The organism is Pantoea sp. B65, from assembly GCF_047308185.1.
GTDB lineage: Bacteria > Pseudomonadota > Gammaproteobacteria > Enterobacterales > Enterobacteriaceae > Erwinia.
Genome location: NZ_JAHXPU010000015.1, coordinates 288357 through 346027, shown reverse-complemented (window position 1 = coordinate 346027; position 57671 = coordinate 288357). Strand labels below are relative to the sequence as shown.

The following is a 57671-nucleotide window of genomic DNA, read 5'->3' as shown; positions in this document are numbered from 1 at the left end:
AGCGGCGTGGATCGCATTTTTTCTGCAAGGGGCATTCACTCACCGCGAAGCAGGGGGACCATTCTGGCCAGCCCCCGTAATCACTGGTCTGCCTTGCCATCCCGCTGCGCTATTTTCCCGGCCTGATTAACCGTGAACTCTCTGCGGGAATCGGGCGTTACCGCGGCGTTTCGCTGTGTGGATCACCGCTGCCGACGAATTTTTTGCGAAGCCGATCTAAAAATTTAAATTTCATATTTAACTATTTATGAAATAAATGTTCTCTTATCAGGGTATCTGTAGTGGTGCGGCGTGCGGTATTGACTACCACCACTATCCAGCCCCCTATTTTGCAGGAGCAACAGCATGGCCATCGATCCGACCCGTTTCTGTATTAACCGTAAAATTGCCCCAAAACTGTCCATAGAGTCGTTTTTTAAGCTGGTGCACCGACTGGGTCTGAATAAAGTTGAACTGCGTAACGATATGCCGGGCGGCAAGGTAACCGATAATCTCAGCCATGCCGCAGTGAAAGCGCTGGCGGCTAAGTATGATCTGGAAATTGTCACCATTAATGCAGTCTATCCGTTTAATCAGATTAGCGATGCGCTGCTGGAAAAGGCGGAAGGTCTGCTGAAAGACGCACAGGGCGTCGGCGCCAAAGCGCTGGTACTCTGCCCGTTAAACGACGGCAGCGCGATTGCCGATCAGGAGACGATGGCAGCCATGAAGCAACTGGCGCCGCTGTTTGCGCAGTATGGTATTCAGGGGCTGGTGGAACCGCTGGGCTTCCCGGTCAGCTCATTACGCTCTGCGGTTCAGGCGCAGGCGCTGATCCGCGATAGCCAGCTACCGTTTAAGATCGTACTGGATACCTTCCATCACCATCTGTATGAACAAGCGGAGCAGGAGTTCGAAGCGGGTATCGATATCAATGCCATTGGGCTGGTGCACCTGTCCGGGGTAGAGGATAGCCGGCCGACCGCGCAACTGACCGATGAAGAACGGATTATGCTAAGTCACGGCGATCTGCTGAACAGCGTGGCCCAGGTACAGCGTCTGGAGCGTCTGGGCTATACCGGCATCTACGCTTTTGAGCCGTTCTCCTCGCTGCTGGATAGCTGGAGCGAAGCGGATATTGAGCGCGAAATCCGTCAGAGTATCGCGCTACTGCAGGAGTAAGATGCCATACGGGCGGTATAAACGCCGCCCGTGCCGGACGTTGCCGATACGTTATGCCGCCCGTAGCTGCATCCGTAAGGTCACCACCAGCGCCAGACACACCAGCAGGCCGGCTAACAGGTAAATACTCGGTACGCCGAGATAGCCCATAATGAAGCCGGCGACAGGCCCGGTGATGCCAAGAGATAAATCCATAAAAGTGGTGTAAGTCGCCAGCGCGCTGCCCTGATTTTGCGGTGGCACCACCTTCACCGCCACCACGCCAATCGCCGGAAACACCAGCGAGAAACCGGCGCCGGTAAGAAAGGCGCCAAGATGCGCCATCCACGGCAGCACCGACCCCCAGACCAGAAACAGCCCCATCGCTTCGACAGCGAAACAACAAGTGGCCACCTTTAACCCGCCATGGCGGCTGATACTGTTGGGGAACAGCAAGCGGGTACCAACAAAGGCGACGCTAAACATCGTCAGGGAAAAAGCGGCCCCCTGCCAGCCTTTATCCTGATAAAACAGGGTAATAAAAGTCGCGATCACGCCAAAACCGGCAGAGCCCATCGCCAGAATCAGGCCAAAGCCATAAATTTTTCCCAGTACCGCACGGAATGGCAGCGGCTTGCCTTTACTGCCCTTCACCGCCGGACGCCGCAAGGCAAAGCCGATGGCGATAACGATAATTGCCATAATGATCAGCGCCAGCAACAGCAAGCCGCCAAAGTGATAAACCAGTACCCCGAGCGGCGCACCAATCGCCATCGCGCCATAAGTGAAAATACCGTTCCACGAAATCACCCGGCCAATATGCAGCGATCCGACCATACCGACGCCCCACAGGGTTGAGCCGGTACCGGCAAAGCTTTGTCCAACCCCGAGAATTAACCGTCCGGCGCATAACAGCGCCAGGCTCAGCAACGGTAAGCCGGCGCTCAGGGCCGCCAGCAGATAGAAAACCCCACTGAGAAAACAGCCGCACAGACCGACAATCACCACTTTCTTCGGTCCCCAGAGATCGGCATAACGGCCGGCATGCGGACGACTTAACAGCGTGGAAAGATATTGCAGACTAATCACCAGTCCGGCCCAAAAAGCGCTGTAGCCCATAACGTCATGCACATAGCCGGGCAGAACCGCCAGCGGCAGACCAATGGTGAGATAGCTGGCGAAATTAAAAATAACCGTGGAGATAATGCGCAGATTTAAGCGAATTCCGCTTTGGGCAGCTTCCGTTGCAGGTTGCTCTGACATGAAATTTAAGGCTCGCGTTCTGATGATGGGTCGTGCTGAAAAATAACTATACGCGTTTTTAAACCGTTGTGGTCATACAAATGGGCAATGACCCGGCAGGCGAATTTCCATTACTCCTAAAATCAGGATGTTAAGCCCACAGCGGCTACACTTGTGGTGCAAACCATTTCAGGAGACTCCATGACCGCACCACAGCAGGAAAAAATTGGCCAGAATATGTTGCTAAAAATGGCCTTGCTGGTTGTCATCCTTGCCGGCATCCGCGCAGCGACAGAGATCATTGTACCCTTCCTGCTGGCCTGTTTTCTCGCCATCGTGCTTAATCCGCTGGTGACGTTACTGATGCGCCGTGGCCTGCGCCGCAGTCTGGCCATCACCCTGGTGATGGTGGTGATTTTAATTGTTATCACCCTGCTGGTGGCGATGCTCGCCAGTTCAGTGAATGAATTCAGCGATCTCTATCCGCAGATCCGCGCCACCCTCGAACAGAAGCTGGCGGTAGTGCAGCATCTGGCGGCCAGTATCCATATCAATATCTCCGCCTCCGCGCTGGCCGCCCGACTCGATCCCAACGCGCTGATGAATGTCGCCACGACCGTGCTGACGCAGTTTTCCGGCGCCATGACCAATTTTGTGCTGCTGATCCTGACGGTAATTTTTATGCTGTTTGAGGTGCGTCATCTGCCCTACAAACTGCGCAACGCGCTGGTAAACCCGCAAATTCGCATTGCCGGAATGCATAAGGCGCTAAAAGGCGTCACCCACTACCTGGCGCTAAAAACCCTGCTCAGTCTGGCGACCGGCGTCGCCGTCTGGCTCTGCTTATTACTGCTGGGGGTGAAGTTCGCCCTGTTATGGGGAGTGGTGGCCTTTGTGCTGAACTTTATTCCCAATATCGGGCCGATTATCGCCGGCATCCCGCCACTGATTCAGGCGCTGGTGCTAAACAGCGTTTACGATGCGGCGCTGGTGGCAGCCCTGTTTACCGCCATCCATATGGTGTTCGGCAATATCCTCGAACCCCGGGTCATGGGGCGTGGTCTCGGTATGTCGACCCTGGTGGTGTTTCTGTCGTTGATCTTCTGGGGCTGGCTGCTGGGACCGGTGGGAATGCTGCTGTCGGTGCCGCTGACCAGCGTCTGTAAGATCCTGATGGAGACCACCCCCGGCGGCAGTAAGCTGGCCATCCTGCTGAGCGATGGCCGGCCGGGTAAAAAAGCATGCTAGTCTGCGCGGTGGCGGTAAAAGTCCAGCAGTGTCTGCACTAGCAGAGCGGGCGCCTCTTCCGGGATATAATGGCCGGTAGCGGCAAATAGCTGGCCCTGAACCGCATCGGCCAGCGGGCGTAAGGTGTTAATCAGCGCTTCGCCAACCCCCTGTTCTGCGCCACATGCCAGCACCGGCTGCGACAGTTTTTGCATGGCCCGCTGCTGGCTGGCGGCTAAACCCTGCGGACTAAACGCGGTGCGGTAATAGCTTAGGGCAGCCCGCAATGCTCCCGGTAACTGATTTACCCGCACATACTCATCAAGATCCGCGCCGTCGATCGCCCAGTTGTTGCTGGCTTTCGCCGCGAACAGCCAGCCAAGAAACGCCCTTTCACGACCGCTGATCAATAGCTCGGGCAAATCATCAAGACGATTAAAAGCAAAATGCCAGGACTTCACATTCGCTTCTGCCGTCGGGATACCGGCTGGCGCTGGCGGCGTAATACCAGGCAAGGCGGCGTCAAACAGCGCCAGTCGTCTGACGTCCTGCGGCCAGTCACAGGCCAGCGCATAGCCGATCCAGCTGCCAATATCATGACCCACCACATCGACGCCGCCAGGAGCCACGAGGGTTATCAGTTGATGAATATCCTGCGCGACCGTCGTCATATCATATCCTCCCGACGGATGTGCGGAATCCCCCATGCCGCGCGGGTCAATGGCAATGACCCGGCGTCCGGCGGCCACCAGCAGCGGCATGACATAACGCCACGCATACCAGCTTTGTGGCCAGCCGGGGATCAGCAACACTGGCTCACCACTGCCGCCAGCAACATAATGGTAGCGCGTGCCGTTTACCGCAGCGGACGCGTGGTGGAACTGCTGCCAGAAAGTCGTCGGGTCAAACGGCTTGATCACGCTGTCCACAGCGTGTGAATTGGCGGTCATCAGCTTCTCCTCAAATTAATTAGGAAATGATCACTTCCTAATGTAGCAAAAAAACTCAGCTAACCAGCGTCATAGCGATATTCACCAGGCTGGTTATCTCACTCTCGCTGGCGCCGGTTTTACCCAACACCCGCATTCCCTGGGTAATACACAGCAGCATGCCCGCCACCGCCTGCGCATCAATACCTGCAGGGATCGCTCCCTCCCGCTGCCCCTGCTCAATACAGAGCTGAAACCGCTGACGGTAGCGGGCCATCAGCTGCGCGATACGCCGGGCGATATCTGCGTGGCTACTGGCAAGTTCGCTGGCGCTGGCGACCACCAGACAGCCACGCTCGCCACGCTCGCCAAAGCTGTACTCCGCATAATGGCGCAATATCCCTTCGATCTTTTCTCTGCCGCTGCTCAGCCCTGCCAGTCGGGCCGTCAGATGATCGCCGCGTACCTGTAAATAGCGATCCAGGGCCGCCAGAAACAGGGCATGCTTATCGGGGAAGGCTTTGTATAAACTGCCAGCGGTCACGGCCATTACCCTGCTGAGATCGCTAATCGAAGTACCATAATAGCCCTGCTCACTGAACAGATTAATTGCGCGATCGAGCGCCTCGTCGAGATTAAACTCGCGTGGTCGGCCAGGACTACGGCGGGGGGATAAAGCGGAGCCAGCATTTTTCATCAGATGAATATAGGAAACGATCGTTTCCTAATCAAGTTATTTTATTGGCATGCCAGCAACGGGAGCCGATATTAATCGACAATAAAAAGCCTGGCGCCCTCATCGGTCCAGGAACGGTGGGCTTCCGCCTGATCGGCGACCTGGTAACTCATGCCAGGCTGCAGAGTAAATACGCGCCCGTCTTCCAGTTCAGTATGCAATTCACCGGAGAGGCACAGCAGAATATGACCTTTTGAACACCAGTGGTCAGCAAAATAACCGGGGCTGTACTCAACCATTCTGACCCGCACCTCGTCAAATTGCTGCGTTCTCCAGAGGGCGACGCCTTTTTCACCTTTATGCTCCGTTGGCGCAATCGCCGACCATGCGGTGGTAGCAAACGGAATATTACTGAGTTTCATTTTGATTCTCCCGGGTTCGCGGCAAATCACCGGCGAAGCTATGTGCGTCAGAAAACAATATCGGTTTCTATTCCGCGGAGCAATACAATGGCCAGCCGGCGCTGGCGAATAAGCCCGGTTGTAGCCAGACAATTCTGCCGGGCAAAATCAATTTTTTACCATCTAATACCGATTTCACGGAAAATTGCCCGAACCCGACATTATCTGACGGTAAGATAGCGCGATGGCCTAAGATATAAATATAATCAGCAGATTAATGGCTCCTGATCTTCTTCAGCGGGCGCGAACGTGCAGCACAGATGCCGTCCCTGTGGCAGATACACCGCAGGGCAGCCACCAATTGCTCGCGTTAAACTCATCAAGGGGTACACAGTGGTGGCATCAATAAGAAAGACGCGCGATCGCGGCTGGCTTGTTTTGCTGGTGGCGGGTCTGTTGCCACTGCTGCTGGGTATCTTTTTTACCTTTGTCGAAGCACAGCAAACCTCCAGGCACCAGCAAATCAGTACCGCCATGATGGTGATAAAGCACGCGGAAAATATCAGCGATCAGGCATGGAATATGGTTAATCAGCTACAGCAATACGATCACCATGCCTGTAACTCAGTTGGCAAGGATATCCAGCGACTCGGCTCGATCGTCTCCTATTTTCGCTCAGTCGGCATCACCGAGGGAAACGTCGTACTCTGTTCCTCAGCCTTTGGTCTGGCTCCCGGCACCATCAACGAGATGATTCACTATCCCCTCGATTACCCTATTCCGCTGAAGATGCTGCGCTCGGTTCCCGGCACGGCTGGCGCACCCACGCGCCCGGCGGTGCTTTTTTACCGGCAAAAACCGGAGGGTGAAGGCGCTTACGCGCTGGTTGACGCGCAGTACCTGCTCGATTTTATGCGCGCCGTGGGCGATCCGCACGCTTACCAGGTATCGTTGCAGTTTAATGATGGCTTCCGCATTGACAGCGGGAATATTGAAACTGACGACAGCCCTCTGTTCAACAATGTTATCTACCGCGCCAGTTCGCAGCGCTACCCGATCAATGTCAGCGTTACCTCGCCGGTGTCAAAAGCCTTTAAGGCCTGGCGCCAGGTATTCCTGACTTTTCTGCCGATGGCGGCGATTCTTTCTTTATTATCCGTGGGGTTGGCCAGCAACTGGCTGAAACGCCGGATGTCCTACCAGGACGAGATACGCCGTGCCATCGCCAGTCGCCAGTTTTCGGTTAATTACCAACCGGTTTATGATGTTTCACTGGGCAGTTACGCTGGCGCCGAGGCGCTGCTGCGCTGGCAACGTCCGGATGGCGAATGGGTACGCCCCGACGTGTTTATCGCCGCCGCCGAAGCAGAAGGTATGATTATTCCGCTGACGCAGCACCTGCTGGAGCTGATTGCCCGCGATATCGCCAGCTGGCCAGTGGCGCCAAAATTTCATCTGGGCATTAACGTGGCAGCTGAGCATTTGCAGCACCCGTGCTTTGTTAACGATATCCGCCGCTTTGCCGCCCGCGTGGCGGATAAGTCACCGGTGATTGTGCTGGAACTGACCGAGCGCAGCCTGATCAGTGAAGGTGAACAAGTGGCGGGAAAGCTGGCGATGTTGCGGCGTGAAGGGATTGAAGTCGCCATTGATGATTTCGGCACCGGGAATTGCTCCCTCTCCTACCTGCAGACCTTTGAACTCGACTACCTGAAAATCGATCGCGGCTTTATCAATTCCATCGAATCGATTGCCGGAGAAACCCCGGTGCTGGATGCGATTATTAATCTCAGCCATAAGCTGGCGCTACGGATCCTCGGCGAGGGGGTAGAGACGCCATTGCAGTACAATTATCTGCGAAATCATGGCGTCGGCTATATTCAGGGTTATCTGTATGCCCGGCCGATGGACAACGATACCTTTATCCGCTGGATGCATGACGAGGGTCGCCAGCCGGCTGACTTTCTCTGGCGGACGGATATCTGCGCAAAAATACCGCAGCCGATAAATCCATAGTCAGGCTTTTTTCACCCTCAATCCTGCTGGCACAGCGTATTTTTACGCTGTTAAGCCGCCTCCACACGGTGCTTTTGTCCTGCATCCACCGAGATAAACTGACTGAAAATTACATATATAGCCATACAGGCGATATACTGTAATGTCACAACGTAGCGATTTCCGGGCGAAATTGTGTCTGTTGGTACTGATTTGTCATCGCTGGCAAATGTCATCAAAATTTTATCCTGGCCCAGGTCCGCCGGCTCACCCCAGGCGCCGGGTCAGTGAAAATTTTCACTTTTGGGTCACTACAGGGCGATTTATATGAAACTACGTAGGAAGCGTGTAAAACCAATAGAGTTAGATGATGTCACCATCATCGATGACGCAAGATTACGTAAAGCTATCACTGCGGCATCCCTTGGCAACGCCATGGAGTGGTTCGACTTTGGCGTTTACGGCTTTGTGGCCTATGCGCTCGGTAAAGTGTTCTTTCCCGGCGCCGATCCTGGCATCCAGATGATCGCCGCACTGGCGACCTTCTCCGTACCCTTTCTGATTCGTCCGCTCGGCGGCCTGTTTTTTGGCGCGTTGGGTGATAAATACGGTCGGCAGAAAATCCTGTCCATCACCATTGTCATTATGTCGGTCAGTACCTTTGCTATCGGCCTGATACCTTCCTATGCCAGTATTGGTATTTGGGCGCCGATCCTGCTGTTGCTGGCAAAAATGGCCCAGGGATTCTCGGTTGGCGGGGAATACACCGGCGCCTCGATCTTTGTGGCGGAATATTCGCCAGACCGCAAGCGTGGATTTATGGGCAGCTGGCTGGACTTCGGCTCGATTGCCGGTTTTGTCCTCGGTGCCGGAGTGGTGGTGCTGCTTTCCACGATGATTGGTGAAGAGCGGTTCCTCGACTGGGGCTGGCGTCTCCCGTTCTTCCTCGCGCTGCCGCTGGGTATTATCGGCCTCTATCTGCGCCATGCGCTGGAAGAGACGCCAGCCTTCCAGCAGCATGTCGATAAGCTGGAACAAGGCGACCGCGATGGTCTGCGTGAAGGCCCGAAGGTCTCGTTTAAAGAGATTGCCACTAAGCACTGGAGAGGTTTGCTGGCCTGTATCGGTCTGGTGATTGCCACCAACGTCACCTACTATATGCTGCTGACCTACATGCCGAGCTATCTGTCGCATAACCTGCACTACTCGGAAGATCACGGTGTCCTGATTATCATCGCGATTATGATTGGTATGCTGTTTGTGCAGCCGGTGATGGGCCTGCTGAGTGACCGTTTTGGCCGTCGTCCGTTTGTGATTATCGGCAGTATCGCGCTGATCATCTTCGCCATTCCGTGTTTTATGATGATCAACAGTAACGTTATCGGCCTGATTTTCGCCGGTTTGCTGATTCTGGCGGTGATCCTGAACGCCTTTACCGGGGTGATGGCCTCCAGCCTGCCGGCCATGTTCCCGACGCATATCCGCTACAGCGCACTGGCCAGCGCCTTTAATATCTCGGTACTGATTGCCGGTCTGACGCCAACGCTGACCGCCTGGTTAGTGGAAACTACCGGCAACCTCTATATGCCAGCTTACTATCTGATGGTGGTGGCGGTTATTGGCCTGATCACCGGTATCACGATGAAAGAGACCGCCAATAAACCTCTACGCGGCGCGACACCGGCAGCTTCCGATCTGGCGGAGGCGAAGGAAATTCTGCAGGAGCATCACGATAATATCGAACAAAAAATCGAAGATATCAGTGATGAAATTGCTGAGCTGGAAGCGAAACGAAAACATCTGATTAACCAGCACCCGAATATTAACGAGTAAGGCGGCGGCCCCCTCAGCCTGCTGAGGGGGCCACTTCTGCTGGCTGCCGCTTTATGGCCACAGACGCTCCTTTCGCCATTTATGATCTTCACGCACATAGCGTAAACGCGTGTGCCGCCGCTGTTCGTCCCCCTGCCAAAACTCAATACTGTGCGCTTTTACCGCATACACCGCCCATTGCGGCGCCACCAGGTCCGGATGGTCCACCAGCCGTTGCTGCTGTTGCGCCAGGCCGTCCGCCAGATCCTGCTCATTAGCCAGAATCTCACTTTGCCGCCCCAGTAAGGCGACGGCGCGTGACGCTGCCGGACGAGCGAGGAAATCGCTGATCTGGTATTCCACCCCGCGGTCCAGCGCCTCACCACGGATCCGCACCTGACGGCCGAGCAAAGGCCAGTAAAAAGTCAGCGCCACCTGCGGTGAATGGGCCAGCTGCTGGCCTTTCGGGCTATTGCGCGCGATGGCAAAATGCCAGCCATGCTCATCAACATCTTTCAGAATCAGTATCCGCGCATCGGGTCTGCCATCAGCGTCGACGGTGGATAAGGTCATCGCATGGGGTTCACGGATACCGGCATCAATCGCCATACGCAACCATTCAGCGAACAGCACTTCCGGCTGACGCGGAGCGACGGCAGTATCGAAGGGCAGATAGGGGCCTGCCAGCGCGTTCAACTGGCGTAATAGTTCACGCATATCAGAACTCATAATGACTTCCTCCGCACAAGTGAATGGCTGCCTGATGTCACAAATATAGCGCAGCTGGCACCGGCTGGTGGCGTAGTGCTTTAATCGATCCGCCGCACGTGATAATTTTCTATCAAATACAGCGCAGAGTTGACCACTGATGAAAAATAGCACTATCAGGGATATTGCCCGGGAAGCCGGGGTAGGCGTCGCCACTGTCGACAGAGTACTGAACCGCCGCGCGCCGGTACGTCAGGAGACCGCAGGCAAAGTGCTGGCCGCCGCACAGCGTCTTGGCTATCGCTTTGCGCCAGCTGATGCCGCCGTCGTCGCGCCAGCTGAATGCGCGGCGAAGATCAAAATGGGCTTTATCCTGCTGCCCGGGGATTACTCCTTTTATGGCAGTTTTTGCGACCAGCTGCGTCGGCAGGCCGCGCCATGGCATGATGATGATCACCCGCCCGAATTCTGCTTTCATGCGATTGATGCCATTGAAGAAACGGCAGCGAAAATCCGCGATCTGGCGACGCGCGTTGAGGTTATCGGTCTGGTGGCGCTGGATAATGCGTTAATCCGCCATGCGGTAGCGGAAGTGACGCGCAAAGGGGTGAAAGTGTTTGCATTACTCTCGGATCTGTCACCCTGCGGCCATAGCGGTTATATCGGTCTGGATAACCGTAAAGCCGGCAGAACCGCCGCCTGGGCGGTGGAGAAACTGGGGCATAATGTCGGCGAAATAGGGATTATTATCGGCGATAATCAGTTTTCCTGTCAGGAAACCTGCGAGATTAGCTTCCGCTCTTATCTGCGTGAACGCGCGCTGGACTACCAGGTACTGGAACCGATTCGCAGCCGGGAAAATATTGACTGCGGCTATCAGGCCACGCGGAAGTTACTGCTGGCGCACCCGGATCTAACCGTGATTTACGCCCCCTGCGGCGGTATTGAAGGCGTCGTTGCCGCACTGCAAGAGAGTGGCAGACAGCAGGCGATCACCATGGTTTGCCACGGCCCTTTTCACCAACACCCTCTGGCGCTGATTAACGGCGAGATTGATCTGATAATAAATCACCGGCTGGCCGAACTGTCTGCGCAGGTGATCGACGCTTTCCGGCAAAGCGTGCTGCAGCCCGCGCACGGATTTATCCATCTCAACAGTGCATTCGAACTGCTAACGCCGGAAAACTGCTAACCTCCTGATGCTGTAGGATTTACAGCATCTTCCCCACGCCGGTGGCTCTCCTCCGGCCCTTTTTTGTCATAAAATGATAGTTTTACATCATTAAAACTATCACAAATAATATGATCGCCATCAAAAAACAAAGATTCCATCATTGCTGCTTTTGGAATTTTTATTTAATACTGCGGCGAAATAACCCTAAACAGGAACTCCTCCCCCAGCATTTGGAGGCTGCCGCCAGCCGCAAGGCGCTCCTGGTTACTCGCCGATAATGGAGAAAATATTATGACGATACATATTGCTAACGCCCCCTGTAGCTGGGGGGTTGATGACCCGAAAAACCCATTTTTACCGCCATGGGAAAAGGTACTGAAAGAGGCGGCGCAGGCGGGTTACCGCAGTATTGAGTCCGGTCCGTGGAGCTATCTGCCGACCGACAGCAAACAACTTACGGCGGCCCTTAACCAGTATCAGTTATCACTGGTTGCCGGTACCATTTTTGACGATCTGGTCAGTGACGCAAATTTCGACAATATCGTGACACTGACCCATAACCTCTGCCGCACCCTGGCAGAAGTACCCACCGCCGACAAGACCTGTGGCGTAAACGCGCCGGCCCCTTACCTGGTGATTATTGATTTCGGCAATCCCGAACGCGCCAGGCTGGCCGGTCAGTACCATCAAGCGCCACGCCTGAGTAATGACGACTGGCAGCGCATGATGGAACACATTACGACCATCAGCACCATCGCGCAGCAGCAGTATGGCGTACGCCCGGTGATCCATCCGCACGCTGGCGGCTGCATTGAGTTCGCCGACGAACTGGAAAGACTGGTGACGGATATTCCCCATCAGCTGGCCGGACTGTGTCTCGATACCGGGCATTTGTACTATGCCGGGATGGATCCGCTGGCCTCCCTCGACAAATATTTTTCGCGCATTGATTACCTGCATTTTAAAGATGTGAATCAGCAAGTGTTTGAGCAGGCGTTGAAGCAGGAGCTGGACTTCTTCAGCGCCTGTGCCGCAGGGGTGATGTGCCCGCTGGGTACCGGGGCGATTGATTATCCGGCGGTGTATGACCTGCTGATCGCGCGCGCTTACCAGGGCTGGATCACCATCGAACAGGAGCGTGACCCACGCAACGTTGAAACCAGTCTGCGCGATGTCACTGCCAGCCTGAACTATCTGCATTCCGTCGGGTTTTAATGAGGAGAACATCATGATTAACGGTATTAAACCACTCGACAGATCGCTGCGCTGGGGTATGGTCGGCGGCGGCGGCACCAGCCAGATTGGCTATATTCATCGTTCAGCGGCATTGCGTGACGGCAGTTTTACCCTGCTCGCTGGCGCATTTGATATTGATGCAGAACGCGGTAAAACCTTTGGCCGTTCACTTGGCGTCGCCGAAGATCGCTGTTATCCGGACTATCAGACGTTTTTTGCCGAAGAGGCAAAACGCGCCGATGGCATCGAAGCGGTGTCGATTGCCACTCCGAACAACACCCATTTTGCCATCTGCCGCGCCGCGCTGGCGGCCGGGCTGCATGTGGTATGCGAAAAACCCCTCTGTTTCAATACTGAAGAAGCGCGGATCCTCGAAGATCTCTGCGCCCGTCAACGCAAGATCATCGGCGTTACCTATGGCTATGCCGGACATCAGTTGATCCATCAGGCACGGGAAATGATCGCCGCAGGATTACTCGGCGATATCCGTATTATCAATATGTCGTTCGCACACGGTTTCCATGCTGAAGCGGTGGAGCTGGATAATCCGAGTACCAAATGGCGTGTCGATCCGCGTTTTGTCGGGCCCAGCTACGTACTGGGCGATCTGGCGACCCATCCGCTGTTTATTGCCGAAACCATGGTGCCGGATTTAACCATTAAACGCCTGATGTGCTGCCGTCAGAGTTTTGTCAAAAGCCGTGCTCCGCTGGAAGATAACGCTTATGTGTTGATGGAGTATGATAATGGCGCGGTCGGCTCAATGTGGTGTTCGGCGGTGAACTGCGGTTCGATGCATGGACAGAAAGTGCGCGTGATTGGATCCAAAGCCAGTATCGAATGGTGGGATGAGCAGCCGAACCAGTTACGCTACGAAATTCAGGGCGAGCCGGTACGCATTCTGGAACGCGGCATGCCTTATCTCGAGCCGCGCGCGCTGGCAGAGGACCGTATTGGCGGCGGACACCCGGAAGGTTTATTTGAGGCCTGGTCGAATCTGTATCGTCGTTTCGCCATGGCGATGGATGCCAGCGATCGCGGCGACGCTAAGCTGCTGGAGAACTTCTGGTATCCCGACGTTCATGCGGGTCTGATGGGCGTTCGCTGGGTCGAAAACTGCGTGCGTTCTGCCGATAGCGGCGCCAGCTGGGTTGAGTTTAGCTAAACGGCTTTTAACCGGGGCGCAGTAAAACGCCCCGGTAATGGATGACTATTTCTGGTTACGATCAACAAACTGCTGATAATTCTGCTGGTTAATCAGTTGATACGGCACCCAGTTGTAGGTTTCGGTTTTTTGCTTATCAAGCATCGCTTTAGTCACCTGCACCGCACCTTTGGCCTGACCCGCAGCATCCTGAAAAATGGTTATCGCCATCTGTCCATTTTTGACAAACTGCAGGCCGTCGGGTGTGCCATCAATCCCCGCTACCAGCATATGACGGTTTTTTGCCTGCGACAGCGCCATAATGGCGCCAATCGCCATCTCATCATTATTCGCTGCAATGGCATCAATTGGCGCGCCATTCAGTATCCAGCCGGAGACAATATCCACGGCCTCATTACGCTGCCACTTTGCGGTCTGCTTCTCGACCACTTTCATCTCCTTGTATTTGGCGATCACTGCTTCGACGGCACGCGTACGCTCGCGCGCTTCCTCACTGGACAGTGCGCCAATCAGAATCGCCACATTGCCGCGATAGTTCATTCTCTTCGCCAGCGCTTCCATCTGCATTTTACCGCCCTCCGCCGAATCTGAACCCACATAGGACATATTGGCCGGCAGCTTCACCTCGGGTTTGCGATTAACAAAAATCAGCGGAATATGGGCCCGGGTAGCGGCATCAATCATCGGCCGCACCCCCTGAGTATCGACCGGGTTGAGGATAATGGCATCAACCCCCTGATTGATAAAATCATCAACTTGCTGTACCTGCAGAGCCACATCGCCTTTGGCATCAACAAACTGCCCGTCAATCTGCTGCCGCTTCATTTCCTCCACCATCTGCGTACGCAGAATAGAAACGAAGTTAAGATCGAAATTCGCCAGTGCTACACCGACACGCAGCTCTTTTGCCTGGCAGGAAAAGGCAATTACGGCACTCAGTGCGATAAACAGCACGCTTCTCATTTTCATGATGAATTCCTGTAGGTTGAGGTGATTATTGTTATATAGAAGGGCAAAACCAGATCATGCTATGGGCGGCATAGCTACCGCCCGGTGAAACATGTCGCTCCTGATCCGGGCACGATGAATGCTGCCGGTAAACCACCGCGACAATTTACGATTAAAGGGTAAAGTGATCGCGGAACTGCTCCAGGGCTGCCACGCTGTCGCCCTGCGCCCAGCCTTCCAATGCCACCACACCGCGATAGTCCATTGCGTTCAGCGCACGGGCAATGGCGCGGTAGTTGATTTCACCGGTTCCCGGCTGAAAGCGACCCGGCACATCCGCCACCTGAATTTCACCTATTGCCGCGCCGCTACGCTGCAGCAGTTCAATCAGATTGCCTTCGCCAATTTGCGCGTGGTAAAGATCGAGATTCATTTTTAATCCCGGACGGTTTACCGCTTCCACCAGCGCCAGGGTGTCACTGGCTTTGGCAAACGGGGTGCCCGAATGGTCAACGGCAGTATTCAGGTTTTCCAGGGTAAACACTTTGCCCGCCTTCTCGCCCATCGCCGCCAGCTGGCGCAGCGTCTCGCCAGCCTTTAACCACATCGCGCCGCTGACCACGGCGACGGGGGTTACCGGCAGCCCTTGATCGTCAAGACCGGTGCCATGCAGATTAAGTCCCGGACAATTCAGCTGCTGCGCCACCGCCAGCGACTCCTGCGCGCTGCTCAGTAACGCCTCAATCTGTGCATCATCGGTCAGATTGCCGGACAAATAGCCGGTCATTGAGGTGAAGCGCGCCCCGGTGGCCGCCAGGGCATCAATATCTTTATTAGCCCAGCTCCAGATCTCGACGCCGAATCCCATCTGATGGATACGCTGAACACGTTCCACCAACGTCAAATCGAGAAAAACCATTTCTGCACAGACAGATAACGAATAACTCGCCATAACTTATCCTCGTAAAGCGATCGGTTTACCCTGCTGCACCGAGGCAATACAGGCCAGGGCAATTTCCAGAGCGCAACGGGCATCTTCGCCACTGGCGCGTGGCTGAGCACCAGTGTGAATACAGTGAACAAACTCCGTCAGCTCGGCGATATAGGCATCGCGCAGCAAATCAGTATCCTGACGCGAAGTGTCAATAGAGATTCCCTGCGGGCTGTAACGTATACAGTTGTTCAGGTTAATATTTCCGGCCTGCATCATCCCGGCGCTGCCAAACACCTCACCGCGTACGTCATAGCCGTATACCGCCTGAAAGTTGGCTTCAGCGGTGGCAATTGCTCCGTTATCAAAGCGCATGGTAACCACCGCGGTGTCCAGCAATCCCTTCTCTTTGAAGTCAGGACGCACCAGCGCATCGGCGATGGCATACACTTCAACTGGTTTGGCACCGCGGTTAAAATGCAACAGCGTATCGAAGTCATGGATCAGGGTTTCGAGGAAAATGGTCCACTGCGGGATCGATGCCGGATCACGCAATTGCGGATCGCGCGTCACCGAACGTGACAGCTGGACGCTGCCGATATGACCCGCAGCGATCTCCTCCAGTGCAGCAGCAAAACCGGAAACAAAGCGGCGGTTGAACCCGACCTGCAACACCACCCCGGCCCGGCTGGCGGCAGCAATGGCGTGATCTGCTTCCTCCAGCGTTACCGCCATCGGTTTTTCACAAAATACATGCTTCCCGGCACGCGCCGCCGCAATCACCAGCTCCGCATGGGTTCGGGCAGGTGCGGCAATCACCACCGCATCGATACCAGCATCGTCCAGCATCGCCTGTGGATCGGTAAAATATTTAGCTACCCCCAGGGACGACGCCAGATGTTGTGCGGCTCCGGACACTGGATCGGCGACTGCCGCCAGTACCGCGCCGGGAATGCACTGCGCCAGCGAGGTGGCATGGAAGCTACCCATGCGCCCGGCACCAATCAGACCAACTCGCGTTTTCGTTATAGCGGACATGCAAACTCCTTCATTTTATTTTTCAGCTGTAGGGAACACCCAGGCATTAACGCAAAAGCTGTGCCAACCCCATTCAGCGAATATTTGTGAATTCCGCCACAGATAACGCGCAGGACATGCCAATAAAATTTACATGTCAACTTAACATGTCCATAAAATGAACATTCTCTGCGCTATACGGGAGTACGGATGAGCAACGTGTCGCCGGCCAGTGATACCACTGAGGGGATTTTCAGCCTGCCGGAAGGTCAGCAGGCCAGACGGGTGGACAAAGCGTTATGGCAGAACTGGTTGAAATTTATTGCCGGTGAGCCGGTCAGCGGAATGCGCGCTGCGATCTTTTCCTCATGGCAGCGCGCCAGAGAGGCGGCGATTAGCCCCGATGATTTTGACTATATTTCACCGGCACCGGCGGAGCTGGAGAGCATCCTGTTAAACAATGCCGAACTGATCGACGTGGCGCGCGAGGTGATGGAAAACCTGCTGGCTTACAACCCGGATGGACATATCAATCTGACTGACGCTAATGGTGTCACCCTGTCATTTTGCGGCCTTGATATGACGCCAGTGGGCAGCATTTTGCGTGAATCAGTGCTGGGTACCAACTGTACCGGGCGCTGCCTGCAGGAGAAAAAACTGGTGTATGTGCTAAGTAGCGAGAACTGGAAGATCCCTCTGCGCCAGCGCCAGCGCCAGTGTGCCGCAGCACCGGTGCGCAATAGCGAAGGTGAAATGATTGGCGTGTTAACCCTGACTGCCAGCCCGGATAACTTTAATACCCATACTCTGGGTACCGTGCAGGCAGCAGCGGAGGCGATTGGCCAACAACTGACTCTGCGGCGGCTACTGGCGGAACAAACCTCGATCCTGGAAACGCTGAATGAAGGGGTGATCGTCTTTGATCGCCACGGCAGGATCAAAACCGTCAACCGCTACGCCAGACAGATCTTCCACCATATTCAGCTGCATGACATTACTATCGATCAGGCGCTCAACCCGCAGTCAGGCAGTTTACTGACGATGGGATTCTGCAATGACCGTGAAATGACCTTTCATCCGACGGCGGAGCAACGGATCTCCTGTCTGGTATCACTCATGCCAGCGCCTGGCGACGGGCGCGTGTTGTCACTGCGGGAGAACCAGCGTATCCGGGCCATCACCCGACGGGTGATGGGCGTTAGCGCCAGCTATACCTTTGAAATGATTCGCGGCCACTCAACGGCCATTCAGGATGCGATAAATAAAGCGCGCACCAGCGCGCGCAGTGACAGCACGGTGCTGCTGAATGGGGAGAGCGGTACCGGAAAAGAACTGTTTGCCCAGGCGATACACAATGCCAGCCAGCGGGTAAATGAGCCGTTTGTGGCGGTCAACTGCGGCGCATTACCGCGCGACCTGGTACAAAGCGAACTGTTTGGCTATGCAGACGGCGCCTTTACCGGCTCACGTCGTGGCGGCTCTGCCGGTAAATTTGAACTGGCTGATGGCGGCACCCTGTTTCTGGATGAAATTGGAGAGATGCCACTGGAAGCACAGACCAGCTTGCTGCGCGTACTGCAGGAGAGTGAAGTGGTACGTATTGGTGCGGCGTACCCGACTAAAGTGGATGTCAGAATTATTGCGGCCACCAACTGTAATCTGATCACTGCGGTAGAAAATGGCTCATTCCGCCGCGACCTCTACTACCGGCTCAACGTGATTTCGATTGCCGTACCGGCGTTGCGTGAGCGACAGCAAGATATTCCTGAACTGGTGGCAAACTTTAGTGACAAACAGTGCGCCAGGCTGAAACGTCCGAATCCGCAACTGTCACCAGAAGCCAGTGTCTGCCTGATGGCCTGGCACTGGCCGGGCAATGTGCGCGAGCTGGAAAACCTGGTCGAACGAATGATTAACATGTGTGATGGCATGATGATTACGCTGGCAGATTTGCCCGAGGAGATGACGCGGCACATGACGCCCGCCCCCCCGGCCACCTCATCTGCCCGGCTGGCAGACAGTGAACGGCTGCATATTATCGCGGTGATCAGACAACAGGGTGGTAACCTGCGCCGGTCAGCCGCTATCCTCGGCATTTCCCGTACTGCGTTATATAACAAACTGAACCAGTGGCAAATTAATCTGGCAACGCTGCGTTAATCGGTAAAGTTAGCCGCTTATCGCTTCGAAGCGTACGCTTTACGCCGATAAAACTGTGATACTGACGTCAATCTGATGCCAGATGCTGCTGGTTTCTCTATTACCTTTGTGACCTCTCCCAGATTCCCGCATCTTTGTTTCTCGCCTGTTATTCAGCCTGATGAAGTATTAACCCCTGATGCCGATACCCAAGGACACATCTTCGCCTTCGGGGTACAAAATGAAAGTTTCTACTCGCCTTTACGGCTCGTTTTTTTTAATGATTATCCTGTTGGCAATCATTACCGGAGCGGCCCTGATTGGGCTGGGTCAGATTAAGTCAAATCTTGATGATATAACCCAGGTTAACCAGCCTGAAACCCAGTATGTCACCGCGATGGCCGCCAGCGTGCAGGATCGGGCGATTGCGATGCGTAACATTGTTCTGCTGCAGAATAAAGCAGAGCGCGATGTCGAATGGGACAGGTTCCAGAAGCAAACGGCGATCTACCAGCAAAATAAACAAAAACTTAAAGCGCTATTTGATGGCTCGCCAACCACCACTGATTTTGAAAATAACATGTTTGCCGTCATTGAAAAAAGTGAAGCTGAAGCGCTGCCAATGATGGCTAAAGCCGTCGAGTTGGCCGTGCAAGGCAAGCAGCAAGAGGCGACAGCCTTCTTACTTGATCACGCCCGCGCAGGACAACGTGAGTGGCTAAATAACCTTAATAAACTGGTGGCATTTGAAAACAGTATGAACGATGACACCGCCGCCACTTCCGACCGGGTCTACCAGAAAGTCTGGTTCATCGTCGCTATCCTGGCGGTAATTGCCGTAGTGGCGGCGCTGTTCTGCTCAACATTGATTACCCGCAGCGTGCTGAAGCAGCTCGGCGGGGAACCTGCGCTGGCACAGCAAGTTACCGCCACCATCGCCGCTGGCGATTTAACCCAGCCAATTCCTTTAGTGGCTGGCGATCGGTCAAGTCTGATGTACTCGCTGAGTAATATGCAGAGTCAACTGCGGGAAATTGTCGCCAATATTAAGCTCAGTGCAGAGTCGATCTCGCTGGCTTCCGATGAAATCGCCGGCGGCAACACTGAACTCTCTTCGCGCACCGAAGAGCAGGCCGCAGCGCTACAGCAAACCGCAGCCAGCATGGAGCAGCTGACGGCGACCGTCAAACTGAACACCGACAACGCCACTGCCGCTACCCGCGCCGCGCGTGGCACTTCCGAGCAGAGCCAGCATGGCGAAGAGGCGGTGAAACATATGATCGCCACCATGGGCAGTATCTCGACCAGCTCACGTAAAATTACCGACATTATTTCAGTGATTGAGGGGATTGCGTTTCAGACCAATATCCTGGCGCTGAATGCTGCGGTGGAAGCCGCTCGAGCCGGAGAACAGGGACGCGGTTTCGCCGTGGTAGCCGGTGAAGTGCGTACCCTTGCCCAACGCAGCTCTCTGGCCGCGAAAGAGATTAAGACTCTGATTGATGAATCCGTGCAGCTGGTTAACGAAGGGGCGGATGTGGCGGAAAGTACCGGCAAAATTATTGAAGGGATTATCAGCTCGATTAACGGCGTCGCCGATGTGATCGATGAGGTCTCCCTTGCCTCCAGCGAACAGAGCCTGGGGATTATGCAGGTCAATGTCGCCGTCAGCCAGATGGAAGGTGTCACCCAGCAAAACGCCACCCTGGTGGTGGAAGCCACTTCCGCCGCACAGTCGCTGGCGGAGCAGGCGCAGGCTCTGCGTGATATGGTGCGGGTTTTCGCCGTCTGACCCTGTGCGGAAATCAGTTAATAAGCCTGCCGGATGGCAGGCTTTTTTTTGTCCGTGGTTTGTCGTGCCGGTTGTGTCCGATGACTCCGGGCGGAATAAATTCCGCGCCTACGGATTTGGGGGACCTGATACCGGGGGATCTCAGGCTGGCATCAACCGGCCTGAGGTCTGAGATGGCCGCTCATATCGGGAAATTGCGTATAATTTTGAAACAGTTAATTCCTCCTCAGGGCAAAAACTTTCCTCCTGTAGCACTTATTCCCCGGCTTAAGCCGCTACACTCACCCGAGGATCTAAAACCGAATCTGAGGCCAGATATGAAAATTAAGAGTTATGCAGCAATGGCAGCCGGTCAGGCGCTGGAATTGTACGAGTATGATGCAGCCGCGCTGAGTGCCGAGGAAGTGGAAGTTGAGGTCGAATATTGCGGCGTTTGCCATTCCGACCTGTCGATGATCGACAACGAATGGGGGATTTCCAGCTACCCGACCATTGCCGGCCATGAAGTGATTGGCCGGGTGTGCGCGCTGGGCGCCGCCGCCGCCAACAAAGGGCTGTCAATCGGACAGCGCGTCGGTATCGGCTGGACGGCAAAAAGCTGCCAGCACTGTGATGCCTGTATTAACGGAGAACAGGTGAACTGCCAGCACGGCACCACCGCCACCATCCTGAACCACGGTGGTTTCGCTGAAAAACTGCGCGCCGACTGGCAATGGGTAATCCCGCTGCCGGAAAAACTGGATGCCGCCAGCGCCGGACCGCTACTCTGTGGCGGTATAACGGTGTTTAAACCCCTGCTGATGAGCAATATCACGGCAACCAGCCGGGTTGGCGTAATCGGGATTGGTGGTCTGGGGCATATCGCCATTAAGCTACTGCGCGCTCTGGGTGCGGAAGTGGTCGCCTTCAGCTCAACCCCGGCCAAGAAGCAGTCGATTCTTGATATGGGTGCCGATGAAGTGGTAAACAGCCGCGATGCGGAAGCGCTGAAAAAGCAGGCAGGTCGCTTTGATCTGATCCTCAGCACCGTTGCCGTCGATCTCGACTGGAAACCTTATTTCACTGCGCTGGCGCCTAAAGGCAAATTCCATACCGTTGGCGCGGTAATGAAGCCATTCCAGGTAAGCGCCTTTGAGTTAATTATGGGTGACAAAGCGATAACCGGTTCGTCAACCGGTTCACCAGGCCAGCTGCGTTCGCTGCTGAAACTGGCAGCGCGTGCCGATATCGCGCCACAAGTTGAGTTTTTCCCGATGTCGAAAATCAACGATGCTCTGGAACATGTTCGCGCCGGCAAAGCCAATTATCGCGTAGTGCTGAAAGCGGATTTCTGATTTAGCGCTAATATGCGGCCATTGGCAGCATATTAGTGGTTCAGCCATGGTGGCCAGTCATGGACAACTTTTTTAATCTACTGTACGGTAGCCATGACTCCGCAACCCAGCCTTTCACTATGACCAGCGAAAAATCAGCAACCTATCACCGCCTTATCACTGCTGCCGCAGCGTGTTTCTCTGAAAAGGGCTTTAATGCCACCAGCGTCAGTGATATTGCCCGCCGCGCCGCGGTGAGTCAGGGAGCAATGTATACCTATTTCAAAGGCAAGGGCGAGCTGATTACGGCCATAGTAATGGAAGAGCAACACACCGCATTACAAAATTATACCCTGTCTTATCAGTGCTCTCCGTTTGAGCGTATTTGTCAGTTGATGAAATCCTGCATAAACGAAGTCGGCTATCCGGCAGATCACCGATTATGGGTTGAGATCATTGCAGAATCTTCACGTAATCAAACCGTGCGGGAAACCTTTATTCTCACCGATAAGATCATGCGTGATGGGATCAAGAGTATTATCTCTGCAGGGATCGCACGTGGCGATTTTGCTGGCGATCTCGATCTGGAAGCCTCGACTATCGCCTTGTTTGCGCTAATTGATGGTTTGATTGCCAGAAAAGCCATCAACACTGATTTTAATCTGGAGCGTGATATGCCTGGGTTTAACCGTCTGGTAGAAAAAATTCTGGTCGTTTGATAGTTCGTCCCGCGACTGCATGACCGCCGCCTTTTCGCGCCTGACAGCCGGTGCGTAAGTCATAACTTCACACCCCGTCAGCATCTGTTAACCCCCTTTGGCTATAGACAACCGTAAAAAAAAGCGCTAGCTTAATGAATGAACGTTCATTCATTTTAAAAAACAACCCAAAATGGTGAGCGAAAGTGAGAGCCCCGTTACCTCCAGCTTCTAAGGAAAAGCGCCTGATGACGAATGCAAAAACCATCCGCCTGGTAATGCCGCAATGGCAGGGTGGCAACAATCCGGCCTATAAATTCGGAGCTGAGTTGCTGGCATGGCTGGCGCCAGAAACCAGCTCACCGGTAATCCATATTCCTGTGGCGGCAGCAGATCATTCCCTGATTAATGAAAATGGCATCATGGGGCGCCAACAGATTGTTAACCAACTGCACGGTGCTCAGGCCGCTATTAAGCAACATCTACCGGATAAAATCGTGGTTCTCGGCGGTGATTGTCTGGTCGACCTTGCACCCTTTGCCTGGCTTAGTGAGCGCTATAACGACAACTTTGGTATCCTGTGGCTTGATGCACATCCTGACGTTATGTCACCAGCACAATTCAGTCATTCTCATGCCCATGTGTTGGGCGCGCTGATGGGGCATGGTGATAGCGACCTGACGTCAGTGGTAAGCACCCCGGTTGCCGGAAACCGGGTGATGATTGCCGGGATTAATAATCCCAACCAGTATGAAAAGGAATTTATTGCCGCGCAAGGTATCAACACCTGTTCACCAGCAGACGTAAAAGCTGGCTTTAGCACAATTCGTGAATGGATTAACCGTGAAGGCATCACTTGCCTGGCGATCCATTTTGACCTTGATGTACTGAATTATAAAAACTTCCGTTCCGTGCTTTTTGCTAACCCGTCTGCAAATGAAAGTGACTATGATGGCATTGGTAAAGGACAGCTGGAAATCAGCGAGGTGGTAACGTTAATTAAACAGGTTAACGAGTTGACAACTATTGTTGGTATTGGCATCGCGGAGCATCTTCCATGGGATGCTATTAATCTTAAAACAATGTTGGAAAATTTACCGCTGCTCAATGGGAAATAACATCACGAAAAAATAGCAGCGTTATCTTACTCTGTATGATCGACATGTTTTTATGATAAATAATCGTATCATTATCGGTAAGTTAATATTCTGCTATCTGTAGCCAAAGTTTCATCTCATCTGGTATCGTGCAGACTTTCCCCCAGAATTGTCTGCCAGGACCGCAACTACAGCGCAAACCCGCGTTATTCAGACACTTCCAAAAGTTTGTAATGCTCCCCCACTTTCACCGAACGCCACCCGCCTTTTCTCCAGTGTTAAATAATTCAATGAAATAAATTAAACAGCTCTACTTATAATGGATAAATTATAGTAAATAATAATTTACCATCCAGTAAAAAGTCTATTATCACCAACCATCATAAATAGAAAAACATTTATTTCAATGCACCAAAAAGATCTATTAACGCACCATCATGGACATTTTAATCATTAAGACACCCGCTAACACCTGATTGCAGCGCAATAATAACATGGCATAAATATTGCTTTATATAATAAGCATCAAATTTTATTCACCAGAGATTCCGGAAATACAAAAATATAGATTAATAAATTATCTTTCACAATCCTGAAATACGGGAAAGCCATTAGCATGTAAAAAATTAACGTATTGACTTTTCATCATACAACTTAATTCCGGTATTTTTACAAATACTACCGGAGGGATACTCTCTATCTTTTTTAAGGCGAAAAAAATGCTGCATAAAATATCTGGACTACTCTCAGTAGCGATGTGCTTCATACTTGTCGGTTCAAGCTATCCCATTGCGAAAGAAGCGATGGAGTCCATCCCAACCTGGACCTTTACCTTTATTACCTTCATCATTGGCTTTCTGTTTCTGCTACCACTTACCTTGCGCAAGGAAAAAACCAACTGGTTCGCCATTAGTTTGAAAAACTGGATGATTGTCAGTCTGTTTTCACTGCTAGGCGCGGTACTGTATACCATCTTTCTTTTATATGGTCTGCCTTCAACCAGTGCCATATCAGCTTCCGTTATCACCAGTGCCGCACCCGCCGCTGTAATGTTAATTTCAGTTATTTTCTTCCGGGAAAAATTAAAAGCTAATAGTGCTCTCTCGGTTTTTCTGGCGGTAGTCAGCGTAATTGTGATGACTATTCCCGCCAGCCAGCAGGGGGGCAGCAACACGCTTACCGGACTGTTTTTCCTTTGTTTATCAACTCTTTCCAATGCGCTAAATATTGTTCTTGCCAATAAAGTTCATACTACCCTGAAACCGCTAACGATGGCGGCGGGAGTATGTCTGACAGGCGCAGTATTCAGCTCGCCGATGGCCATTTATGAATTACAATCGTATCAGTTATCCGGCATTACTCAGGGGCAGGCGATGGTGATGCTTTATTACGGCATCTTCGTTTGGGCATTAGCGTATATCTTTTTCTTCCGGGGAATAACGCGGATTTCAGCAGCTTCAGCGGGGATGTGTGTGGCGATTACCCCCATCGCCTCGATGGCCTGCGCGGTAATATTTTTTGGTGACAGTGTTAGAACCTCCGATCTTCTTGCCACCATTATCATCATCTTTTCCATTATTTTTTCGGAGATCGACCTTAAAAAAATATTCAAACGATCTAACAAAATCCAAATAAACTCCTGATACTAATAAGGTATAACAATGAAAACGATTCTGAAGAAAGCATTAATTGCTGTTTTGGTGCTCATTCAGCCAGCGATGGCCGTGACTTTGCCAGTAGTAAAACAATATGTTGATCTTAACCATCCACTTGAGTCTGGCATGCAAACTTATCCGGGATTAAGTGATGTCCATATTTACAAGACAGCACCACGTTATCCGAACGGTGCTTTGATTGATGGCATTAAATTTCTTGGCATATCTGCTACCTATATTGATGCCCCTTACCATGCTGACGAACATGGGATGAAAATTACTGATTATCCACTGGAAAAACTGGTCAATCTGCCAATCGTAGTGATCGAGAAACCGAAAGATCGCGTTACCTTCGAAGTTACCGACTTTAAAGGCGTGGATGTGAACGGCAAAGCGGTGCTACTACATAGCGGCAGAAGTCAATTCTTCGGCACGCCGGAGTACGCCAGTCATCCTCCTTACCTGTCGACCGCAGCAGCCGAATGGCTGGTGAAGAACCATGCTTCCCTGGTCGGTATCGATTCATTGTTAGTGGATAATTTTAATAAAAACGACACGATACCAGTCCATGATATCTTGTTGAAAAATGGCGTCGTTATCGCCGAAGATATGACCAATATCTCCGCCGTTATTGGCAAAGATGCTTTTCTTACCGCGGTCCCCCCACGTGCGCCGATGACCAGCTTCCCGACGCGTATTTTTGCTACTATTTTTTGATCTCACTGGCGGTATCAACGCCGTGACTATGCTGCTGTAGCTCCCGTCCCGATGGCGGCGGCAGTGCAAGCCATTGATACGGGCGGCATAAATGCCGCCCCTACAATGGGTTATCTGAAACACTGTAGGGGAGCCATTTATGGCTCCCGCCCCATTTATGCAATGCACTGGCCACCTGACAGCGCGCTGGCTGGGGGAAAATTGCCTGGTTCCTGCTTTCCATAATCCATCAGCACGATTATCTTATCCTTTTCTACCTCGTTGAACGGACAGCAAACTATGGCGAAATTGCATGTGGGGATCGTGTTTGGCGGCAAGTCTGCCGAGCATGAAGTGTCACTCCAGTCGGCTAAAAATATTCTTGAGGCCATAGATAAAACGCGCTTTGACGTATCGCTTATCGGCATCGACAAGCAGGGGCAATGGCATCTCAACGAAGCCTCGAACTTCTTACTGAATGCGGAAAATCCGGCGTTAATCGCCCTGAATCAGTCTGGCAGAAGTATCGCGCTGATCCCCGGCCAACCGCAGCACCAGCTGATTGAATCCGCCAGTGCGCAGCAACTGTCGCAGGTGGATGTTATCTTCCCGATCGTGCATGGCACTCTCGGTGAAGATGGCTCCCTGCAGGGCATGCTGCGTATGGCTAACCTGCCGTTTGTCGGTTCCGATGTGCTGGGCTCCGCCGTCAGTATGGATAAAGACGTCACCAAGCGCCTGTTGCGCGACGCAGGACTGCAAATTGCCCCGTTTATCAGCCTGAAAAAATCGCGACGCGCAGAGCTGAGCTTTGCCGCGGTGGTCGATCAGCTAGGTCTGCCGGTGTTTATCAAGCCAGCCAATCAGGGCTCGTCAGTGGGCGTCAGCAAGGTCAGCAGCGCAGAGGAGTTTGAACAGGCGCTTGCGCTGGCATTTGATTTCGATAATAAAGTGCTGATTGAGCAGGCGATTGTTGGCCGGGAAATTGAGTGCGCGGTGCTGGGCAATGAGCATCCGCAGGCCAGTAAGTGCGGCGAAGTGGTACTCAGCGACAATTTTTACTCATATCAGACCAAATATATCAATGCCGATGGCGCAACCATTATGGTACCGGCCGACATCTCCGCAGCGGCCAGCGAAGCCATTCGCCATGTGGCGTTACAGGCGTTCAGCGCGCTGGAATGCAGCGGTATGGCGCGGGTTGATGTGTTTCTGACCCCTGACCAGCAGGTTATCGTTAACGAAGTGAATACCCTGCCCGGCTTTACCAATATCAGCATGTATCCCAAACTCTGGCAGGCCAGCGGACTGGGTTATACCGACCTGATCAGTCGGCTGATTGAACTGGCGCTTGAGCGTCATCAGCAGAGCAGCGGTCTAAAGAGTTCGATTACCGGTTAACAGCTCAGCCGACAGTGCTGATTTTTACCGTCGCCTGTCGCAGGCGACGTTCCCGCAATACCGAGAAAATGCCGCCGAGCGCCACCAGACTGGCGCCGCAGATGGTCGCAGTTTCAGGCAGCGCGCCGGAGTACAGAAATCCGATAATCATCGCCCAAATCAGCGACGTATAATCGAATGGCGCCAGCAACGAAGCATCCGCATAGCGCAAACTCAGAGTCATCAGTATCTGCGTAACGCCGCCAAACAGACCACAGCCGGCCAGTAACAGCCACTGCATCCCATGGGGAATTTTCCAGCCCGCAATCAGCGTCACCAGCGCGGTTAATGCCGTCATAATGGCAAACCAGAAAGCAATTGCGCCGGGTTTTTCGCTGCCGTTAAGCAAGCGGATCTGTATCAGCGCGCTGGCGGTGCAGAGAGCGGCCATCAGCGCCAGCGCAACGCCAAATGAGGCGTTAAGATTGACCGTGGTCGGCGCCGTCAACGACAGATTACCGAACAGCATCACCAGAATGCCGCTGAAACCCGCAATGACCGCCAGCCAGCGATGATATCGGACTTTTTCTTTTAGCAGTAGCGCCGCCATGACCACCGTAAACAGCGGTGCGGCGTAGTTAATCGCCGTGGCGTCAGTGAGCGAGATATACAGCAGCGACAAATAACTAAAATACATGCCGCCGGTGCCGGCCAGGCCGCGTATAAAATGGCCTTTAATATTGCGGGTTCTGATGCCGTCAGCAATGCTCCCCTGAACCCTCAGCCAGATCAGCAGCGGTAGCAGCGCAAGCAGGGAACGAAAGAAAATCACTTCCCCCACCGGGATCGCCCCATCAAGTCCTTTTACGCAGGCCAGCATCAGCGTGGTACTGAGGGTAGCCATGATTTTCATGGTAATGCCAGCGGTGGTGCTCATCCGTTGTTAACTTATCCAGATCGGTTATCTGCCTGTCAGCATGAGCCGGTTAGCCGCCGTTTTACAGCAGATCATCGCGCCAACCCATACGGCTTTTTTATGGTAACCGGCGCCGGGCAGCGGATCATAAACAGGTGATTTTCCTGATATCCAGATGATGAATCATCTCGCGGATAATCACAAAACAGCTCAGCAGCGGGATTTTTTCCGCAGTAATCATCAGCGCAGAGTAAGAGAGGCTGTCCGCCAGCTGATTAAACGCCGCTTCAAGCGCCACCGGCTCAATAACCGTAGCGCCAGCCAGATAACTGTCACACACCTGTTTCAGTAATTGATCGCGGCATACTGCGTCCCCTTTTACCCGCTTCACGGCAGCATCGGATTCAATGATCTCCTCAATACGGTAAATCATCATTTCGACGTCATAAGCTGTCGCCTTGCCCGCCTTAAGCAACCCCGCAGTAACGGCAGCATAACCGGCGGGAAGTTTGACGCTGAGGGCATCCGCTTGCCACTGCAGGGTTATCGCATCGGACTGAATCGAAAATTCAAAATCATTCATTGCTGAAGCCTCTTTCCGCAAGCTTATTGATCTTCCTGTGAATATACGCCAACCGCAGTAAAACAGTAGTTTAATCAGTCAGCTGCTGCGGTCACCTGCAGATTGCGAAACCATGCCACGGTACCGGACTCAAGCCAGACGCCGACGCCGCCACGCTGATTTGCCCCCAGTTTCATATCGTTTACCAGCAGTGCGGGCTGAAGTGTGTTATCAAGATAAAGTCGCGCTTTCTGGCCTGAAACCACAATTTTCATATGTATCCAGCGTCCCATGTCCAGTTGCGCATAACTTTCATATTTCTCCGGCGATTCCTGTCTGAGCCGGTCAAAGGTATAGTCAGGGTAAGACACATACTGGACGCTGTGATTACGCCGCAGCTGGTCTTCCGCAATGCTGTTGGCTGGCCGTAAATAGATACTTTCAAAGCGTCCAATATGATCGATACGAAATGTCAGACCAATAAAGCCCCTGGCATAGTCAGGCGCATCCGCCGCCAGCTCACTGGCAACGTCGACTTCCACCGTCCCGTCACCGAAATCAACGGGCAGCCATGCCATAAAGTTACGGTCAGAAAGCGTTTCTTTACGTGGATCCTGCATCGCCGCTGCCGGCATCGTCATTTTAAACGCCGGTTCGCCGTTGAATATGCCGTGCTCAACGGCAACACCAGATAAAAGAAAATCACTAATTTCTCTGTCTGATGATACCGCTGCCGAACAAAACATGCCGACTGCCAGAGGAAGGCTGCGGGTTAATCCCATGATAACGCTCCTGCTAAGTCAGCGGCGCCAGAGCCAGCGCAAGGTATCCGGGAAAAGGGCACCGCCATGCAGCAGGTTATGACCCCCTTCGCCGAATTCGAAGCGAAAATCGTAATCGCGGTAGTCAAGTGCGGCGGCCATTGCCTGATTCGCCAGCCGGATATCGCCAAATACGCCGTTAATATCTTTCTGACCGGTTTGCAGGAATACCCGAATACTCTTTTTTTCCGCCTTACGAATGATAAAAGGAAAGTTATGCCCGCCGCGAATATCCATAAAGCTGCCGCAGTGGCTGATCACGCCGCCAAACAGATCCGGACGCATCCATGCCAGCGTAAAAGCGCAGATCCCGCCAGAACTGATACCGGCAGCTGCGCGTCGTGACGGATCGTTGGTTAATGTGTATTGCCCTTCGATTTCGGGCAGTAACTCTTCATCAAGGTAACGCGCGTAAGCATCGCTTATGACATCATATTCCATGCTGCGGTTGTCATTACCCCCAAGGATTGGGATCCCCGGGCCTGTCTCACCGGGCTGAATAAACAGTGCGATGGTTGGCGGAATATCGCCCTGACTGATAAGGTTATCCAGGACGATATGAGCCTGCATCTCTGGCCCCAGATAAAACCCGCCATCCTGGAAGATAATAAAATTAGCGGGCTTATCTGCTGAATACTGTGCCGGAACATACAGCCAGTAATCGCGGCCAACCCCCGGATAAACATGCTGGCTGATATGATGGCGGTGGATTAACTCTCCTGCCGCAACCCCTTGCTGTTTTAACGACATCGCACCCAGCCGGTAGGGTTCATCACCTCTTAACGCCACCCGATACGCCTCATGATCTTTTTCCGGCAGGGTCGGCGGGCAGACAAAATCGGCGATTACCGTGCTGGTAATGCCACTGGGAACATAAAAAGCATCTGACGTGCTCGCGCTGTGTTGCTGACTCATAAATATTCTCCCGCATACTGCTTCCGGCGCGGGGTAACCACGCCGGGGGTTCAACCTATTCAGGCCTTAATCCAGGCAGGGGCCACTACCGGGCCCTGCCCGAGGAAATAACCCAACTGAATATTCATCTCACCGACCGGTTCGAGATAGCGGCTGTTCTTCAGCGGGCCTGCATCCAGGACGTCGAAGTTAACCGCCCGGGCCAGCGCGGATACTTGCTGTTTTGCCGCATTATCATCAGCAGCAATCAGCACCTGCAGTTGGCCGTTATGACGCGCTTCTTCAGGTAGCAACTGAGCAAAAATAGTATTAAAGGCTTTCACCACTCTAGCCTGGGGCACCAGCGCCTGAATTTCCTCGGCTGCAGAGGTGGTGTGGCCAATAACCAGCTCGCTGAAATCGGCGCTTATCGGGTTAGAGATATCCACCACCACTTTGCTGCTGATGTCGCCAGCCAGCGCAAAAACTTCAGCCGCAGCGGTATAAGGTAGTGCGAGAAAAACCACATCCGCCAGGCCAAATGCGGCGGCGATGCCTCCGCCCTGAATACCAGCACCTAATTTCTCCGCCAGCGCTGCGGCTTTAGCCGGTTCACGATGACCAATCACCACAGGATAACCTTTGGCGGCAAACAGCGCGGCCAGGCCCGCCCCCATATTCCCGGTACCAATAACAGCAATTTTCATCTCTTTATCCTCAGGTTCCACAGATTAACTGGCACTCTATTACCTGCGCCGGATATGATAAATCAACCTTTCGTTTCATCATTAAAAACAGGTTGTTTCTAATGGATCGACTTACCAGCATGGCGGTGTTCGTCAGGGCAGTGGAACTGGGCTCTTTTACCGCAGCGGCGGATGCGCTGACCATGTCACCGCAACTGGTGGGGAAAAACGTTTCTATCCTGGAGCAGCATTTGGGGGTGCGGCTTCTCAATCGCACCACCCGGCAACATAGCCTGACTGAAGCAGGCAGGCACTTCTATGAGCGGGCAAAAATTATTCTGGCCGAAGTTGAAGCCGCTGAGTCTTTTGCCGCAGAAGCCCGGGTGGTTCCACGTGGCCGGTTGAAAATCAACGCGCCGGTTACCTTCGGCATTAATGCCCTGGCACCGAAATTACCGCTGTTTCTCCGACAATATCCGGAAGTCACGGTTGAACTTACCCTGGCTAACCGCATGGTGGATCTGATTGATGAAGGATATGACGCGGTATTTCGCGTTGGCGCGCTGGCCGACAGCGGTCTGATGGCGAAAACGCTGGCGCCCTATCGGCTGATAACCTGTGCCGCTCCCTCCTATCTGCTGACTGCCCCGCCACTCGATACCCCGGAAGATTTGCGCCGGCATGAATGCCTGATCTTCACTCACACCTCATTGCGCACAGAGTGGGTATTTGACGGTCCAACAGGACGCGTCACTCTGCCGGTATCAGGCCGTCTGTTGCTGGATAACGGTGAAGCATTGATCAGCTCGGCACTGGCTGGCTTTGGTATTGCCATGCAGCCAGCTGAGCTGGTAACGCCGCATATCGCGTCAGGCAGGCTGGAAAGGGTGCTGAACGAATACCAGGTCCCCACCCGACCGCTGCATCTGGTCTACGCGCCGGACCGAAGAATTACGCCAAAACTGCGCAGCTTTATCGATTTTGCCGCCGCGCATTTTGGCGAGGAGAGTGCATCAGGCAATAAGGAAGCGTGATCTCAACGGGTAAATCCATCAAACGGTTGCATATAGACCGCGCCAAATGGATCCAGCCTTTGTTTAATTGCTGCGTCAGGTTCGCCATAGACCGTCAGGCTACTGATAGTGGCCAGCGAGAGGAATGTTTCGGCAAACGGAGCGAAGGTGTTATCAACATGGCTCACCAACGCATCAGTCCGATAGCGCTCAACGATATGTGCTGATTTTTCATCGGCGCTAACGCTATAGACGTAGGACAGTGTATCTGGCTCCAGATGTGTTGCGCGGACAATTCGGGCGACCAGATCGCGAAAGGCCGGAAACTTACCCTCGCCTAAAGCCAGGGTAAAAACGCAGGTAATTTCATTTTTCATGGTTTGCTCTAAAAGACAGGCCGCCGGTAAACGCCAGCGCCAGGTGTCAGTATGCTGATGGTTCGGAAAGTGTCATCCCTGCAACGCCAGCGTAGGTAATCACCACTTCCGCTGGCTGCTCGGTGGTATAACCGCGGTGGATCTCGCCAGTTGATTCATTGAAAGCCATGCCCGCTTTAACCACCCGCGTATTACCCGTCTGTTTATCTTCGAGGATCAGCTGACCGGAAATGATATATGCAGCATTTGGCATCGGATGTGAGTGCCATGGCAGCAAAGTATGGGCAGGAATAGTCATTTTCATTACCGTCAGTTGAGGCCGCCCCTGTGGATAGCTCTCATACGGGGAACCATTCCAGGCACAGTCACTTTGAACCAGTTTTTCTGTCGTGACGTCGCCCTGCCTGCCTGTCTGCTTTGCCATTATCGTCTCCGGTCAGGAAATAAACTTAAAAACAAGTATTACACTGCAAATCTGTTGCCAGTACATCACAACAGAAAGGAAACAGAGATAAAGCCAGTAACATCAGACCGATTTTTTCAGAGTTTCAGCAAATATCTCGCCGGAAATCGCCCAGTTGGCGGTGGTTACGTCGTTGAAAATGACGTAGACATACTGTGGATCGACTTTCGCATGGGTTGCGATCGCTTCAGTCACCGCTTTAGCGATAGCGGGTTTAGCGTCATCACGACCGTCAAACATCTGAATATTGACTACTGGCATGGTATGACCTCTTTAAGATAAGAACACTACGGTTTTGTCAGTACATCTGACAGTGAGGAAAGAGTAGCGCCGCCTTAGAAGTTGATAAACACACGAAAAGAGGACATAGAGTAGAGAAAAAATCGACAATCAAGCAAAGGCGTTTTCTTCGGACAATTTCATCAGCTCATCAATAATAAATCGAACCCCCGGCAAAAGATGGCGCGCCCGCGGCCAGATAACGTTCAGTTCAGTCGCTGCCGGCGTCAGCTCTGGCAACAGGGTCACCAGCTTGCCTTCAGCAATAAAACCGCGCAGTAGCGACAGCGGGAACTGGATTATCCCGGCACCCGCCACGCAGGCATCAATCATCGCATCGCCGTCACTGATTTGATGAAACGGCGAAGGATTAAAACGGATATCCTGCCCTTCCGCCCCCTTAATCAGCCAGCTTAGCGGCGCGCCACCGCGCCATGCCATTACGCAACGGTGCTCCCGAAGATCGTCCTGTCTACGTGGCGTACCGTGACGCATCAGATAGGCCGGGGAAGCGCATAGCACCAGTTGTTGCTGATTCAGTCTCCTGGCGATCAGATCGCTACTGTCTTTCAGCGGACCGAAGCGGATCGCCAGATCAAAGCCGAGATCCAGCGGATCAATAATCCGATCGTTAAAGGTGATAGTGAGCTTCAGATGGGGGTAGCGCTCGGTCATATCCAGCAGAATCGGCATCATTACCGAACGGCCAAAAGCGGCAGGCATATCAATGCGCACCATGCCGGAAGGTTCGCTGAGCTTTGAACGTAATGCCGTCCCCGCCGCCTGTAACGTATCAAGCGCACTCAGACAACTCACCAGGTAGGCTTCGCCCTCCGTCGTCAGGCTAATTTTGCGGGTGGTGCGGTGAAACAGTGGCGTACCGAGACTCTGCTCAAGACGGCTGATACTTTTACCAATGGCGGATTTGGTGATTCCCAGTTGTTCTGCGGCTTCGGTAAAGCTCAGTGCATGTGCTGCAGTAACAAAATGCACAATGCCACGGAAAGATTCAGTTGAAACAGGAACAGACATTTTCCCGGCGCCACCTTTCTGGTTCAGCAAGCCGCTACTGTAGCGAAAATAGCGGCATATCACCAGGCGAACTACCCTCAGAAGCGCTCAAAGCGATACGGTGTCGGATCAATAATCGGTGGCTGACCAGAGACAATATCCGCCGCCAGCTGTCCGGCGGCCGGTGAAGTACCAAACCCATGGCCGGAAAAGCCGGAGGCAACGGTCAGCCCGGGGAAGCGGGCAACTGGCCCAATCACCGGATTGGAATCCGGCGTCACATCAATGGTTCCCGCCCAGGCTTCGGCAATTTCCGCCTTTGCGAACGCCGGCCATGCTGCCATCAGATTGTTCATTGCTTCCGTGTTAAGAGCGGGGTTCGCCGGGGGGTCCATAGTGCGAATACGTTCAAACGGGGAGACGCTCTGCTCCCCCCAGCGGCGCGCCAGCGCCAGATCGTGCAGAAAATTTTTACCCAGCGAAATGCGCAAATTGTTGCGCTGCGCACGTAGCTGCGGCAGATAGCGTAAACCAAGCAACAAGTGATCGGGGATCAGCGAAGCATCCAGCGCCCCGCGCTGAGTAATAATAAACCCGCCATCGCGGTGTTTACGGAATGAGAAATCCGGTGCGCCAACGGCAATCTCTGTCGGGCCATCCATTGGCCGGGTACGCAGTACCGAACAGATTAATGGCAAGGTGGGCAGTGAAACGCCAAGGTTACCGAGAAAACGTCGGGACCATAAGCCACCCGCAAGCAGTACCCGATCGCAACGAATCTCGCCGCGCTCGGTCACCACCCCACTGACTCTGCCTGCGGCAGTGGCCAGGGTACGTACCGCACAGTTCTCAACAATAACCGCACCTTTGGCGATCGCGGCTTTGGCGATCGCACTGGCAGCCAGCGTTGGCTCAGCGCGCCCGTCGGAAGGCGTACAGATACCGCCAGCCCACTGGCCCCTGCCGCCCGGCACCATCGCGGCAATCGCCTGCGCACTGAGCAGATGCGAATCGAGCGCCAGATGATTAACCGACTTCAGCCAGCCTTCATACAGCGCCATCTGCGCTTCGCTGCGGGCAACAAACATAATCCCCGCCTGGCGGTAACCGACATCGCACCCCACGCGTTCCGCCATCGCCGCCCAGAGTCGATCTGACGCCTGGGCTAACGGAATATCTTCGGCAAGACGGCTGGTTTTGCGTACCCAGCCGAGGTTACGTGATGATTGTTCCCCGGCGATACGCCCTTTTTCCAGTAAAACCACCGGAATATGACGTTCCGCCAGCGTCAGTGCGGCGGTTAAACCAACGATGCCGCCACCAATCACCACCACGCCGGTGGCGGCGGGAAAATCGGTGGAGGTCTGAATAGGCGTTATTACCGGAGCCATAGCATGCCTTCTTAGCAGATGTTTTATTGGCGAGTGAAAATTCAGTACGGAAAAAATTCAGCCCTAAAGCGCCACGGTTATTTCTTCCACTTCGGCTTTGGCTGCTCCGCGCCAGGCGGTCACCTCTAACTCCACTTTATATACGGTTGACCCCAGCGGAGGACAGGTAACGGTCGTCGCCGGATTAATACCGCGAAACTTCTCGCCAATAATCTCCATCACGCTGGCGACATCTTTCGGTTGCTGAATAAATACCCGGGAAAACACCACATCGGCGAGGGTGGCATCCACCGCAGCCAGTGCCAGCTCGATATTGGCAAACACCTGCAGCGTCTGTTCAGTAATGTCTGCGGGTATTTCTTTGCTCTGTGGATTGCGCCCGGCGGTATTAGAAACGTAAATCCAGTTATCAACGGCGACAATCCGTGAATAACTCCCCTGTTCTTCAAATTTAGAGCCGGTTTTCACTTTAATAATTTTGGTCATTTTTCTCTGCCAGTCAGATGAATTTGTTCGGGTGAATCAGGTAACGGTCCGGCAATCAGCACAGCGCCGGGGTATCCCACAGATTAAGTTTGACGCCGATACCTTTTTCAACGGCATTGCGATAGACCACGGTGCCCCAGGCCACATCCTCAACCGGCATACCACCAACTGACATAATGATAATCTCCTCATCGTTTTGACGGCCTGGCGCATCACCGGCAACGATCTTGCCGATATCTTCTAACTGGTCGGCCGATAATTTGCCTGCCGCCAGCATGTCCATAAAACGCACGCCAATCACCGGGATGGTGTGATGCGCCGGTTTCGGCACCTCTTCATACCAGGCGTGATACAGCCCGGTATTGTCGAGCACTTTGCGCACATCGGGCTGTTCCATACCTTCATCGAGGTTGCACAACGCCGGCATGGCGAGGAAGGCGCCGGGTTTCACCCATTCACGTTTTACCAGCGGATAAGTCGCCGGATCGCCGACTTCCCCTGAGCTGCAATAGGTGACGATATCCGCATCGCGCACCACCTGTTCAAGGCTGTCGACCACCTGGATGGTAGTGATTTGTGGATAAGTGTTTTTCACCCAGCCAATAAAGCTGTCGAGGTTTTTCTGACCACGGCCTTTAACCTTAATGGTGTTGAGTTGCGGGCAGACGGCGATAAAAGCCGCGACGGCGGTTTTACCCATCACGCCAGGACCCAGCAGACCAATCACCCTGGCATCACGACGCGCCAGGTGGCGAGCACCGACCCCCGGGACCGCGCCGGTACGGTAGGCTGATAACAGGTTCGCCGACATATGCGCCAGTGGCGCCCCGGTATCCGCATCGTTCAGCGTGAACATCAGGATAGAGCGGGGCAGTCCCTTCTGTCGGTTGGCGATATTGGAGCCATACCACTTCATACCGGCGGTGCAGAAACTGCCGCCGAGATAAGCGGGCATCGCCATTAAACGGCGATCGGCGGTAGGTTTGGGCATATTGGGAAACGGCGAATTTTCCGGGAAAGTCACCATCGCCCCATGGGAATCGTTGTTCGCTCCGGCCATGCGATAGTCGCCGTGGTACAGCAGAGCAAACATCTCTTCCATGGTGTCAACGCAGGCAGGCATATCCGTCACACCAGCGCGAATCATGTCCTGCTCAGAAAGATAGATAAAATCAATTTTAGTGCTGTCAGACATGCCAGTTACCCCGTCAAATGAGTGAGTTAGGTTGTATTAAACCTTGCGCTACCCGATGAAAGTAACGGGGCGGGCAACCGGCTGTATTGAATATTTGCGACATAGTGAAAAAGCGGGCACGGGATATGGCATCCGAATTGCAGTGATGGAGGGTCATCCTGGTTATTACGGGGTTTTCTTATGTCATATACGATCGCTATCCATCCGGAACAGCCGTGGTTTGTGCTCAGTGCCGCGCAGCATTACTCGCTGATGAATTCTGACCACCCGGCGATTTCCCATTTCTACAGTTTCGACGTTTCACAGTCGGCCAGCCTGACGCTGGCGGTGCCGGATGGCTGCGTGGATATCGTCTTTGATTGCGATGCGGCTCAGCCAAGGGCGCGGGTATGCGGCACCACGCTGGAGGCGCGCAGCGCGCAGTTGATCCGCAACCACCGCTATTTCGGCGTGCGCTTTGCCCCCGGCGTCATCCCGGATTTTCTTGATGTGATGGCGGAAGAACTCACCGACCGCGAGTTTAATTTCTTTGATGTGGTTCCGGATGCGCGCCATGCCTGCGAGCAAATCCTGCGCACCCCGCTGTTTTCACAGCAGATCGCCCTGTTTAATACCCATTTCACCCCGCGCCTGGTGCGCAAAACCTCGACGGTGACCAGTTCGATTATTCGTACCATCCTGCAACAAAGAGGCAATATCCGGGTCGGGCAACTGGAGGCATTAACCGGCTATACCTGTCGCACCATCCAGCGCCAGTTCCGCCAGGATACCGGCATGTCGCCCAAGGCATTTGGCCGCATTATGCGCTGCCAGGCAGCCCTGAATACCCTGCATCAGCGCGGCAATATTTCGTTTTCCAATCTGGCGCTGGACCTTGGTTTTAGCGACCAGTCACACTTCCTGCGCGAGTTCAAAAAACTGGTCAGTACCACCCCGCTCGACTACCAGCGCCGCACGCTGTTTGCCGCCTATGACGAGCGCATTCGTTATCACTAAGTTAGTATCAGGTTAACACCAGGTAGCACTAAAATAGTGCATCTGTTGCACCGCGCTACTGTCCGATTTTTTCTATCCGGCGCTGTTGTTGCTGAGAAATGATGCTTACCTATATTCACTTGCAAATAGGGCGCTGGCGATGAGCAACACTAACGGTTTAAGAAAAAATACCCTGGGCTTATTTTCTCTGGTCTTCTTTGTCGTTGCAGCCGCCTCCCCCCTGACGGGGGTGGTCGGTGGGTTGCCGGTGGCTATTTTTACCGGCAACGGCGGCGGCATTCCTGCCATCTATATTATGGCCTGCATTATTCTGATGATCTTCTCAGTCGGCTACATTGCGATGAGCCGCTATGTAAACGACGCCGGTGCTTTCTACACCTATATTTCGCAAGGTCTGGGAGAGAACTGGGGCGCATCCGCTTCGGTACTGGCGCTGATCGCCTACATCTCGATCCAGACGGCGATTATCGCCATGCTGGGTTTCTTCAGCCAGCTGTTCCTTGAGCAACATCTTGCGCTGCATATTCCCTGGTGGGCGCTCAGCATGCTGTTTACCGTGATTGCCTGGGTTTTCGGTATTAAACGGGTAGAAGTGGGCGGCAAACTGCTGGGAGTGCTGATGCTGGCCGAGGTGGCGATTGTACTGCTGACCGATGTCAGTCTGCTGATGAAAAAGCCGGGGCCGCTGAACTTCAGTTCATTTGATCCGGCGGTATTTATGCAGGGCAATCTCGGTATCGCCTTTATTTTTGCCATCGCCTCTTTTGTCGGTTTTGAGTCAACGGCGATCTATGCCGAAGAGTGCCGCGACCCGCATAAAACCGTGCCGCGCGCCACCATCTGCGCACTGCTGATTATCACCGCCTTTTTCTGCTTTACCAGCTGGTCGCTGGTGCAGGCCTATGGCTTTGACCAGATTGTGGAAATTGCCCGTAAAGATCCCGGTAACTTTATTTTTGATATTACCCGCCAGTATGTCGGCCAGTGGGCGGTTGAAACCATGTCGGTGCTGCTGATTACCAGCCTGTTTGCTGCCGCGCTGGCCTTTCACAACAATATTTCGCGCTATATCTTCAGCATCAGCCGTGATGGACTGATCTGGAAAGAGCTGTGTAAGACACATCCAACCAACGGTACGCCTCACCATGCCAGCCATGCCCATAGTGTGATTTTATTACTGTTGCTGGTGGGCATGGGCAGTACCAATATGGATCCGATGGTGCATATTTTCGCCTTCGGCTCGGCCATCGCCACCCTGTCGATCCTGGTACTTCAGGTAGGAGTCTCTGCTGCGGTTATTATGTATTTCCGGCGCATCGGCCAGCACAACCACAGCGCCTGGCAGGTATTCTGGGCGCCGCTGGCGGCACTGCTCGCCATGTCGTTCACCATTATTCTGGCGATCGGCAATCTGCAATTGCTGAGTGGAAGCGATTCAACACTGGTGCAGTATATTCCCTGGTTTATTGCCATCGGTGCCTGCAGCGGTTATTTGATGTCGGTTAAGCGCAAGGCGCGGGCGGTGAGATCCCTCAGCAACAGCTAATCCATCCGGACGCCGGAACTGAAGATTTATACACTCATTAATCTTCAGTCCCGGTCTGGTTCTTGACATTACCCTCAGCTAATGGTTGTATCATGCAACCATAATCACCATATTGTGCGAGGCGATAATGTCCGATCTGAAAATCATTGCAGAAATTCGCGCAGCGTCACGTCTGATGGTGCGTGAACTCGGTTTTATGAACAGCACGCTCGCCGCGACCCATTACTCGCCTTCGGCAGTCCATGCATTGCTGGAGATGGCTAACGCCGGCGCGATGACCGGCGTTCAGTTGGCGCAACTACTGGGACTGGAGAAGTCCAGCGTCAGCCGGATGCTTGGCAAGCTGCTAAAAGAAGGTCAGGTAGAGGAAATAACGGGCGGCGAAGATGCCCGGCTTAAGCAACTTCAGCTGACTGAGCAGGGAAGAGCAACCGTAGCCAGAATTAATGATTACGCTACCCTGCAGGTAGTTAACGCGATGGCGCATTTGACCCCGGCTCAGCAGCAGGCGGTGGCCGATGGTCTGTCGGCCTATGCGCTTGCGCTACAAACCTGTCGGGCAGATGGCCATCCGTCAGAGAAGCAACATGGCGAAATCCACTCAGGCTATCAACCAGGAATGATCGGCCGCATCGCTGAAATGCATGGAAATTACTACGCTCAGCACTATGGCTTTGGCCATTTTTTTGAAGGCAAGGTTGCCGCGGGAGTGGCAGAGTTCGCTGGCCGTCTTAATCAGCCATGCAACCGCATCTGGCTGGCGACGCAGCATGGTCGCATTGTCGGGTCGGTGGCGATTGATGGCGAGGATCTGGGCAATAATGAGGCGCATCTGCGCTGGTTTATTCTGGATGATGGCTGTCGTGGCAGCGGTCTTGGACGCAAACTGCTGGCTGAGGCGATAAATTTCTGCGACCAGGCTGGTTTTTCCGCCATCCAGTTATGGACCTTTAGCGGTCTTGATGCGGCCCGCCGCCTCTATGAATCATTTGGCTTCAAGCTCACCAAACAGTGGCAGGGAAATCAATGGGGACGTTCAATGCCGGAGCAGCAGTTTACTCGCGTCAACGACACCAGCGGACGCTGAGTCAGATACCAATCAGGCTTGCCAGTGGCATAGCAAATTGCTGATCTCCGTTGCGGATCAGCGCCAGTGACAATCAACGTTTACCGTTCAGCACCTCATACACAGGGTTGCGGCGGCCAACAGCCGGTTCGGGATGTTTTGCGCGAAGCCCCCTGCGGTTCCATGCGGAGCCTGATTGTCGCAATCGCAGACAAAGCGTTCCATATTCAGTTAATCAGCGTATGAATCAGCGTACGCAGGGCAATACCCACCAGAGCCCCTGGCAGCGCGTAACGGAACAGCCGGACAAAACGTGGTGAAAGCCCAAGGAATATTCCCAGCCCCGGCAGATCCAGCGTCTGAATCATAAAACCTGCGGAGGCATTAATTTGCTGCACGCTGATCACCCCTTTCTGCATCAGTTCGGAGACCACGCCGAAATAGGCGGTTCCGCCCGCCAGTGTTTTGGTCAGCGCCGGCAAGATATAAGCGGTGGAAAGGCCGACGCCAGCCAGCAGAGGAGCCAGCCAGCGCGTTAATGCCTCAATAGCGCCCGCTTCTCTGAGCAAACCGACCACCGCCAGCGACAGTATCAGCATCGGTAACGATCCCAGTGACAGGCGTATCGCATCCGATCCGGCGCCGTTGATAATCGCAATCAGGCCCGGGCGGGATTTGTTATCCTGCACAGTCTCATCGTCGTGGTTAAGATTACTTACTGACAGTTTCCGCCCGGATACGTGCCAGGTTACGGCTGCCGCGGCCAGCCCGCCGATAACGGATATCAGCAGCGCTTGTCCCCAGTGCAGGCCAAAAGGCGTTAGCGGATAAAACACGTTGCCCTGCCCCATCGCAAACACCATTGCCAGCGTAGCGGCCAGATGGCGGTCTGATACGCCGCGTTTTTCCATAATCGCCAGCGAAGCCAGTGGCGCGGCAAAACTGACGAAATTGAGCTGGATAAGGGCAAAAATTGACATACCGGTCATGCCGAAAGGCTTCAATAGCGGCGACGTAATACGCACAATAACGTCAAGCACTCCGCGTACTTCCAGGTACTTCATCATGACCAGCATAACCACCATGATAGGTATCAGCGTGTACAGCACGACATCTACCGAGGTTTTTCCTGCCGCCATAATTACCGCGATAATATCCATTCTGATTTCCCGCTATTTCTCCGCTGTCCTGTGCAAAGAACAGAAATTTGCTTCCAGTTATTCATTAAGATCAATGGAGAGGAATTTCAGAACAGGGTAACCCTTATCGCTGGCAACTCAAATTGTTATAGCACTCACGTACACCAACGGTTACAGATATCAAATCGCCTGCCCACAGGCCCATGCCGAACTCCACGCCCACTGGAAGTTATAGCCCCCCAGCCAGCCGGTAACGTCGGTCACTTCGCCAATAAAGTACAGGCCGGGCACGTCGCGCGCTTCCATGGTTTTTGACGACAGCTGGCGGGTATCAACGCCGCCCAGCGTGACTTCGGCGGTACGATAGCCTTCGGTGCCGTTAGGCTGAATACGCCACTGATGCAGTGTGCTGACCAGCTCGCTCTGCTGGCGGCTGTTGAGTTGTTTCAGCGTCACATCCGGCACCGTCTGTAGGGTTTGCAGCACCTCTATCAGGCGCTTCGGCAGCACTTTCGCCAGGCTATTTTTCAGGCTCTGATTCGGATGCGTGCTGCGCTCATCATTAATAAACCGATCCAGATCCTGCCCCGGCGCCAGGTTAATCGCAATAAACTCTCCCGGCTGCCAGTAGCTGGAAAGCTGCAGCACCGCCGGACCGGACAGGCCGCGATGAGTAAACAGCATCGCCTCTTTAAATACCGTGCCGTCTTCCGCGCTGATCACCGTTGGTAGCGATACGCCGGAGAGCGCCTGCAAATGGTCGAGTAATGGCTTATGCAGCGTAAAAGGCACCAGCGCGGCGCGCGTCGGGAATACCCGCAGACCAAACTGTTCTGCCAGCTGGTAACCGAACGGTGTGGCGCCGAGCCCGGGCATCGACAGACCACCACTGGCGACCACCAGCTGCTCCGCCTGCACCGTGGCGCCATTCAGTTGCAGGGTATAGCCGCTGTCGTCGCGCTCAACGCTGACCACCTCACTGCGCAGGCGCAGCGTGACATTGCCCTGCTGGCACTCTTTCAACAGTAATTCGACAATCTGCTGCGCCGAATCATCGCAAAACAGCTGACCGAGGGTTTTTTCATGCCAGGCAATACCATGACGGTTAACCAGATCGATAAAATCCCACTGGGTATAACGCGCCAGCGCTGATTTACAAAAGTGCGGATTGTGCGACAAATACGCCGCCGGTTCGGTATACAGATTGGTGAAATTGCAGCGCCCGCCGCCAGACATCAGGATCTTGCGGCCAGCCTTTTTGCCGTTATCCAGCAGCAGCACACGGCGGCCACGCTGGCCTGCCTGTGCGGCGCAGAACATGCCTGCAGCCCCCGCGCCAATAATGATAACGTCAAACTTTTCCACAACTCACTCCCGCTGGCTGGCAAAAAACGCTGATTGTAGAGAGTTGCTGTCAGTGATGCCAGCGTAACAAAAGTGTAGTCAAAGTAACACAATGTAACTATTTAATTTATAGGTCTTTTTCAACGCATAATCCGCATTTATTGCCGCCGGATTTCAAAAAAAGTCTATATTTCACTTTCCCCCGGTACGGTTTGTCGCTGATAATGCGCCGCGTTCATGTCCTCCAAAATGGCGTAACGCTTATGCTGCATCTGTTTGCTGGTCTGGATTTCCATACCGGCCTGTTATTAGTACTCGCACTGATGTTTGTGCTGTTCTATGAAGCCATTAATGGTTTTCATGATACTGCCAACGCCGTGGCGACTGTCATCTATACCCGTGCCATGCGATCGCAGTTAGCGGTGGTTATGGCTGGGATATTTAACTTTTTTGGTGTATTACTGGGCGGATTAAGCGTTGCCTACGCAATTGTCCATTTACTCCCCACCGATCTGCTGCTCAATGTCGGATCGGCTCACGGGCTGGCGATGGTCTTTTCCATGCTGCTCGCTGCAATTATCTGGAACTTAGGCACCTGGTATTTCGGTCTGCCTGCGTCCAGTTCCCATACGCTGATTGGCGCCATTATCGGTATCGGCCTGACCAACGCGTTACTGACCGGATCTTCGGTAGTTGATGCGCTGAATATTCCGAAGATGATCGGCATTTTTCTGTCATTAATTATCTCTCCGATTCTCGGTCTGGTGATAGCCGGCGGCCTGATTTTCCTGTTGCGTCGTTACTGGAGCGGCACCAAAAAGCGTAGCCGTATCCATATGACGCCCGCCGATCGTGAAAAGATCGACGGTAAGAAAAAGCCGCCATTCTGGACGCGTATCGCCCTGATCGTTTCCGCTATCGGCGTCAGCTACTCGCACGGCGCCAATGATGGTCAGAAAGGCATTGGTCTGATTATGCTGGTGCTGATTGGCGTAGCGCCTGCCGGCTTCGTCGTGAATATGAACGCTTCCGGCTATGACATCACGCGTACCCGCGATGCGGTCAATCACCTCGAGCAGTATTACCAGCAGCATAGCGCCTCGCTGACCCATATCATTCAGATGACGCCGACCGCACTGCCGACGCCGGAACAGATACCAAGCGGTCCGCAATCGTTCCACTGCGACAGTGCGCGCGCGCTGATTGCACTGCAACGTGCCCAGGGCCTGCTGAATAATCTGCAGAGCTACGACGCGCTGAATGTGGATCAACGTGCGCAAATGCGCCGACTGCTGATGTGTATTGCCGATACCGCAGAGAAAGCAACTAAACTGCCGGAAACCAGCACAGACGATAAACGCTTCCTCACGAAGCTGAAAGGCGATCTGCTGAATACCGTCGAGTACGCGCCGATATGGATTATTGTTGCGGTCGCACTGGCGCTGTCACTGGGTACGATGATTGGCTGGCGTCGTGTGGCGACGACTATCGGTGAAAAGATCGGTAAGAAAGGGATGACCTATGCCCAGGGCATGTCAGCTCAGCTGACGTCAGCGGTATCGATTGGTGTGGCCAGCTATACCGGGATGCCGGTATCTACTACCCATATCCTCTCTTCTTCCGTGGCGGGTACCATGCTGGTTGATGGCGGTGGCGTACAGAGTCGCACCATTAAGAATATCGCGCTGGCGTGGGTATTTACTCTGCCGATTTCGATTCTGTTGTCCGGTAGCTTGTACTGGATTGCCCTGCGGTTTGTCTGACGGGTTGCGAGCCTTTATCTAACAGAGGGAGGTATTAATGCCTCCCCTGTTACTTATCAGAGTCCTTTTCATTCCATCCTCATTTCACTGCCAGATCGCCAGTCCGATCAGGCTAACGACGACTAACCCACATAACGCACTGGTCAAAATAAACTGCCCACGCACACGTTCACAGCGACGAATAAACTCATCGTCATGATGATCGCGATAGCGCTGCGCCCAGATATAGCGCACCAGACGTACCTGTTTGCTCGGCTGACCATGAGAAGTGAAAAAACCTGCGCCATCAACATATTGATAAAGCAATGGATCGCACCCGCGAAGCACCACCAGTAATGCGCGCAGAGAAGAGAAATAACGCGCCATATTCACTACACAAACCACACAGAGTGCCCAAAACAGTGCGATGGTGCTGATCATGATCCCCTCCCGGCAATATCACAGGAAAGTTTTCAGCGGCTACGCTGAATGCCTCCCACAATAAATTGCCCAACCACTATTATTGAATCGGACCGAAATGTTTTTAAAAGAAAATGGCGACCGCAAAAGGATTTTGAGACCGTCATAACCCAGTGTAGGAGATCTGATCAAATTTTTTCCAGCGATGTTTCAGCAGTTCCGCTTAAGGAGAAAAAAATTCATTTTGATCGGGCTCGCAAAGGGTGCGCAGTGATACAACATCCGGTAACCATTGACGCTATACTGAAGTCATAACAAAGTGTCGCGTGCAGTATAACGCGCCACGTCAGTAACAATGATGAAATCTGCGGCGACCATCGCGCGCATTCCTCGCAATAGATTTCAGCAAATTGTGATATGGCAGAAGAGACCCGGATTGCAGCAAGCGAATCCCGGTAAACGGGAGCCTTTAATGGTTCCCCTACGGTGCCCTGGGGCAGCGTCAATTTCCGCCCGCCTGAAGGGTTTACTGCCAGCCAGATCGTACATCTAATGGAAGGAGTTCAATTATGGCTTATAAACACATCCTGATTGCAGTAGATCTTTCTCCGGAAAGTAAACTGCTGGTAGAAAAAGCAGTTTCACTGGCGCGTCCTTATGATGCGAAAGTGTCGCTGATTCATGTTGATGTGAATTATTCAGATCTCTATACCGGCCTGATTGACGTCAATCTCGGCGATATGCAGAAACGTATCTCCGAAGAGACACACAATGCGCTGACCGAACTGTCGCAGAATGCCGGATACACAATAAGTGAAACGCTAAGTGGTAGCGGTGACCTGGGCCAGGTGTTGATTGATGCGATTAAACGATATGACGTAGACCTGGTGGTCTGCGGGCATCATCAGGACTTCTGGAGCAAACTGATGTCATCGGCACGCCAGTTAATCAATACCGTACACATTGATATGCTGATCGTGCCATTGCGCGATGAGGAAGACGACGACTAATCAGGGCGTCGCGACTAGCCGATCCCCACCTTCCCTCTGCGGGGGGAAGGTATTTATGGATTGAGGGGTGGGTAAATATCAAAGCGGTGACTTTTAGTGGTCACCGCTGACTGCGTTGACACATTCGCCAGCGGTGGCGCATAGTCCGGCCGCTTAACTACCACGCGTTTCTTCGCCAGCTGCCGCGCCGGCGCCAGCAGACCATCCGCATCCGTATCCGCCCCGACCAGTGTCTGAAACACCCGCATCTCTTTCTTGACCAGCGCGCTTTTCTGCTTATGTGGGTACATCGGGTCAAGATAGACCACATCCGGTTTTGGCGTAATCTCGCTCAGTGCCGTCAGGCTGGAAACATGGAGCAGCGTCAGTCGCTGGCGCAACCAGCCGCCAATCTCAGCATCCTGGTAACCACGTTGCAGGCCATCATCCAGTAACGCCGCCACCACCGGATTACGCTCCAGCATGCGCACCTGACAGCCCACTGACGCCAGCACAAAAGCATCACGCCCCAGCCCGGCGGTGGCATCCACCACATCCGGCAGGTAACCACTCTTAATCCCCACCGCTTTCGCCACTGCTTCACCGCGCCCGCCGCCAAATTTGCGCCGGTGCGCCATCGCACCGGCAACGAAATCGACAAAAATGCCGCCCAGCTTCGGTTCATCGCGTTTGCGCAACTCCAGATGTTCTGGCGTCATCACCAGCGCCATCAGCGCATCCTGGTCATGCTCCAGCTGCCAGCGCTGCGCTAAAACAGATAAGGCGCCGTTATCGGCGCCTGATTCATTGATTAAACAGATCTTCACGCGAAGCGTTATCCTTTGATGCCGTAGTGATCCAACATCGCATCCAGCTGCGGCTCGCGGCCACGGAAGCGACGGAACAGCTCCATCGGCTCTTCAGAACCACCGCGGGTCAGGATATTATCAAGGAAAGACTGGCCGGTTTCACGGTTGAAAATACCCTCTTCTTCGAAACGTGAATAGGCATCCGCCGCCAGTACATCAGCCCACAGATAGCTGTAGTAACCGGCCGCATAACCACCGGCGAAGATATGGCTGAAGGCATGCGGGAAACGCCCCCATGACGGGCCTGGCACCACGGCCACCCGTTGCTTAATCTCCGCCAGCATCTCAAGAATTTGCGCGCCTTTCGCCGGGTCGAACTCCGCATGCAGCCGGAAATCAAACAGGCCAAACTCCAGCTGACGCAGGATAAACAGCGCCGCCTGATAGTTTTTCGCCGCCAGCATTTTATCCAGCAGTTGCCGGGGCAGAGGCTCGCCGGTTTCGTAATGACCCGAGATAAACGCCAGCGCTTCCGGTTCCCAGCACCAGTTTTCCATAAACTGACTCGGCAGCTCGACCGCATCCCATGGCACACCGCTAATCCCGGAAACGCCAGGGGTTTCCACCCGCGTCAGCATATGGTGCAGGCCATGGCCAAACTCATGGAACAGGGTGGTCACTTCATCATGGGTAAACAGCGCCGGTTTGCCATTCACCGGACGGTTAAAGTTACAGGTCAGATAAGCCACCGGTTTCTGCAGTGTGCCATCCGCTTTACGCATCATGCCCACGCAGTCATCCATCCATGCGCCGCCACGTTTATTTTCACGGGCATAGAGATCAAGATAGAAGCTGCCGCGCAGTTCACCGCTCTCATCGAACAGGTCAAAGAAACGCACATCGTCATGCCAGACATCGACATCTTTACGCTCTTTGGCGCTAATGCCATAGATACGTTTGACCACTTCAAACAGACCGTTAACCGCGCGTTCTTCCGGGAAGTAGGGGCGCAGTTGCTCATCGCTGATGGCATACAGATGCTGTTTCTGCTTCTCACCGTAGTAGGTCAGATCCCACGGCTGCAGTTCGCTGATGCCATGCTCTTGTTGCGCAAACGCGCGTAGCTGCGCCAGTTCCTGCTCAGCCTGCGGACGGGCGCGGTGAGCCAGGTCGGTCAGAAAGTCGGTTACCTGCGCCGGGTTTTCCGCCATTTTGGTCGCCAGCGATTTATCGGCATAAGAGTCAAAACCCAGCAGCTGCGCCAGTTCATGGCGCAACGCCAGCAGTTCCGCCATGATTTCACTGTTATCCCACTTACCGGCATTCGGCCCCTGATCGGAGGCGCGGGTGGCGTAAGCACGATACATCTCTTCACGCAGCGCCTGATTATCGCAGTAGGTCATTACCGGCAGATAACTCGGGATATCCAGCGTCAGCAGCCAGCCTGACTGTTCTTTCGCTTCAGCCTGCGCCTGAGCGGCGGCCAGCGCGCTTTCCGGCATCCCGGAGAGTTCAGCTTCGTCGCTGATTAATTTGCTCCAGCCCATGGTGGCGTCCAGCACATTATTGCTGTAAGTCGATCCCAGCTCAGAGAGACGTGCGGCGATTTCGCCATAACGTTTCTGCTTCTCTTTCGACAGGCCGATACCCGACAATTCAAAGTCACGCAGCGCATTATCCACCGCTTTTTTCTGCGGCAGGCTGAGCGCGGCATAACTGTCACCCTCTTTCAGATTACGATAGGCCTGATACAGACCTTCATGCTGACCTACCCATGTGCTGTATTCTGACAGCAGCGGCAGCGTCTGCTCATAGGCCTGACGCAGTTCCGGGCTATTTTTTACCGCATTCAGATGGCTGACCGGCGAGAACAGGCGCCCCAGACGATCGTCTACTTCGGCCAGCGGCTGACACAGGTTCTCCCAGCTGTAAGGCGCGCCCTGAGCGACGGTTTTCTCTACCGTGGCACGGCAATCATCAAGCGCCGCCTGTACGGCTGGCACAACATGTTCTGGTTTGATGGCGGAAAACGGCGGAAGCGTAAAAGCAGAGAGTAACGGATTGGTCATAGCGCAGTCCTTGTGGTTGTGAGTGGCAGCCATTAAGGCTGCCCTGAGGTGTGCAGGGGCGGTATGTTGCCGCTCGCGTCGCCACACCTGCAGCCTGAAACAGGGCGAATAAAGTTAACATGAGGCTAAGTGTAGCGAAAATCAATGGCCCCCGGGCCAGTTGTCGACAACTTAACCCGGCGGCAGAAAAAACCCGCTGCGACTGTTCGGCAATTTATTTTTCTTCCCGGTATACTGTCGCGATACATGCGCCCGAATCATCTGCGCCGCGACCGCACCTCCTCCTGCTTCGTCAGGAACGCACCGGATATCATCAAAGTTATGCTTAGTTATCGCCACAGTTTTCATGCCGGCAATCACGCCGACGTACTCAAGCACACCGTGCAAAGCCTGATCATTGAAGCGCTGAAAGAGAAAGAGAAACCTTTCCTTTATCTCGATACCCATGCGGGCGCCGGACGCTATCAGCTGAGCGGTGAGCACGCAGAGCGCACTGGCGAATATCTGGAAGGCATCGCGCGCCTCTGGCAACAGGATGATCTGCCGGCCACGCTGCAACCTTATATCAACGCGGTGAAAGCGCTGAACCCGGGCGGCAGGCTGCGTTACTATCCTGGCTCGCCGTTGATTGCCCGCCATATGCTGCGTGAAGATGACAAACTGCAGCTGACTGAATTGCACTCCAGCGATTACCCGCTGCTGCGTAATGAGTTTCTGAAAGATGGCCGCGCACGCACCGAAAAAGCGGACGGTTATCAGCAGTTAAAATCAAAACTGCCGCCGCACTCGCGCCGTGGTCTGATTCTGATCGATCCGCCTTACGAACTGAAAACCGACTATCAGGCGGTAGTGAAGGGGATTCATGAAGGCCATAAACGGTTTGGCACCGGCGTATTCGCCCTGTGGTATCCGGTGGTATTACGCCAGCAAATCAAGCGTATGTGTAAGGAGCTGGAAGCTACCGGCATCCGTAATATTCTGCAAATCGAACTGGCGGTGCGTCCGGATAGCGATCAGCGCGGCATGACAGCCTCCGGGATGATCGTGGTGAATCCGCCGTGGAAGCTGGAACAACAGATGCGTGAGCTGCTGCCGTGGCTGCACAAAGTGCTGGTGCCTGCGGGAACCGGCCATACCAGCGTTAGCTGGATTGTGCCGGAATAACTACCCGCTGCCGCCCTGAGCGGCTGCATACTGGCAATCCGCAACCCGCTGGTTTGCGGATTTTTTTGCTCTCTATCCTCTCCGCTCAGTCATTATGCTGCTGACCCGCCGTTACACCTCAAATAGCGAAAAATCTCGTGCCAGCTCCGTGGCAGGAAAAATCTCCCGACACTCCGCCAGCAGTTTTTCACAGTCAGCAAAGGTGTAACGCGCGCTAAAATGGGTGGCGATCAGCCGCTTTGCCCCCGCCAGCCTGGCGGCAGTCGCTGCCTGCACGGTGGTGGAGTGTCCGCGCCCATTGGCTTTTTCCGCCATTGCCGCTTCCAGCGTGGTTTCATGCACCATCACATCCACATTGGCCGCCAGCTCACCGGCGAAAGGCGTTGGCGCGGTATCGCCAAAGATCGCCAGCGATTTACCTTTGGTTGACGGCCCGAGATAATCCCAGCCACAGACTTCACGCCCATCTGCCAGCACCACGGTTTCACCGCGTTTTAACTGCTGGAACCAGCTCCCGGCCGGGATACCATCAGCCTTCAGGCGCGCAGCATCCAGCACGCCGGGCTTATCATGCTGCTCAATACGATAGCCATAGCACTCAATCACATGGGACATTGGCCAGGCGCTAACCCGCACCTGACCGTCATCGCACACCTCACCGGCGGCAATCTCAATAATTTCCAGCGGGAAAGTGACATACGAAGCACTCAGGCTCAGGGTGGTCTCGACAAAAGCCTTAATCCCCACCGGGCCGTAAATGGTAAGCGGATCGCTGACGCCGCCCATCGACCGGCTGGTCAGCAGCCCCGGCAGGCCAAAGATATGGTCGCCATGCAGGTGAGTAATAAAGATTTTTTCCAGTTTCCCCGGCTTTAACGGGCTGCGCATCATCTGGTGCTGCGTACCTTCGCCACAGTCAAATAACCAGTAACCGCCGCTGCGGCTGTTACGCTGCGTCAGCGCGATAGCCGTTACATTACGTTCGCGGCTGGGGCTTCCGGCACAGGTGCCAAGGAAAAGAAGTTCCATGATGTGTCATTCCAGGTTTTACTTATTAACAAACTAATCCTTACCCTATCACAACCATAGACGCAAACTTTGCGGCAATCCGCCAAGTGGCGTTACACTCTATGCCAATTTCCTACACAACTTATGGAACAGGTTTGATGACCAGACATTATGACTATCTTGCAATCGGTGGCGGCAGCGGCGGCATCGCATCCATTAACCGCGCAGCCATGTATGGCCAGAAATGTGCGCTGATCGAAGCAAAAGATCTTGGCGGCACCTGTGTCAACGTGGGTTGCGTACCGAAGAAAGTGATGTGGCATGCCGCGCAGATCGCTGAAGCCATCCATCAGTATGGTCCGGATTACGGCTTCGATACCACGGTAAACCACTTTAACTGGGATGTGCTGGTAAAAAACCGCAGCGCCTATATCGATCGTATTCATACCTCTTACGACAACGTATTGGGTAAAAATAAGGTGGAGGTGATTAAAGGCTATGCGCGTTTTGTTGATGCCCATACCGTGGAAGTCAACGGCGAAAAAATTACCGCCGACCATATTCTGATCGCCACCGGCGGACGACCAGGCCAGCCTACCATCCCGGGTGCCGAATATGGCATCAACTCCGATGGCTTCTTTGCGCTGGACGCATTGCCGAAACGCAGCGCCGTAGTAGGCGCCGGTTATATCGCCGTGGAAATTGCCGGCGTGCTGAACGCGCTGGGCTCTGAAACGCATCTGTTTGTGCGTAAGCATGCGCCACTGCGTACCTTTGATCCGCTGATCGTCGAGACGCTGGTTGAAGTCATGAATAGCGAAGGCCCGACGTTGCATACGGAATCCATCCCGCAGGAAATTGTGAAAAATGCCGACGGCAGCCTGACGCTAAAACTGGAAAATGGCAAACAGCAGACCGTTGACTGCCTGGTGTGGGCGATTGGCCGTGAACCTGCGACCGACAACCTGAATCTTGAGGTCACCGGTGTGGCGCTGGATGAAAAAGGTTATATCAGCGTTGATAAATATCAGAATACCAACGTGAAAGGCATCTATGCGGTGGGCGACAATACCGGTGCGGTAGAGTTGACGCCGGTAGCGGTTGCCGCCGGCCGTCGCCTCTCCGAACGTCTGTTTAATAATAAGCCGGACGAGCATCTGGATTACAGCAATGTCCCCACCGTGGTATTCAGCCATCCACCGATTGGTACTGTCGGCCTGACCGAACCCCAGGCGCGCGAGCAGTATGGCGATGACGAGGTAAAAGTGTATAAATCGGCGTTTACCGCCATGTATACCGCGGTGACTCAGCACCGTCAGCCGTGCCGTATGAAGCTGGTTTGCGTGGGTAAAGATGAGAAGATCGTCGGCATCCACGGTATCGGCTACGGTATGGATGAGATGCTGCAGGGCTTCGCCGTGGCGCTGAAAATGGGCGCCACCAAGAAAGACTTTGATAATACTGTCGCCATCCATCCAACCGGCGCAGAAGAATTTGTGACTATGCGTTAACACTTCCGGGGGCGCAGATAACCCGGCGTTATCCAGGGGCGGCATTAATGCCGCCCGCTCAGTTCTTAGCTACCGCCAATATAGTGTTTGCAGCGTTCATGCACATTCCGGAACCGCACTTTACTACCATCGTACTGCTGAAAAAGCTGTGCCGCATCGGTGGCGGGCGTGATTTTCACATCGCGAGGAATCTCTCTGACCCCACGACCGCTGGCGGGAAAGTAATGCTTTCCTGCTTCGGGAATAAATGAGACCCGGTAGATGGTGACGGTGGTTGTCCCGCTACTTAATATCTGCTGAAGCGCCAGCAAAACATCGCGTAAATAAGGTACATAACGCCTGGTTATCGGCAAAATTTGTCAGATGTTTATCTGTTCTTTTCTGCCTGCCGTTGTCCGCACCACTGAACATTCACCGCGCACTGAATGAGACCCATGTCACATATTTATCTATCTGAAAAACCGCTAAAAACCACTTACCGCTTCAGGTTACCGCTTATCCTACTGATACAACCGCTTAGTCATTTATTCCCCCGTTAACCGACGAAATTAGCCAACATATTGTCAGTCTGGACGTGGCACCCACGTCGTTAAAAATCTGTTCTCGCACACTACCCAAAACAGCCATAACTGTTTTGCTTGTTAATCTTACAATCAGGCCTTTTATGAATAATAAAAAAATATTCAGGCACCTACCCTGGGCGATTATCGGAATCATCGGGGCTTTCTGTCTGGCAACCGTCGCCTTACGCCGGGGTGAACATGTAAGCGCACTGTGGATCGTGGTGGCTTCAGTTTCGGTTTATCTGGTGGCTTATCGCTATTACAGTCTCTACATTGCGCAAAAGGTGATGAAGCTGGATCCCACCCGCTCCACGCCGGCAGTGATTAATAACGATGGCCTTAACTACGTCCCCACCAACAAATATGTGCTGTTTGGCCACCACTTTGCGGCTATCGCCGGGGCTGGCCCGCTGGTGGGGCCGGTGCTGGCTGCGCAAATGGGCTACCTGCCTGGTGTGCTCTGGCTGCTGGCAGGCGTTGTGCTTGCCGGTGCCGTGCAGGACTTTATGGTGCTGTTTATCTCTTCCCGCCGTAATGGCGCCTCGCTTGGCGAAATGGTGAAAGAAGAGATGGGGCCGGTTCCGGGAACCATTGCCCTGTTCGGCTGCTTTATCATTATGATTATCATCCTGGCGGTGCTGGCGTTAATCGTGGTGAAAGCGCTGGCCGAAAGCCCATGGGGGGTATTCACCGTCTGCTCAACCGTCCCGATTGCGCTGTTTATGGGAATTTACATGCGATTCCTGCGCCCGGGCCAGGTGGGAGAAGTGTCGGTGATCGGTATTATTTTACTGGTCGCCGCCATCTGGTTTGGCGGCGTGATTGCCCGCGATCCTTACTGGGGACCGGCGCTTACCTTTAAAGACACCACCATCACCTTTACGCTGATTGGTTACGCGTTTGTTTCTGCGCTGCTGCCGGTATGGCTGATTCTGGCGCCACGCGACTACCTGGCCACCTTCCTGAAAATTGGCGTGATTGTCGGGCTGGCGCTGGGGATTATCATTCTTAATCCGGATCTGAAAATGCCGGCGCTGACCCAGTACATTGATGGTACCGGGCCGCTGTGGAAAGGTGCGTTATTCCCGTTCCTGTTTATTACTATTGCCTGTGGCGCGGTGTCGGGCTTCCACGCGCTGATCGCTTCCGGTACCACACCAAAACTACTGGCTTTTGAAACCGAAGCCCGCTTTATCGGCTACGGCGCCATGTTAATGGAATCCTTTGTGGCGGTGATGGCGCTGGTTGCCGCGTCAATTATCGAACCCGGTCTCTACTTTGCCATGAACACCCCGCCAGCAGGGCTGGGCATCGTTATGCCAAACCTGCATGAGCTGGGTAGCGCAAATGCGCCACTGATTCTGGCTCAGTTGCATGAAACCACCGCCCATGTAGCGGCGACAGTCAGCTCCTGGGGCTTTGTGATTTCACCGGAACAGATCCTGCAGACCGCCAAAGATATCGGCGAGCCTTCGGTGCTGAACCGCGCCGGCGGCGCACCGACGCTGGCGGTGGGCATTGCAATGGTATTCCACAAAATTATTCCGCTGGCGGATATGGGCTTCTGGTACCACTTCGGTATTCTGTTTGAAGCACTGTTTATCCTTACCGCTCTGGATGCGGGCACCCGTTCCGGCCGCTTTATGCTGCAGGATCTGTTGGGTAACTTCATTCCCTTCCTGAAAAAGACCGACTCGCTGATCGCCGGGATGATCGGCACTGCAGGTTGTGTCGGGCTGTGGGGCTACCTGTTGTATCAGGGCGTGGTTGACCCACTGGGCGGCGTGAAAAGTTTGTGGCCGCTGTTCGGTATCTCCAACCAGATGCTGGCCGCTGTGGCTCTGGTGCTGGTTACCGTGGTACTGGTCAAAATGAAACGCAGTAAATACATCTGGGTAACCGTGCTTCCGGCAAGCTGGCTGCTGATCTGCACCACCTGGGCGCTGGGAATGAAACTGTTCAGCGCCAATCCGGCAATGGAAGGTTTCCTGTATATGGCGGGAGAGTACAAAGCGCGTATTGCCGCCGGTGGCTCAGAACTGACCGCACAGCAGATCGCCAATATGAATCATATTGTGATCAACAACTATACTAATGCAGGACTGAGTATTCTTTTCCTGGTAGTGGTTTACAGTATTATTTTTTACGGTATCCGCGCCTGGATGCAAGCGCGCCGCACTACGGAACCGACTGACAAAGAGACGCCGTATATCGCGATACCTGAAGAAGGGGTGAAAGTCTCATCCAGCCACTAATCACCCCAACGACGGCGCCAGCCATGGCGTGAATGTTAACCCGTATCAGCCCCGCTCTGGCGGGGCTATCCCATTCAGGAAGACTTATGTTTGGTAATTTAGGTGAAGCAACAAAGTACCTTGGCCAGGCAGCCAGGATGCTGATTGGTATTCCTGATTACGATACCTACGTTCAGCATATGCAAACCAACCATCCGGACAAACCGGTGATGACCTACAAAGAGTTTTTCCGTGAACGCCAGCAGGCCCGTTATGGTGGTGATGGCAAAGGCGGCATGCGTTGTTGCTGAGGGATAAAGGAGATAAATCATGAGCCAGATTGCGGTAACGGTATTAAGCGGATTTTTGGGCGCAGGGAAAACCACGCTGTTACGTCATATTCTCCATCAACAGCAGGAATACCAGATTGCCGTCATTGAGAACGAGTTTGGCGCCACCTCAGTAGACCATCAACTGATTGGCGAGCGGGCAACCCGCATCACGACGCTGACCAACGGCTGTATCTGCTGTACCCGCTCCAGTGAACTGGAAGATGCGCTGCTGGATCTGCTCGATAGCCTGGATAACGGTGACATCAGTTTTGATCGGCTGATTATTGAGTGTACCGGCATGGCGGACCCCGGCCCGATTATTCAGGCCTTTTTCTCCCACCCGATTATTTGCCAGCGTTATTTGCTGGACGGGGTGATTACGCTGGTCGATGCGGTTCATGCACAGCAGCAACTGGATCAGTTCACTATCGCGCAATCGCAGGTCGGTTATGCTGATCGCCTGCTGCTGACCAAAACCGATATCGCCGCCGACAGCAGCCAGTTAATCGAACGACTGCAGCGCATCAATGCGCGCGCGCCCCTCTATCAGGTGGTGCATGGCGATATTGACCTGGCGCTGTTGTTTAATACCCGTGGCTTTATGCTGGAAGAGCAAGTGGTGCCAGCCAGACGCAGCTTCCATTTTATTCCGCAGCAGCAAAATGATATCAGTTCCATTGTGGTGGAATTTGACTACCCGGTGGTACTCAATGAAGTCTCCGACGTAATGGAAAACTTGCTGTTAAGCTTCGCGGATAACTTATTACGTTACAAAGGGATGCTATGGATTAACGGCGATAATCGCCGTTTGTTATTCCAGGGAGTACAGCGATTATACAGCGCAGACTGGGACCGCGAGTGGCAAGCGGAAGAGACGCCACAGAGTAAGCTGGTATTTATCGGTATTCAGTTACCCGAGCAAAGCATTCGCCAGGCATTCGCCGGGCTGCGGCAGGAATAATTACCCCGGGGGCGGCCTTCGCCGCTCACAACCCCAGGCTCTCTTTCAGCGGCTTAAGATAGCGACGGCTAACGGGGACGGTGAGTCCGCTGCGTAATAGCAACTCTGCCTGGCCATTATCCTCAAGGCGAATCTCTTGCAGTTGCGTCATATTGACCAGATACTGCCGGTGGCAACGCAGCAGCGACGTCCGGCTCTCCAGCGTGCGTAATGTCAGTTCGGTAAAGCCCTCTTTGCCATCATTATTGGTGACATACACGCCACTCATACGGCTGCTGACAAAAGCCACATCATCCATCTGCAGCAGATAAAT

54 protein-coding genes (1 of these 54 only partly in view) are annotated in these 57671 nt (G+C 53.7%); 26 read left to right on the top strand and 28 right to left on the bottom strand.

The window, feature by feature from the left end; genetic code table 11:
* Positions 1-345: 345 nt before the first annotated feature.
* Positions 346-1161 carry a TIM barrel protein gene (locus JWF83_RS04445; RefSeq protein ID WP_413648967.1) on the top strand — a complete coding sequence of 272 codons (816 nt, stop codon included), beginning with the start codon at positions 346-348 and terminating at the stop codon, positions 1159-1161.
* A 51-nt stretch (positions 1162-1212) separates the two neighbouring features.
* Here the strand turns inward: JWF83_RS04445 and JWF83_RS04440 are convergent, their stop codons facing one another.
* Positions 1213-2403: an MFS transporter gene (locus tag JWF83_RS04440; RefSeq protein WP_413648966.1), complete on the bottom strand. Its 1191-nt coding sequence runs from the start codon at positions 2401-2403 to the stop codon at positions 1213-1215.
* 180 nt (positions 2404-2583) lie between these two features.
* On the opposite strand from JWF83_RS04440, the gene JWF83_RS04435 reads away from it, so the two are divergent.
* Complete coding sequence (locus JWF83_RS04435; protein WP_413648964.1) at positions 2584-3630, top strand: AI-2E family transporter; 1047 nt, start codon at positions 2584-2586, stop codon at positions 3628-3630.
* On the opposite strand, the gene JWF83_RS04430 is transcribed toward JWF83_RS04435, so the two are convergent.
* The 3 genes from JWF83_RS04430 to JWF83_RS04420 all read right to left on the bottom strand — a co-directional run bounded on the left by JWF83_RS04430 (position 3627) and on the right by JWF83_RS04420 (position 5636).
* Positions 3627-4559, bottom strand: coding sequence for an alpha/beta fold hydrolase (locus JWF83_RS04430; protein WP_413648962.1), 933 nt, complete (start codon positions 4557-4559; stop codon positions 3627-3629). The genes JWF83_RS04435 and JWF83_RS04430 overlap by 4 nt on opposite strands.
* A gap of 55 nt (positions 4560-4614) precedes the next feature.
* Complete coding sequence (locus JWF83_RS04425; RefSeq protein WP_413648961.1) at positions 4615-5235, bottom strand: TetR/AcrR family transcriptional regulator; 621 nt, start codon at positions 5233-5235, stop codon at positions 4615-4617.
* A 71-nt stretch (positions 5236-5306) separates the two neighbouring features.
* On the bottom strand, positions 5307-5636 hold the full coding sequence (locus tag JWF83_RS04420; RefSeq protein WP_413648960.1) for a DHCW motif cupin fold protein: 330 nt from the start codon (positions 5634-5636) through the stop codon (positions 5307-5309).
* Positions 5637-6008: 372 nt separating this feature from the next.
* Between JWF83_RS04420 and JWF83_RS04415 the strand changes: the two genes are divergently transcribed.
* On the top strand, positions 6009-7631 hold the full coding sequence (locus JWF83_RS04415) for an EAL domain-containing protein (RefSeq protein ID WP_413648958.1): 1623 nt from the start codon (positions 6009-6011) through the stop codon (positions 7629-7631).
* Between the two features lie 306 nt (positions 7632-7937).
* On the top strand, positions 7938-9443 hold the full coding sequence (proP, locus tag JWF83_RS04410) for a glycine betaine/L-proline transporter ProP (RefSeq protein WP_413648957.1): 1506 nt from the start codon (positions 7938-7940) through the stop codon (positions 9441-9443).
* A 51-nt stretch (positions 9444-9494) separates the two neighbouring features.
* Here proP and JWF83_RS04405 read toward each other — a convergent pair whose 3' ends face one another.
* Positions 9495-10151: a pyridoxal 5'-phosphate synthase gene (locus JWF83_RS04405; protein ID WP_413648956.1), complete on the bottom strand. Its 657-nt coding sequence runs from the start codon at positions 10149-10151 to the stop codon at positions 9495-9497.
* Positions 10152-10290: 139 nt separating this feature from the next.
* Here JWF83_RS04405 and JWF83_RS04400 point away from each other — a divergent pair, with 139 nt between their 5' ends.
* On the top strand, positions 10291-11322 hold the full coding sequence (locus tag JWF83_RS04400) for a LacI family DNA-binding transcriptional regulator (RefSeq protein WP_413648954.1): 1032 nt from the start codon (positions 10291-10293) through the stop codon (positions 11320-11322).
* Here JWF83_RS04400 and JWF83_RS04395 read toward each other — a convergent pair.
* A complete protein-coding gene (locus JWF83_RS04395; protein ID WP_413648953.1) occupies positions 11319-11465 on the bottom strand; it encodes a hypothetical protein in 147 nt (48 codons plus the stop codon). The genes JWF83_RS04400 and JWF83_RS04395 overlap by 4 nt on opposite strands.
* A gap of 130 nt (positions 11466-11595) precedes the next feature.
* Here JWF83_RS04395 and JWF83_RS04390 point away from each other — a divergent pair, with 130 nt between their 5' ends.
* Both JWF83_RS04390 and JWF83_RS04385 read left to right on the top strand, forming a co-directional pair.
* Positions 11596-12519, top strand: coding sequence for a TIM barrel protein (locus JWF83_RS04390; protein WP_413648951.1), 924 nt, complete (start codon positions 11596-11598; stop codon positions 12517-12519).
* A 13-nt stretch (positions 12520-12532) separates the two neighbouring features.
* Entirely contained in the window at positions 12533-13705 is a 1173-nt protein-coding gene (locus tag JWF83_RS04385; RefSeq protein ID WP_413648950.1) for a Gfo/Idh/MocA family protein, read from the top strand.
* 45 nt (positions 13706-13750) lie between these two features.
* Here the strand turns inward: JWF83_RS04385 and JWF83_RS04380 are convergent, their stop codons facing one another.
* The 3 genes from JWF83_RS04380 to JWF83_RS04370 form a co-directional block, all read right to left on the bottom strand.
* Positions 13751-14674 carry a substrate-binding domain-containing protein gene (locus JWF83_RS04380; RefSeq protein WP_413648949.1) on the bottom strand — a complete coding sequence of 308 codons (924 nt, stop codon included), beginning with the start codon at positions 14672-14674 and terminating at the stop codon, positions 13751-13753.
* Between the two features lie 151 nt (positions 14675-14825).
* The gene (locus JWF83_RS04375) at positions 14826-15605 is read right to left on the bottom strand and encodes a TIM barrel protein (RefSeq protein ID WP_413648948.1); all 780 of its coding nucleotides are present in this window, start codon (positions 15603-15605) and stop codon (positions 14826-14828) included.
* Between the two features lie 3 nt (positions 15606-15608).
* The gene (locus tag JWF83_RS04370; RefSeq protein WP_413648947.1) at positions 15609-16622 is read right to left on the bottom strand and encodes a Gfo/Idh/MocA family oxidoreductase; all 1014 of its coding nucleotides are present in this window, start codon (positions 16620-16622) and stop codon (positions 15609-15611) included.
* 189 nt (positions 16623-16811) lie between these two features.
* On the opposite strand from JWF83_RS04370, the gene JWF83_RS04365 reads away from it, so the two are divergent.
* The 8 genes from JWF83_RS04365 (at position 16812) to ddlA (ending at position 27392) form a co-directional block, all read left to right on the top strand.
* The gene (locus JWF83_RS04365) at positions 16812-18761 is read left to right on the top strand and encodes a sigma-54-dependent Fis family transcriptional regulator (protein ID WP_413648945.1); all 1950 of its coding nucleotides are present in this window, start codon (positions 16812-16814) and stop codon (positions 18759-18761) included.
* Between the two features lie 220 nt (positions 18762-18981).
* The gene (locus tag JWF83_RS04360) at positions 18982-20532 is read left to right on the top strand and encodes a methyl-accepting chemotaxis protein (protein WP_413648943.1); all 1551 of its coding nucleotides are present in this window, start codon (positions 18982-18984) and stop codon (positions 20530-20532) included.
* Positions 20533-20849: 317 nt separating this feature from the next.
* Positions 20850-21866 (top strand): NADPH-dependent aldehyde reductase Ahr, encoded by a 1017-nt coding sequence (ahr, locus tag JWF83_RS04355; protein ID WP_413648942.1) that lies wholly within the window; start codon positions 20850-20852, stop codon positions 21864-21866.
* Positions 21867-21985: 119 nt separating this feature from the next.
* A complete protein-coding gene (locus JWF83_RS04350; RefSeq protein WP_413649167.1) occupies positions 21986-22564 on the top strand; it encodes a TetR/AcrR family transcriptional regulator in 579 nt (192 codons plus the stop codon).
* Between the two features lie 185 nt (positions 22565-22749).
* A complete protein-coding gene (locus JWF83_RS04345) occupies positions 22750-23661 on the top strand; it encodes an arginase family protein (protein WP_413648940.1) in 912 nt (303 codons plus the stop codon).
* Between the two features lie 698 nt (positions 23662-24359).
* On the top strand, positions 24360-25283 hold the full coding sequence (locus JWF83_RS04340) for a DMT family transporter (RefSeq protein WP_413648938.1): 924 nt from the start codon (positions 24360-24362) through the stop codon (positions 25281-25283).
* Positions 25284-25301: 18 nt separating this feature from the next.
* On the top strand, positions 25302-26012 hold the full coding sequence (locus JWF83_RS04335) for a cyclase family protein (protein ID WP_413648937.1): 711 nt from the start codon (positions 25302-25304) through the stop codon (positions 26010-26012).
* A 279-nt stretch (positions 26013-26291) separates the two neighbouring features.
* On the top strand, positions 26292-27392 hold the full coding sequence (gene ddlA, locus JWF83_RS04330; RefSeq protein ID WP_413648935.1) for a D-alanine--D-alanine ligase: 1101 nt from the start codon (positions 26292-26294) through the stop codon (positions 27390-27392).
* 4 nt (positions 27393-27396) lie between these two features.
* Here the strand turns inward: ddlA and JWF83_RS04325 are convergent, their stop codons facing one another.
* The 5 genes from JWF83_RS04325 to JWF83_RS04305 all read right to left on the bottom strand — a co-directional run bounded on the left by JWF83_RS04325 (position 27397) and on the right by JWF83_RS04305 (position 31271).
* Positions 27397-28308 carry a DMT family transporter gene (locus JWF83_RS04325; RefSeq protein WP_413648934.1) on the bottom strand — a complete coding sequence of 304 codons (912 nt, stop codon included), beginning with the start codon at positions 28306-28308 and terminating at the stop codon, positions 27397-27399.
* Between the two features lie 124 nt (positions 28309-28432).
* Entirely contained in the window at positions 28433-28870 is a 438-nt protein-coding gene (locus JWF83_RS04320) for a hypothetical protein (protein ID WP_413648932.1), read from the bottom strand.
* A 74-nt stretch (positions 28871-28944) separates the two neighbouring features.
* Positions 28945-29631, bottom strand: a complete 687-nt coding sequence (locus JWF83_RS04315; RefSeq protein ID WP_413648931.1) for a hypothetical protein — start codon at positions 29629-29631, stop codon at positions 28945-28947.
* Positions 29632-29649: 18 nt separating this feature from the next.
* A complete protein-coding gene (locus JWF83_RS04310) occupies positions 29650-30585 on the bottom strand; it encodes an alpha/beta hydrolase (protein WP_413648929.1) in 936 nt (311 codons plus the stop codon).
* 59 nt (positions 30586-30644) lie between these two features.
* Positions 30645-31271: an NADPH-dependent F420 reductase gene (locus tag JWF83_RS04305; RefSeq protein ID WP_413648927.1), complete on the bottom strand. Its 627-nt coding sequence runs from the start codon at positions 31269-31271 to the stop codon at positions 30645-30647.
* A 101-nt stretch (positions 31272-31372) separates the two neighbouring features.
* Between JWF83_RS04305 and JWF83_RS04300 the strand changes: the two genes are divergently transcribed.
* Complete coding sequence (locus JWF83_RS04300) at positions 31373-32284, top strand: LysR family transcriptional regulator (protein ID WP_413648926.1); 912 nt, start codon at positions 31373-31375, stop codon at positions 32282-32284.
* A 2-nt stretch (positions 32285-32286) separates the two neighbouring features.
* Here JWF83_RS04300 and JWF83_RS04295 read toward each other — a convergent pair whose 3' ends face one another.
* From JWF83_RS04295 to JWF83_RS04265, 7 genes are all read right to left on the bottom strand, one after another.
* Positions 32287-32640 carry a putative quinol monooxygenase gene (locus JWF83_RS04295; protein ID WP_413648925.1) on the bottom strand — a complete coding sequence of 118 codons (354 nt, stop codon included), beginning with the start codon at positions 32638-32640 and terminating at the stop codon, positions 32287-32289.
* A gap of 46 nt (positions 32641-32686) precedes the next feature.
* Positions 32687-33064, bottom strand: coding sequence for a cupin domain-containing protein (locus tag JWF83_RS04290; RefSeq protein WP_413648924.1), 378 nt, complete (start codon positions 33062-33064; stop codon positions 32687-32689).
* A 102-nt stretch (positions 33065-33166) separates the two neighbouring features.
* On the bottom strand, positions 33167-33364 hold the full coding sequence (locus JWF83_RS04285) for a tautomerase family protein (protein ID WP_413648923.1): 198 nt from the start codon (positions 33362-33364) through the stop codon (positions 33167-33169).
* Between the two features lie 129 nt (positions 33365-33493).
* Entirely contained in the window at positions 33494-34414 is a 921-nt protein-coding gene (locus JWF83_RS04280; RefSeq protein WP_413648921.1) for a LysR family transcriptional regulator, read from the bottom strand.
* A 77-nt stretch (positions 34415-34491) separates the two neighbouring features.
* Positions 34492-35784, bottom strand: coding sequence for an NAD(P)/FAD-dependent oxidoreductase (locus JWF83_RS04275; RefSeq protein ID WP_413648920.1), 1293 nt, complete (start codon positions 35782-35784; stop codon positions 34492-34494).
* A 63-nt stretch (positions 35785-35847) separates the two neighbouring features.
* Entirely contained in the window at positions 35848-36270 is a 423-nt protein-coding gene (locus tag JWF83_RS04270) for a Rid family hydrolase (RefSeq protein WP_413648919.1), read from the bottom strand.
* Positions 36271-36325: 55 nt separating this feature from the next.
* Positions 36326-37465: a tyramine oxidase subunit B gene (locus JWF83_RS04265; RefSeq protein WP_413648918.1), complete on the bottom strand. Its 1140-nt coding sequence runs from the start codon at positions 37463-37465 to the stop codon at positions 36326-36328.
* Positions 37466-37645: 180 nt separating this feature from the next.
* On the opposite strand from JWF83_RS04265, the gene JWF83_RS04260 reads away from it, so the two are divergent.
* The 3 genes from JWF83_RS04260 (at position 37646) to JWF83_RS04250 (ending at position 41094) form a co-directional block, all read left to right on the top strand.
* Positions 37646-38461 (top strand): helix-turn-helix domain-containing protein, encoded by an 816-nt coding sequence (locus JWF83_RS04260; protein ID WP_413648916.1) that lies wholly within the window; start codon positions 37646-37648, stop codon positions 38459-38461.
* A 139-nt stretch (positions 38462-38600) separates the two neighbouring features.
* Entirely contained in the window at positions 38601-40007 is a 1407-nt protein-coding gene (locus JWF83_RS04255; protein WP_413648915.1) for an APC family permease, read from the top strand.
* A gap of 127 nt (positions 40008-40134) precedes the next feature.
* Positions 40135-41094, top strand: a complete 960-nt coding sequence (locus JWF83_RS04250) for a GNAT family N-acetyltransferase (protein ID WP_413648914.1) — start codon at positions 40135-40137, stop codon at positions 41092-41094.
* Positions 41095-41300: 206 nt separating this feature from the next.
* On the opposite strand, the gene JWF83_RS04245 is transcribed toward JWF83_RS04250, so the two are convergent.
* Positions 41301-42233, bottom strand: coding sequence for a nucleoside recognition domain-containing protein (locus JWF83_RS04245; protein WP_413648913.1), 933 nt, complete (start codon positions 42231-42233; stop codon positions 41301-41303).
* Between the two features lie 159 nt (positions 42234-42392).
* A complete protein-coding gene (locus JWF83_RS04240; RefSeq protein ID WP_413648911.1) occupies positions 42393-43577 on the bottom strand; it encodes an NAD(P)/FAD-dependent oxidoreductase in 1185 nt (394 codons plus the stop codon).
* 242 nt (positions 43578-43819) lie between these two features.
* Here JWF83_RS04240 and pitA point away from each other — a divergent pair, with 242 nt between their 5' ends.
* Positions 43820-45319, top strand: coding sequence for an inorganic phosphate transporter PitA (gene pitA / locus JWF83_RS04235; protein ID WP_413648909.1), 1500 nt, complete (start codon positions 43820-43822; stop codon positions 45317-45319).
* An 84-nt stretch (positions 45320-45403) separates the two neighbouring features.
* Here the strand turns inward: pitA and uspB are convergent, their stop codons facing one another.
* Positions 45404-45739 carry a universal stress protein UspB gene (gene uspB / locus JWF83_RS04230; protein WP_413648907.1) on the bottom strand — a complete coding sequence of 112 codons (336 nt, stop codon included), beginning with the start codon at positions 45737-45739 and terminating at the stop codon, positions 45404-45406.
* Positions 45740-46287: 548 nt separating this feature from the next.
* Between uspB and uspA the strand changes: the two genes are divergently transcribed.
* A complete protein-coding gene (uspA, locus tag JWF83_RS04225; protein ID WP_413648906.1) occupies positions 46288-46728 on the top strand; it encodes a universal stress protein UspA in 441 nt (146 codons plus the stop codon).
* A gap of 53 nt (positions 46729-46781) precedes the next feature.
* Here the strand turns inward: uspA and rsmJ are convergent, their stop codons facing one another.
* Positions 46782-47534: a 16S rRNA (guanine(1516)-N(2))-methyltransferase RsmJ gene (rsmJ, locus tag JWF83_RS04220; RefSeq protein WP_413648905.1), complete on the bottom strand. Its 753-nt coding sequence runs from the start codon at positions 47532-47534 to the stop codon at positions 46782-46784.
* A gap of 8 nt (positions 47535-47542) precedes the next feature.
* The gene (gene prlC / locus JWF83_RS04215) at positions 47543-49585 is read right to left on the bottom strand and encodes an oligopeptidase A (protein ID WP_413648904.1); all 2043 of its coding nucleotides are present in this window, start codon (positions 49583-49585) and stop codon (positions 47543-47545) included.
* Positions 49586-49906: 321 nt separating this feature from the next.
* Between prlC and JWF83_RS04210 the strand changes: the two genes are divergently transcribed.
* A complete protein-coding gene (locus JWF83_RS04210; protein ID WP_413648902.1) occupies positions 49907-50749 on the top strand; it encodes a 23S rRNA (adenine(2030)-N(6))-methyltransferase RlmJ in 843 nt (280 codons plus the stop codon).
* 111 nt (positions 50750-50860) lie between these two features.
* Here JWF83_RS04210 and rnz read toward each other — a convergent pair whose 3' ends face one another.
* Positions 50861-51778 (bottom strand): ribonuclease Z, encoded by a 918-nt coding sequence (gene rnz / locus JWF83_RS04205; RefSeq protein WP_413648901.1) that lies wholly within the window; start codon positions 51776-51778, stop codon positions 50861-50863.
* Positions 51779-51915: 137 nt separating this feature from the next.
* Between rnz and gorA the strand changes: the two genes are divergently transcribed.
* From gorA to yjiA, 4 genes are all read left to right on the top strand, one after another.
* The gene (gene gorA, locus JWF83_RS04200; RefSeq protein ID WP_413648900.1) at positions 51916-53268 is read left to right on the top strand and encodes a glutathione-disulfide reductase; all 1353 of its coding nucleotides are present in this window, start codon (positions 51916-51918) and stop codon (positions 53266-53268) included.
* Positions 53269-53932: 664 nt separating this feature from the next.
* Complete coding sequence (locus JWF83_RS04195) at positions 53933-56086, top strand: carbon starvation CstA family protein (RefSeq protein WP_413648898.1); 2154 nt, start codon at positions 53933-53935, stop codon at positions 56084-56086.
* A gap of 86 nt (positions 56087-56172) precedes the next feature.
* Positions 56173-56376, top strand: coding sequence for a YbdD/YjiX family protein (locus tag JWF83_RS04190; RefSeq protein WP_413648896.1), 204 nt, complete (start codon positions 56173-56175; stop codon positions 56374-56376).
* Between the two features lie 19 nt (positions 56377-56395).
* Entirely contained in the window at positions 56396-57358 is a 963-nt protein-coding gene (yjiA, locus tag JWF83_RS04185; protein WP_413648894.1) for a GTPase, read from the top strand.
* Between the two features lie 25 nt (positions 57359-57383).
* On the opposite strand, the gene btsR is transcribed toward yjiA, so the two are convergent.
* On the bottom strand, positions 57384-57671 hold the 3' portion of the coding sequence (gene btsR / locus JWF83_RS04180) for a two-component system response regulator BtsR (RefSeq protein ID WP_413648892.1). Its footprint extends 432 nt past the window's final position; 288 of the gene's 720 nt are visible here — the last part of the coding sequence; its start codon lies off the right edge, out of view; it ends in the stop codon at positions 57384-57386.

Excerpts from the sequence above, each read along its gene's own strand:
- JWF83_RS04195 (WP_413648898.1), top strand. The coding sequence starts at position 53,933 with ATGAATAATAAAAAAATATTCAGGCACCTACCCTGGGCGATTATCGGA.
- JWF83_RS04420 (WP_413648960.1), bottom strand. The coding sequence starts at position 5,636 with ATGAAACTCAGTAATATTCCGTTTGCTACCACCGCATGGTCGGCGATT.
- JWF83_RS04435 (WP_413648964.1), top strand. The coding sequence starts at position 2,584 with ATGACCGCACCACAGCAGGAAAAAATTGGCCAGAATATGTTGCTAAAA.
- JWF83_RS04370 (WP_413648947.1), bottom strand. The coding sequence starts at position 16,622 with ATGTCCGCTATAACGAAAACGCGAGTTGGTCTGATTGGTGCCGGGCGC.
- JWF83_RS04390 (WP_413648951.1), top strand. The coding sequence starts at position 11,596 with ATGACGATACATATTGCTAACGCCCCCTGTAGCTGGGGGGTTGATGAC.
- JWF83_RS04325 (WP_413648934.1), bottom strand. The coding sequence starts at position 28,308 with ATGAGCACCACCGCTGGCATTACCATGAAAATCATGGCTACCCTCAGT.
- uspA (WP_413648906.1), top strand. The coding sequence starts at position 46,288 with ATGGCTTATAAACACATCCTGATTGCAGTAGATCTTTCTCCGGAAAGT.
- JWF83_RS04290 (WP_413648924.1), bottom strand. The coding sequence starts at position 33,064 with ATGGCAAAGCAGACAGGCAGGCAGGGCGACGTCACGACAGAAAAACTG.
- ahr (WP_413648942.1), top strand. The coding sequence starts at position 20,850 with ATGAAAATTAAGAGTTATGCAGCAATGGCAGCCGGTCAGGCGCTGGAA.
- JWF83_RS04335 (WP_413648937.1), top strand. The coding sequence starts at position 25,302 with ATGAAAACGATTCTGAAGAAAGCATTAATTGCTGTTTTGGTGCTCATT.
- proP (WP_413648957.1), top strand. The coding sequence starts at position 7,938 with ATGAAACTACGTAGGAAGCGTGTAAAACCAATAGAGTTAGATGATGTC.
- JWF83_RS04380 (WP_413648949.1), bottom strand. The coding sequence starts at position 14,674 with ATGAAAATGAGAAGCGTGCTGTTTATCGCACTGAGTGCCGTAATTGCC.
- gorA (WP_413648900.1), top strand. The coding sequence starts at position 51,916 with ATGACCAGACATTATGACTATCTTGCAATCGGTGGCGGCAGCGGCGGC.
- JWF83_RS04285 (WP_413648923.1), bottom strand. The coding sequence starts at position 33,364 with ATGCCAGTAGTCAATATTCAGATGTTTGACGGTCGTGATGACGCTAAA.
- JWF83_RS04245 (WP_413648913.1), bottom strand. The coding sequence starts at position 42,233 with ATGGATATTATCGCGGTAATTATGGCGGCAGGAAAAACCTCGGTAGAT.
- JWF83_RS04190 (WP_413648896.1), top strand. The coding sequence starts at position 56,173 with ATGTTTGGTAATTTAGGTGAAGCAACAAAGTACCTTGGCCAGGCAGCC.
- JWF83_RS04425 (WP_413648961.1), bottom strand. The coding sequence starts at position 5,235 with ATGAAAAATGCTGGCTCCGCTTTATCCCCCCGCCGTAGTCCTGGCCGA.
- JWF83_RS04315 (WP_413648931.1), bottom strand. The coding sequence starts at position 29,631 with ATGGGATTAACCCGCAGCCTTCCTCTGGCAGTCGGCATGTTTTGTTCG.
- JWF83_RS04360 (WP_413648943.1), top strand. The coding sequence starts at position 18,982 with ATGAAAGTTTCTACTCGCCTTTACGGCTCGTTTTTTTTAATGATTATC.
- JWF83_RS04385 (WP_413648950.1), top strand. The coding sequence starts at position 12,533 with ATGATTAACGGTATTAAACCACTCGACAGATCGCTGCGCTGGGGTATG.
- JWF83_RS04210 (WP_413648902.1), top strand. The coding sequence starts at position 49,907 with ATGCTTAGTTATCGCCACAGTTTTCATGCCGGCAATCACGCCGACGTA.
- JWF83_RS04270 (WP_413648919.1), bottom strand. The coding sequence starts at position 36,270 with ATGACCAAAATTATTAAAGTGAAAACCGGCTCTAAATTTGAAGAACAG.
- JWF83_RS04265 (WP_413648918.1), bottom strand. The coding sequence starts at position 37,465 with ATGTCTGACAGCACTAAAATTGATTTTATCTATCTTTCTGAGCAGGAC.
- JWF83_RS04295 (WP_413648925.1), bottom strand. The coding sequence starts at position 32,640 with ATGAAAAATGAAATTACCTGCGTTTTTACCCTGGCTTTAGGCGAGGGT.
- JWF83_RS04250 (WP_413648914.1), top strand. The coding sequence starts at position 40,135 with ATGTCCGATCTGAAAATCATTGCAGAAATTCGCGCAGCGTCACGTCTG.
- JWF83_RS04440 (WP_413648966.1), bottom strand. The coding sequence starts at position 2,403 with ATGTCAGAGCAACCTGCAACGGAAGCTGCCCAAAGCGGAATTCGCTTA.
- JWF83_RS04445 (WP_413648967.1), top strand. The coding sequence starts at position 346 with ATGGCCATCGATCCGACCCGTTTCTGTATTAACCGTAAAATTGCCCCA.
- JWF83_RS04405 (WP_413648956.1), bottom strand. The coding sequence starts at position 10,151 with ATGAGTTCTGATATGCGTGAACTATTACGCCAGTTGAACGCGCTGGCA.
- prlC (WP_413648904.1), bottom strand. The coding sequence starts at position 49,585 with ATGACCAATCCGTTACTCTCTGCTTTTACGCTTCCGCCGTTTTCCGCC.
- JWF83_RS04320 (WP_413648932.1), bottom strand. The coding sequence starts at position 28,870 with ATGAATGATTTTGAATTTTCGATTCAGTCCGATGCGATAACCCTGCAG.
- pitA (WP_413648909.1), top strand. The coding sequence starts at position 43,820 with ATGCTGCATCTGTTTGCTGGTCTGGATTTCCATACCGGCCTGTTATTA.
- JWF83_RS04280 (WP_413648921.1), bottom strand. The coding sequence starts at position 34,414 with ATGTCTGTTCCTGTTTCAACTGAATCTTTCCGTGGCATTGTGCATTTT.
- yjiA (WP_413648894.1), top strand. The coding sequence starts at position 56,396 with ATGAGCCAGATTGCGGTAACGGTATTAAGCGGATTTTTGGGCGCAGGG.
- JWF83_RS04255 (WP_413648915.1), top strand. The coding sequence starts at position 38,601 with ATGAGCAACACTAACGGTTTAAGAAAAAATACCCTGGGCTTATTTTCT.
- JWF83_RS04350 (WP_413649167.1), top strand. The coding sequence starts at position 21,986 with ATGACCAGCGAAAAATCAGCAACCTATCACCGCCTTATCACTGCTGCC.
- JWF83_RS04365 (WP_413648945.1), top strand. The coding sequence starts at position 16,812 with ATGAGCAACGTGTCGCCGGCCAGTGATACCACTGAGGGGATTTTCAGC.
- JWF83_RS04400 (WP_413648954.1), top strand. The coding sequence starts at position 10,291 with ATGAAAAATAGCACTATCAGGGATATTGCCCGGGAAGCCGGGGTAGGC.
- ddlA (WP_413648935.1), top strand. The coding sequence starts at position 26,292 with ATGGCGAAATTGCATGTGGGGATCGTGTTTGGCGGCAAGTCTGCCGAG.
- rnz (WP_413648901.1), bottom strand. The coding sequence starts at position 51,778 with ATGGAACTTCTTTTCCTTGGCACCTGTGCCGGAAGCCCCAGCCGCGAA.
- JWF83_RS04260 (WP_413648916.1), top strand. The coding sequence starts at position 37,646 with ATGTCATATACGATCGCTATCCATCCGGAACAGCCGTGGTTTGTGCTC.
- JWF83_RS04310 (WP_413648929.1), bottom strand. The coding sequence starts at position 30,585 with ATGAGTCAGCAACACAGCGCGAGCACGTCAGATGCTTTTTATGTTCCC.
- JWF83_RS04300 (WP_413648926.1), top strand. The coding sequence starts at position 31,373 with ATGGATCGACTTACCAGCATGGCGGTGTTCGTCAGGGCAGTGGAACTG.
- JWF83_RS04395 (WP_413648953.1), bottom strand. The coding sequence starts at position 11,465 with ATGATGGAATCTTTGTTTTTTGATGGCGATCATATTATTTGTGATAGT.
- JWF83_RS04430 (WP_413648962.1), bottom strand. The coding sequence starts at position 4,559 with ATGACCGCCAATTCACACGCTGTGGACAGCGTGATCAAGCCGTTTGAC.
- JWF83_RS04275 (WP_413648920.1), bottom strand. The coding sequence starts at position 35,784 with ATGGCTCCGGTAATAACGCCTATTCAGACCTCCACCGATTTTCCCGCC.
- JWF83_RS04375 (WP_413648948.1), bottom strand. The coding sequence starts at position 15,605 with ATGGCGAGTTATTCGTTATCTGTCTGTGCAGAAATGGTTTTTCTCGAT.
- JWF83_RS04305 (WP_413648927.1), bottom strand. The coding sequence starts at position 31,271 with ATGAAAATTGCTGTTATTGGTACCGGGAATATGGGGGCGGGCCTGGCC.
- uspB (WP_413648907.1), bottom strand. The coding sequence starts at position 45,739 with ATGATCAGCACCATCGCACTGTTTTGGGCACTCTGTGTGGTTTGTGTA.
- JWF83_RS04340 (WP_413648938.1), top strand. The coding sequence starts at position 24,360 with ATGCTGCATAAAATATCTGGACTACTCTCAGTAGCGATGTGCTTCATA.